At 39.4% G+C, this 57,671-nt stretch carries 46 protein-coding genes (2 of these 46 cut by a window edge); 12 read left to right on the plus strand and 34 right to left on the minus strand.

The window, feature by feature from the left end:
* The 5 genes from BLO53_RS02995 to BLO53_RS03010 all read right to left on the minus strand — a co-directional run.
* Positions 1-1,473, minus strand: the 5' portion of a protein-coding gene (locus BLO53_RS02995) for a methyl-accepting chemotaxis protein (protein WP_092059042.1). It extends 330 nt beyond the left edge of the window; the window shows 1,473 of its 1,803 coding nt (coding positions 1-1,473); the start codon lies at positions 1,471-1,473; its stop codon lies off the left edge, out of view.
* Positions 1,474-1,682: 209 nt separating this feature from the next.
* A complete protein-coding gene (locus BLO53_RS03000; RefSeq protein ID WP_207648458.1) occupies positions 1,683-3,134 on the minus strand; it encodes a GGDEF domain-containing protein in 1,452 nt (483 codons plus the stop codon).
* A gap of 120 nt (positions 3,135-3,254) precedes the next feature.
* The gene (locus BLO53_RS19435) at positions 3,255-3,698 is read right to left on the minus strand and encodes a hypothetical protein (protein ID WP_207648459.1); all 444 of its coding nucleotides are present in this window, start codon (positions 3,696-3,698) and stop codon (positions 3,255-3,257) included.
* A gap of 204 nt (positions 3,699-3,902) precedes the next feature.
* The gene (locus tag BLO53_RS03005) at positions 3,903-4,640 is read right to left on the minus strand and encodes a hypothetical protein (protein ID WP_092059043.1); all 738 of its coding nucleotides are present in this window, start codon (positions 4,638-4,640) and stop codon (positions 3,903-3,905) included.
* Between the two features lie 867 nt (positions 4,641-5,507).
* Positions 5,508-6,791 (minus strand): O-acetylhomoserine aminocarboxypropyltransferase/cysteine synthase family protein, encoded by a 1,284-nt coding sequence (locus BLO53_RS03010; protein WP_092059044.1) that lies wholly within the window; start codon positions 6,789-6,791, stop codon positions 5,508-5,510.
* 286 nt (positions 6,792-7,077) lie between these two features.
* Here BLO53_RS03010 and BLO53_RS03015 point away from each other — a divergent pair, with 286 nt between their 5' ends.
* Positions 7,078-7,473 carry an RrF2 family transcriptional regulator gene (locus BLO53_RS03015; protein WP_092059045.1) on the plus strand — a complete coding sequence of 132 codons (396 nt, stop codon included), beginning with the start codon at positions 7,078-7,080 and terminating at the stop codon, positions 7,471-7,473.
* A gap of 6 nt (positions 7,474-7,479) precedes the next feature.
* Here BLO53_RS03015 and BLO53_RS03020 read toward each other — a convergent pair whose 3' ends face one another.
* Together BLO53_RS03020 and BLO53_RS03025 are read right to left on the minus strand one after the other, a co-directional pair.
* A complete protein-coding gene (locus BLO53_RS03020) occupies positions 7,480-8,388 on the minus strand; it encodes a hypothetical protein (RefSeq protein ID WP_092059046.1) in 909 nt (302 codons plus the stop codon).
* The gene (locus BLO53_RS03025; RefSeq protein WP_092059047.1) at positions 8,389-10,596 is read right to left on the minus strand and encodes a glycoside hydrolase family 31 protein; all 2,208 of its coding nucleotides are present in this window, start codon (positions 10,594-10,596) and stop codon (positions 8,389-8,391) included.
* Positions 10,597-10,706: 110 nt separating this feature from the next.
* Here BLO53_RS03025 and BLO53_RS03030 point away from each other — a divergent pair, with 110 nt between their 5' ends.
* Together BLO53_RS03030 and BLO53_RS03035 are read left to right on the plus strand one after the other, a co-directional pair.
* Positions 10,707-11,084: a CidA/LrgA family protein gene (locus tag BLO53_RS03030; RefSeq protein WP_092059048.1), complete on the plus strand. Its 378-nt coding sequence runs from the start codon at positions 10,707-10,709 to the stop codon at positions 11,082-11,084.
* A complete protein-coding gene (locus tag BLO53_RS03035) occupies positions 11,084-11,776 on the plus strand; it encodes an LrgB family protein (protein WP_092059049.1) in 693 nt (230 codons plus the stop codon). Before BLO53_RS03030 ends, BLO53_RS03035 begins: the two co-directional genes overlap by 1 nt.
* On the opposite strand, the gene BLO53_RS03040 is transcribed toward BLO53_RS03035, so the two are convergent.
* Both BLO53_RS03040 and BLO53_RS03045 read right to left on the minus strand, forming a co-directional pair.
* The gene (locus BLO53_RS03040) at positions 11,777-12,418 is read right to left on the minus strand and encodes a YoaK family protein (protein WP_092059050.1); all 642 of its coding nucleotides are present in this window, start codon (positions 12,416-12,418) and stop codon (positions 11,777-11,779) included.
* Positions 12,405-12,791, minus strand: coding sequence for a DUF1622 domain-containing protein (locus tag BLO53_RS03045; RefSeq protein WP_035789829.1), 387 nt, complete (start codon positions 12,789-12,791; stop codon positions 12,405-12,407). The genes BLO53_RS03040 and BLO53_RS03045 overlap by 14 nt, the downstream gene beginning before the upstream one ends.
* 170 nt (positions 12,792-12,961) lie before the next feature.
* Between BLO53_RS03045 and BLO53_RS19090 the strand changes: the two genes are divergently transcribed.
* Positions 12,962-13,120, plus strand: a complete 159-nt coding sequence (locus BLO53_RS19090) for a hypothetical protein (protein WP_176757139.1) — start codon at positions 12,962-12,964, stop codon at positions 13,118-13,120.
* Positions 13,121-13,127: 7 nt separating this feature from the next.
* Here the strand turns inward: BLO53_RS19090 and BLO53_RS03050 are convergent, their stop codons facing one another.
* The 3 genes from BLO53_RS03050 to BLO53_RS03060 are packed head-to-tail and all read right to left on the minus strand — an operon-like array spanning position 13,128 to position 15,195.
* Positions 13,128-13,841, minus strand: a complete 714-nt coding sequence (locus BLO53_RS03050) for a DUF4097 family beta strand repeat-containing protein (protein ID WP_092059051.1) — start codon at positions 13,839-13,841, stop codon at positions 13,128-13,130.
* A complete protein-coding gene (locus tag BLO53_RS03055; RefSeq protein ID WP_092059052.1) occupies positions 13,838-14,857 on the minus strand; it encodes a permease prefix domain 1-containing protein in 1,020 nt (339 codons plus the stop codon). The genes BLO53_RS03050 and BLO53_RS03055 overlap by 4 nt, the downstream gene beginning before the upstream one ends.
* 2 nt (positions 14,858-14,859) lie before the next feature.
* Positions 14,860-15,195, minus strand: coding sequence for a PadR family transcriptional regulator (locus BLO53_RS03060; protein WP_092059053.1), 336 nt, complete (start codon positions 15,193-15,195; stop codon positions 14,860-14,862).
* Between the two features lie 252 nt (positions 15,196-15,447).
* Here BLO53_RS03060 and BLO53_RS03065 point away from each other — a divergent pair, with 252 nt between their 5' ends.
* Complete coding sequence (locus BLO53_RS03065) at positions 15,448-15,852, plus strand: hypothetical protein (protein WP_092059054.1); 405 nt, start codon at positions 15,448-15,450, stop codon at positions 15,850-15,852.
* 8 nt (positions 15,853-15,860) lie between these two features.
* On the opposite strand, the gene BLO53_RS03070 is transcribed toward BLO53_RS03065, so the two are convergent.
* From BLO53_RS03070 to BLO53_RS03100, 7 genes are all read right to left on the minus strand, one after another.
* Positions 15,861-17,954, minus strand: a complete 2,094-nt coding sequence (locus BLO53_RS03070; protein WP_092059055.1) for a DUF2339 domain-containing protein — start codon at positions 17,952-17,954, stop codon at positions 15,861-15,863.
* Between the two features lie 173 nt (positions 17,955-18,127).
* Positions 18,128-18,766, minus strand: coding sequence for a phosphoribosyltransferase family protein (locus tag BLO53_RS03075; protein WP_092059056.1), 639 nt, complete (start codon positions 18,764-18,766; stop codon positions 18,128-18,130).
* Between the two features lie 88 nt (positions 18,767-18,854).
* Positions 18,855-19,142, minus strand: a complete 288-nt coding sequence (locus BLO53_RS03080; protein WP_026489694.1) for a hypothetical protein — start codon at positions 19,140-19,142, stop codon at positions 18,855-18,857.
* Positions 19,143-19,221: 79 nt separating this feature from the next.
* Positions 19,222-21,648, minus strand: a complete 2,427-nt coding sequence (locus tag BLO53_RS03085) for a beta-mannosidase (RefSeq protein WP_092059057.1) — start codon at positions 21,646-21,648, stop codon at positions 19,222-19,224.
* Between the two features lie 312 nt (positions 21,649-21,960).
* A complete protein-coding gene (locus BLO53_RS03090) occupies positions 21,961-22,398 on the minus strand; it encodes a LytR/AlgR family response regulator transcription factor (RefSeq protein WP_092059058.1) in 438 nt (145 codons plus the stop codon).
* Positions 22,399-22,470: 72 nt separating this feature from the next.
* Complete coding sequence (locus BLO53_RS03095) at positions 22,471-22,683, minus strand: response regulator (RefSeq protein WP_092059059.1); 213 nt, start codon at positions 22,681-22,683, stop codon at positions 22,471-22,473.
* Between the two features lie 69 nt (positions 22,684-22,752).
* Complete coding sequence (locus BLO53_RS03100; protein ID WP_143003197.1) at positions 22,753-23,340, minus strand: accessory gene regulator B family protein; 588 nt, start codon at positions 23,338-23,340, stop codon at positions 22,753-22,755.
* A 702-nt stretch (positions 23,341-24,042) separates the two neighbouring features.
* Between BLO53_RS03100 and BLO53_RS03105 the strand changes: the two genes are divergently transcribed.
* Positions 24,043-24,567: a helix-turn-helix domain-containing protein gene (locus BLO53_RS03105; protein WP_092059061.1), complete on the plus strand. Its 525-nt coding sequence runs from the start codon at positions 24,043-24,045 to the stop codon at positions 24,565-24,567.
* Positions 24,568-24,652: 85 nt separating this feature from the next.
* On the opposite strand, the gene BLO53_RS03110 is transcribed toward BLO53_RS03105, so the two are convergent.
* From BLO53_RS03110 to BLO53_RS03150, 9 genes are all read right to left on the minus strand, one after another.
* Entirely contained in the window at positions 24,653-25,027 is a 375-nt protein-coding gene (locus BLO53_RS03110) for a response regulator (RefSeq protein ID WP_092059062.1), read from the minus strand.
* An 85-nt stretch (positions 25,028-25,112) separates the two neighbouring features.
* The gene (locus tag BLO53_RS03115) at positions 25,113-26,162 is read right to left on the minus strand and encodes an ABC transporter substrate-binding protein (protein WP_092059063.1); all 1,050 of its coding nucleotides are present in this window, start codon (positions 26,160-26,162) and stop codon (positions 25,113-25,115) included.
* Positions 26,163-26,176: 14 nt separating this feature from the next.
* A complete protein-coding gene (locus BLO53_RS03120; protein ID WP_092059064.1) occupies positions 26,177-27,220 on the minus strand; it encodes an ABC transporter permease subunit in 1,044 nt (347 codons plus the stop codon).
* Positions 27,221-28,291: an ABC transporter permease gene (locus BLO53_RS03125; protein WP_092059065.1), complete on the minus strand. Its 1,071-nt coding sequence runs from the start codon at positions 28,289-28,291 to the stop codon at positions 27,221-27,223.
* Positions 28,288-29,802 (minus strand): sugar ABC transporter ATP-binding protein, encoded by a 1,515-nt coding sequence (locus BLO53_RS03130; RefSeq protein WP_092059066.1) that lies wholly within the window; start codon positions 29,800-29,802, stop codon positions 28,288-28,290. Before BLO53_RS03130 ends, BLO53_RS03125 begins: the two co-directional genes overlap by 4 nt.
* A 241-nt stretch (positions 29,803-30,043) precedes the next feature.
* Positions 30,044-31,033 (minus strand): ABC transporter substrate-binding protein, encoded by a 990-nt coding sequence (locus BLO53_RS03135; RefSeq protein WP_092059067.1) that lies wholly within the window; start codon positions 31,031-31,033, stop codon positions 30,044-30,046.
* Positions 31,034-31,171: 138 nt separating this feature from the next.
* Entirely contained in the window at positions 31,172-32,500 is a 1,329-nt protein-coding gene (locus tag BLO53_RS03140; RefSeq protein WP_092059068.1) for a sensor histidine kinase, read from the minus strand.
* Positions 32,497-34,122, minus strand: coding sequence for a response regulator (locus BLO53_RS03145; RefSeq protein ID WP_092059069.1), 1,626 nt, complete (start codon positions 34,120-34,122; stop codon positions 32,497-32,499). Before BLO53_RS03145 ends, BLO53_RS03140 begins: the two co-directional genes overlap by 4 nt.
* Before the next feature lie 93 nt (positions 34,123-34,215).
* Positions 34,216-36,360 carry an ATP-dependent helicase gene (locus BLO53_RS03150; RefSeq protein ID WP_092059070.1) on the minus strand — a complete coding sequence of 715 codons (2,145 nt, stop codon included), beginning with the start codon at positions 36,358-36,360 and terminating at the stop codon, positions 34,216-34,218.
* 199 nt (positions 36,361-36,559) lie between these two features.
* Here BLO53_RS03150 and BLO53_RS03155 point away from each other — a divergent pair, with 199 nt between their 5' ends.
* Positions 36,560-38,059, plus strand: a complete 1,500-nt coding sequence (locus BLO53_RS03155) for a hypothetical protein (protein WP_092059071.1) — start codon at positions 36,560-36,562, stop codon at positions 38,057-38,059.
* Between the two features lie 87 nt (positions 38,060-38,146).
* Here the strand turns inward: BLO53_RS03155 and BLO53_RS03160 are convergent, their stop codons facing one another.
* From BLO53_RS03160 to BLO53_RS03170, 3 genes are all read right to left on the minus strand, one after another.
* Positions 38,147-38,608 carry a hypothetical protein gene (locus BLO53_RS03160; RefSeq protein WP_092059072.1) on the minus strand — a complete coding sequence of 154 codons (462 nt, stop codon included), beginning with the start codon at positions 38,606-38,608 and terminating at the stop codon, positions 38,147-38,149.
* 230 nt (positions 38,609-38,838) lie between these two features.
* Positions 38,839-40,287 carry a hypothetical protein gene (locus BLO53_RS03165; protein WP_143003198.1) on the minus strand — a complete coding sequence of 483 codons (1,449 nt, stop codon included), beginning with the start codon at positions 40,285-40,287 and terminating at the stop codon, positions 38,839-38,841.
* A 146-nt stretch (positions 40,288-40,433) separates the two neighbouring features.
* Positions 40,434-45,356: a sortase domain-containing protein gene (locus BLO53_RS03170; protein ID WP_176757140.1), complete on the minus strand. Its 4,923-nt coding sequence runs from the start codon at positions 45,354-45,356 to the stop codon at positions 40,434-40,436.
* Positions 45,357-45,647: 291 nt separating this feature from the next.
* On the opposite strand from BLO53_RS03170, the gene BLO53_RS03175 reads away from it, so the two are divergent.
* Together BLO53_RS03175 and BLO53_RS03180 are read left to right on the plus strand one after the other, a co-directional pair.
* Positions 45,648-46,952: an ABC transporter substrate-binding protein gene (locus BLO53_RS03175; protein ID WP_092059075.1), complete on the plus strand. Its 1,305-nt coding sequence runs from the start codon at positions 45,648-45,650 to the stop codon at positions 46,950-46,952.
* A 15-nt stretch (positions 46,953-46,967) separates the two neighbouring features.
* A complete protein-coding gene (locus tag BLO53_RS03180) occupies positions 46,968-48,731 on the plus strand; it encodes a methyl-accepting chemotaxis protein (protein WP_092059076.1) in 1,764 nt (587 codons plus the stop codon).
* A 127-nt stretch (positions 48,732-48,858) separates the two neighbouring features.
* On the opposite strand, the gene BLO53_RS03185 is transcribed toward BLO53_RS03180, so the two are convergent.
* Entirely contained in the window at positions 48,859-49,794 is a 936-nt protein-coding gene (locus BLO53_RS03185; protein WP_092059077.1) for a type I phosphomannose isomerase catalytic subunit, read from the minus strand.
* Between the two features lie 166 nt (positions 49,795-49,960).
* Between BLO53_RS03185 and BLO53_RS03190 the strand changes: the two genes are divergently transcribed.
* On the plus strand, positions 49,961-51,310 hold the full coding sequence (locus BLO53_RS03190; protein WP_092059078.1) for an MATE family efflux transporter: 1,350 nt from the start codon (positions 49,961-49,963) through the stop codon (positions 51,308-51,310).
* A 162-nt stretch (positions 51,311-51,472) separates the two neighbouring features.
* Positions 51,473-51,757 (plus strand): HU family DNA-binding protein, encoded by a 285-nt coding sequence (locus tag BLO53_RS03195; RefSeq protein WP_013282588.1) that lies wholly within the window; start codon positions 51,473-51,475, stop codon positions 51,755-51,757.
* Between the two features lie 88 nt (positions 51,758-51,845).
* On the opposite strand, the gene BLO53_RS03200 is transcribed toward BLO53_RS03195, so the two are convergent.
* Positions 51,846-52,562 (minus strand): hypothetical protein, encoded by a 717-nt coding sequence (locus BLO53_RS03200; protein ID WP_092059079.1) that lies wholly within the window; start codon positions 52,560-52,562, stop codon positions 51,846-51,848.
* Positions 52,562-53,389 carry a ParA family protein gene (locus tag BLO53_RS03205; RefSeq protein WP_092059080.1) on the minus strand — a complete coding sequence of 276 codons (828 nt, stop codon included), beginning with the start codon at positions 53,387-53,389 and terminating at the stop codon, positions 52,562-52,564. The genes BLO53_RS03200 and BLO53_RS03205 overlap by 1 nt, the downstream gene beginning before the upstream one ends.
* A 3,346-nt stretch (positions 53,390-56,735) precedes the next feature.
* Here BLO53_RS03205 and BLO53_RS03210 point away from each other — a divergent pair.
* Positions 56,736-57,671, plus strand: partial view of a replication initiation protein gene (locus tag BLO53_RS03210; protein ID WP_026489673.1) — the 5' portion only. It continues 231 nt past the right edge of the window; only the first 936 of its 1,167 coding nucleotides appear in the window; its start codon is at positions 56,736-56,738; the stop codon falls past the right edge of the window.

Here is a 57,671-nt window from a genome sequence, read left to right on the forward strand (position 1 = left end):
ACGCATAGCAGAAACTGCTTCATCGGAGTTCTTCATGATCTCTTCTATAAGCTCTGTAATCTTGGATGCTGCATCATTAGACTGATCAGCCAGCTTACTGATCTCACTAGCAACAACCGCAAAGCCTTTACCCATTTCACCTGCTCTTGCAGCTTCAATGCTGGCATTAAGAGAAAGAAGGTTTGTCTGGCTTGCGATCTCAGCAATTGTATCAACAAAGGTATCTATGCTCTTAAGCTGTTCGCCAAGAGCTTCTACTACAGTAGCTGTGCTCTCAACAGAATCCTTGATTGATCCCATCATGTTGGTAGCATTTGTCATATCTGCAGCGCCCTTCTTGGCAGCTTCGTTAGTAGTCTTTATCATCTCAGTGGTCTTGCCGATAGCATCCTGGAATTCCTGCATGTTATCAACAAAGGTCTTGGTCTCATTACTTGCACCAGCAACTGCTGTGATCTGACCTGAACAGGATTCAGCAACTGATGTACAGGAAGTAGCAACCATTTCACTAGCTTTGGCTGACTGTGAAGCGCTTGCAGAAAGCTCCTCAGAAGCTGATGCAACATAAGCAGTAGTATCTGAAATCTTCATCATCAGATCTCTGATATTGGTATGCATAAGGTCAAGTGCTGCCGCAATCTGTCCAATCTCATTGTGTTCCCTGGCAGGAAGCTGTCGAACTTTCTCCATATGCTCATTATCCGTGAAATCATTGTTAGACATGCGAACCATCTGATCTGTGGCAAGGATAAGTGGCGCGGTAATTCTTCTTCCCATATAGACGGCAATGGCAATACCAACTATAAGAAGAATGATCATTACGATCACGCTGCTGGTTATAGAGCTGGTAAGTGCTTTACTAGCCTCGTTTGTATACTCACTCTTAAGGGTATCAATATAATCTACCCATACACCAGTACCCATAACCCAGTCAAAAGGCTCAAAATATGCTGTGTAATTGATCTTAGGAAGTGGTTCTGTCTCGTTGGGCTTGGCAAACATAAGGTTTGTATATCCACCGCCTTCCTGAAGACCATTTTTTATCATTTCCTGGATAAAGTATGTACCATTAGGGTCAACACTATCCCATCTGGACTGACCTTCAGTATCATGTCCCAAAAGAACTACATTGACACCTTTGGATGTATCTACCCAGAAATATCCTGCTCCATCATTATATTTCAGCTCTCTGATAATGTCCGCAGACTCTTTCTGAGCTTCTTCCATAGTCATCTCACCAGCCTGATATCTTTCATACATAACCTGGCAGATACTCATGGCTTCCTGAGTCTCATTTTTAAGCTCATTCATGATATCTTCGCGGAGTCGCTCTTCATAGGCTTCAACCTGCAGCGCATTAGTCGAAACAGTATTATACATGTTGAAACCAGCAATAGAAATTGCGGTGATCACAACCGCAAGAAAGATAGAACCAACTATAGGCAACATTAAAGAACCACTTTTCTTTTCCATACTATTTTGTTCCTTTCCGCAACAAAATTATCGAAATTTCGCCATCCGTTCTTTGACTATAACATATCTAAAGACCATAAAATAGGTAAAAAAGCTAACCTATATATAAAGATTTCATAAATAAAAGTATGAATTTGAAAAAACAACACCTGTGCCTGGACAGACTGCCAGAATTATAGACTATGAAAACGGCTCTTGGAAATAATGACTTACTTAAGCCCCTTTAACATCTGCTTATTTTCGTACATTTCTTTGTCAGCCCGCTCAAATACATCGTTTACTACCAGGTCTTTTCCCGGCTGATAAATACCTACTCCAGAAGCCAGCACAGGCCCTGACCCAGTCTTTTGATCTTCAAGCACCTGACTGCGCAATTTGTCTATTAGTTCCTCTTTATTGTAGTAATCATCGCCGCGCAAAAATACGGTGAATTCATCTCCACCTACTCTAAAGACGGGACTATGGACAAAAATATTGCACAAGAGCTTAGCACAGGCTTTGATATATTCATCTCCTGCCGCATGGCCCATAGTATCATTTATCTTTTTAAGATTATTTGCATCGCAAACAATGAGTCCATATGGAAGATAGTCCATTCCGTTGTCCATATTGCCCTGAATGGAACCCTCAAGCTCCTTGTATGCATTCTTATTCTTAACACCCGTTAGCTCATCGCGCCTTGCCAGCTCTTTTTCTGTCTTAAGTTCTTTGAGATGCTGCTTTTCTTTTTGGATCTCTTCGTCAATATTTTCAACACCGATGATAAAGTGGGTACCATCGCTGCTCTTTCTAGCCGTCATCCTAGTATATTGGGACTTTCCATTTGTAACTATGCGATAATTTATACTTGTGCTCTTATGAGTATTTAATGTAGAAAGCAAAGAGTCCTTATTTATAAATTCCTTAAGGCTCTCCTGATCCTGCTCGCAGATCAACTTGGGGATATTTTCATAACAGTCGTTATAGAAATCTGCCCCTGCTTCACCTACTTCCAGCTGTCCGTAGATGTTATTTACTTCGTAACCTACAAAATTAGAGTTTTCCACGTTCACATAGTAGATTGCATCGTAATTGGAAGCCAGACTTTCTGCAATCTGGCTAAACGTTACTGTTTTTACCTGGTTTTCAGTGCGTTCCTTCTCTGCCTGAAGCTCGTATTCTATATCCTTCTCGTACAAAATAATATGCTGACCATCTCCAGCCCACATATAGGTAAACAAATAATACCTTGGCATTTCTTTTACCACGACCCTGAATTTAAAGGAGAATGACCTTTTACCCTCAATATTGCTTTTCATTGCCTCTTTGGTAAAAAAGCTTGTGGCATAGTCTTTGTCCTCTGGATAGACCTTCTTTTCTGCGTTTTTCAGAAGATCATAATAGAAATTTTTACCGGACTTAGCAAAATTCAGCGGTTCATATTCTTTACTTCTTGCAAACTCAAGATACTCACCACTCTCAATATCAAAATAGTATATTGCTTCATAATCTTCTGCCATTACAGAAGCAATATAATCCTGAATCTTTTTTTCTTTTCTCTCTCCTGCTTCCACATAAGAATGTATCATGCAGGTTCCAACCATAAGTCCAATTACATACACCGGGAAAAATGACGTAAGAATCTGGAAAAATATAGAGACACCGAAAATAACGCTAGTCACAGCAACCGCCGTATATCTTATCTTCTGGCGGCCACTTGACCTACGCGCTATAACCAGCATATAGATTGAAACAGCTAAATAGAACACCCATTGAAAGGTGAATGTAATATACCTGCCTTGTCAGGCGATATATTCATGAGCCTCGTTATAATAAAACAAAAAGTGGAAAAAGCGGTTGAACTGAAGGCCCACAATTCCCAGAATGAACATGCCCCACACTACACTTAAAAGTACCTTACTGCGAGCGCCACCGAGCTTGTTCAGATAAACCACCATGTATCTCGCCCAGGTCAGCATAGTAAGCTGCATAAAGATGAAATAGAACACTGTCACCGAGTATATAAGCGTAAAAAATGCCGGGTTATCATGGTGCCCATAGAAAATACCCCATAAAATCTCTACCAGATAAAAGCCATTCACCACAGACAAAAATTCTGCATAACGATGCCTTACAAGTATCTGATCGTCTTTATCGCCCCTGTAAAAGGTGTAATCTCTGAGGGTTTCCCAGTTCAGTATTAAATTAACAACTAACGCCATTACAGCGATCACTGAATAATACATTACGAGCCATAGCCCTCCTGAATATATTAATCATATTCGCTTTTCAATCAATTTAAAGTTGTTTTTCCGTTATTATAAAAATATTAGAATTTCGTTATTTTTTGTCCGAAAAGAAAAAGCGGAAGTCCACTCTAGGACAACCGCTCTTTAATGTTATATATCATATATGAATTATGTGTTATCTGCTTCTCATATCTGTCAAGATCACAGTATTTTCAAAAGCTTCTTGTCGATACAAACAGATGCTGCAAAGGTCTTCTCTACTAAATCTTCGAACAATACAGTTACCTTGCCATCCGCTATAGTCTGGACAACGCCCTGACCATATCTTGCATGCTCTACTTCACATCCTACGGGAAGTGCATTTTCTATTTCCTCATCAGAAAGCTCTGGAGCCTTGACCTTAGGAGTTGCAAAAGCTCTATAAATGCCGATCTTAGACTCTGGTGTAGGTCTTACTGGTCTGATTGGCTTAGCTGATTTACTGTTAGTTGATGCCACTTTCTTGGTCTGCTGTGCTTCTACCATGCAATCAAGCAGGAACTCAAGGTTCTCATTTGTAAAAAGATAAATCACATGTGGAAGTCTGGGCTCTTCAGGGTTCTGCAAAAGTCCCTTATTACCGTTTCTGACAAACAGGATTGCCTTACTGCCTACTTCCTCATACTGAGATACCATTAGTTCGATAACGTCTTTTTTGCTCTCCTTGATCACAATACCCAGATTAGCTTCATCAGCCTTTCTCTTTATCAGGTTGAAGTCATTCTCGGTAGCGTATAGTACGAAACGGCTCTGATTAACGGTCTGAACATGCAGTGATGAACCTTTCTCAGCAAACTGCCATGTAAAATTATCCCTGGCGCCTTCCCTCTCGAACTTGTCAAGATTCTTATCCCTGATCAGATCAAGGACTTCTTCATAGATGTACAATAGATTATTCATGGAACTCCTCACTTCTTAGACTAAAATACCCAAGATGTCAATTATACACTATAAACCTCAAACCTCAACCCCTTATCACAATCTCGTACACCCACCCAAACACCCCCAAAAACTCCCCCACCACAACACCCTCTCCTCCGTCACCCCCTGCCCCCGCCCAGCGCCAACCTCCTACTTCACCCCCTGCCCCGCTTCAACGCCACATTCCCTACGCAGGGACCTTGCGCCGTTCAAAAAAGAGTTTTTTGGCGTAAGAAGGAGCTGACGGATTTATGCGCCTTCCAAAAGCGTCCCAAAATCCTGTTTACGAATTACCTGTCCGAAGCTCGATCCCAGAATCCTGGATTTGGCAAGAGATTTGATCTTACTCGCGACAAAGAAGTTCACATTTTCTTAGATGCTCCCGCAGCCTTTCTTTAATACGCATGCTGCAGCGTAAACTTGCAGGACGGGAAGAAACTGTATATATGGAAATGCCATCTGACGCCATGCGTCATTAAAAAATGCGAAATCAACTTCTTCAAGTGTACTTGAAAGATTGATTTCGCATTTTTGTTAGCGCCCGCTGTGCGGGCTATGGCATTTCCTATTGTGCTTATGCTACCCGTCCTGCTTCAAACAACGCTTCGCATGCGCGGGAAAGGCTGCTTTGGGAGCATTAGAAAATGGAACTTCTTTATAACGCTCGCAAGTATCAAATCCACCCGCCAAATAGATTCTGGGACGAGCTGAGTTTAATTCGTAGGATTTTGGGGCATCTTTTGGAAGGCCATAAATCCAAGCGAAAGAACCGACAAAAAATCTTTTTGAACAAGCAAAATTCCCCCTGCGAGCGTAGAATGGGCAGGGGGAAGAGGGTTGTTTATTTTACTTGGCTGCGGCGAATCCTTTTTCGAGGTCGGCAATGATGTCATCAATGTGCTCTGTGCCGATTGAGAGTCTGATAGTGCTCTGGGTGATGCCCTGATCAGCAAGCTCTTCATCGTTTAGCTGAGAGTGAGTTGTTGTTGCTGGGTGGATAACAAGACTCTTAACATCTGCTACGTTAGCAAGAAGTGAAAAGATCTCAAGATTGTCGATAAACTTCCATGCTGCCTCCTTGCCGCCCTTGATCTCAAAGGTAAAGATTGATGCTCCTCCGTTAGGAAAATACTTCTCATATAGAGCGTGGTCTGGGTGATCTGGAAGAGATGGGTGATTTACCTTCCCAACCTGTGGATGCTTTGAAAGGAACTCTACTACCTTCTTAGTATTCTCCGCATGTCTATCTAGACGAAGTGACAAAGTCTCAACGCCCTGAAGAAGAAGAAATGCATTGAATGGAGAAATAGTTGCTCCAGTATCCCTTAGAAGGATTGCTCTGATATAGGTCACGAAAGCTGCTGGTCCAACTGCGTCATAGAAAGATACTCCATGATAGCTTGGGTTTGGAGATGCAATCTGAGGGTAATTGCCACTCTCCTTGTAGTTGAACTTACCTGACTCTACAATAATTCCACCAAGTGTTGTTCCATGACCACCTATAAACTTTGTAGCTGAGTGAACTACAATGTCAGCGCCATGCTCAATTGGTCTGATAAGATATGGTGTTCCAAAGGTATTATCTATAACAAGAGGAAGTCCGTGCTTGTGAGCAATCTCAGCAATTGCATCAATATCCGGAATATCACTGTTTGGATTTCCAAGGGTCTCCAGGTAGATAGCCCTTGTATTTGGCTTGATGGCACCTTCTACCTCAGCAAGATCATGTGCATCCACAAATGTTGTTGAGATGCCATACTGCGGAAGTGTGTGCGCTAGAAGGTTGTAGCTGCCACCATAGATTGTCTTCTGTGCAACAATATGTCCACCATTTGCAGCCAGCGCCTGAATTGTATAGGTGATAGCTGCTGCGCCGGAAGCTACTGCAAGAGCTGCGCTGCCACCTTCCAGGGCTGCAATTCGCTTCTCGAAAACATCCTGTGTTGAGTTTGTAAGTCTACCATAGATATTTCCAGCATCTGCAAGTCCGAATCTGTCTGCCGCATGCTGTGAATTCCTAAAAACATAAGAAGTTGTCTGATAAATTGGAACTGCTCTTGCATCTGTTGCTGGATCTGGCTGTTCCTGTCCTACATGTAACTGAAGTGTCTCAAATCTGTAATTGCTCATACCTTAAATTCCTCCTCCTGGCTTGCTCTGTCGCGTTTTTGTATTGAAATGATTTTAAAATGTATTTACCTACTATGTCAATATGTTTTATAATAATAATGACTTATCACTTGCGATAACCTCAGCTGATTATGGAATTATTAAAATGTGATATATTATGATATATGTGTCAAAAGTCAAAAATGCGTACATGTTTACATTTTAAGCATTTTGACTTTATGCCCCAAACAAATATGACTAATAAGCAATTTACATAAAGATAAAAGACAAGGAGTAGAAACAGACAATGTTTTCAACAAAAGGACGGTACGCCCTTAGGGTAATGATAGATCTTGCGCAGCAAAAGAGCGATGAATATATCCCGCTTAAGGATATTGCTGAACGCCAGGACATTTCCAAAAAATATCTTGAGATTATAGCAAAAGAAATGGTTAAAGGCGGGCTCATCACAGGTGCCAGCGGCAAGCACGGCGGCTACAAGCTCTGTAAAGAGCCTTCAGATTACTCTGTAGGAGAGATAATAGAACTTATGGAAGGCCCCTTTGCTCCCGTAGCATGCCTTCAGGATGAAAACTACGATTGTGCAAGAGCTGACAAGTGCAAGACTCTTCCCATGTGGAAAGAGTTCTATGAACTTGAGAGAAACTTCTTTTACGGTAAAAAGTTAAGTGACCTCCTATGACCTCTGTCAAAAGAGATCCAGCGTGCTGTCCAAGTATATCTCTTCCCGGACCTTTAGCTGATACTTAGGCTTAGTCATATAATGCAATAGAAATTCCAGTAGTATAGCGCTTCCCAGGCTTCTACCCTCAATTTTGAAGTTGGAAAAGCCGGCTGGAATATATGTATCCTGGATATCATCAACTCCGATGAATCCAGGATTTTCCATTGCCAGGGAAAATTTATAGCCTTCATTTGCCTTTGGTGAGCGGCATATATGATCTTCGCAATCTTCGCCAAGGCTCTTTCTGCTTACATTTTCATAGCACTTTTTTCTGTCTGTGCAGCCATAATAGCAGCATTCATTGCAGAGAAACTCTACCTTTTTCTTTAGGTCTGACGATAGCTCTTTTAACTTATCAAGCTCCTTGTTCAGCCTGAAATCAGGGACCACATAGTCAAATTCAGGCCTGTTTAGCTCTTTTTCCAAGTCCCCAAAGTCAGTCAAAACCTTAGTCGTAGATGAAGCAAAGTAAAAGCCAGGATATTCTTTTTGGATGTAATCAAGAAGAAGGTCAGAATGGATAATAACGCCATTTTGGATTCCACCTGTCTTTTCGAACAGGCGGCACAGGTTATTGCACCTCTTATCTGAAAGATGCTCTTTTCTGATAAGGGAATTACTGAAGGTAAGCCTTGCAGATATCCCATACTCTTTCATAAGATCTGCTACTTCCAATGCCCCTTCGTTACCAAAGCCCACACGACCTCCGCCCCAGATACAATCCGCAGGCGCACCATAAATAGAACCTATTTCGCACCAGTCGTAGAAATAGGCTCTATGCTCCCTAAATAAGGGCAAAAAGGCCTTGTAAAAATCATAAAATTCAAAAAGACCAGGCAAATGATAATATGCCCTTGTGCCAGAAAAGTCCATTTATTTCTCCACATCTAATTTGCATCGTTTATCGTCCCACATAAGCTTAGTTATTGAATATTGGCCTCTTTCGTATCCATAGGATTCACCGTCATCTTCATAAAGGTTAAAAGAAGCATCTTTACCAGGATATACCTTTTTATCTATCGTTCCATCTTCCCTGGAAAGCGGAATAATGCTTCCTGCCACAGCAAATACTGCAATCCTGTCGATAGGACACTCATATTCTATCCTTCTTCCGCCCTCATAAAACTTGCCTGTATAGTAGTCATACCAGTTATTGCCTGCTGGCAAATATACAGAAATAGTATCTTTAGGGCTTACCACGGGGCAAATCATAAGACCTGGGCCAAACATATACTGATCAGAAATTTCGCGAATGCCCTCTTCATCCGGATAATCAAAGAATAAGGGCCTGATTATCATGCCATCATCTAGACACGCCGCCGCTCCAACAGAATAGATATATGGAAGAAGCCTGTATCTTCCCTTAATAGTAGCTACAATTGCTTCATAATACTGATCACCCTTATCGCCAAAGGCCCAGGGTTCCCTGCTCACATCTGTTCCGTGAGATCTGAATATTGGTAAAAAAGCTGCAAACTCAAGCCATCTTACATAGAGCTTTTTGTACTCGTCAGTAATTCCCTCATATTCGCCGTTCCAGTACCACTGAAATCCCCTTTTTACAAAGAAAGCTCCTGCATCCAACGTCCAATAGGGCATTCCGCTTGCCGCCATCTGAAGGCCTGCTCTCACCTGCCTTTTAAGGCAATCCCAGCTAGCAGAAACATCGCCTGACCATAATATGGTTCCATATTTCTGGCTTCCTGCCCATCCACTTCTTGTCAGGTTTACAACTCTTTTATCCGGTCTTGCGCAAATAAGCCCTTCCCATATGGTCATGGCATGATACAGGCCATAGGAATTAGCCATTTCTAGCGGCATGATATTTCCTGCATCTGTCCTGAATTCACAGTATTTTTCACCGTCCTCCGGTTCTATATGATGCTCCCACTCAGGCGTTATAGGCTCACTTGAATCGCACCAAAAGGCGTCCACCCCTGACGGAAGAAGGTTTCTCTCAACCTGGGAGAAATAGAGCTTTCTGGCCTCTTCATTGAACGCGTCATATATATCAGTCCCCGGTAAAAGATAATTCTTTTCCTTAAACTCCTTATTATCCTCCGTATTAGGGCTCATGTTTGGCCAAATGGACATCATAAAATGGATTCCCATATCATGAAGCTCATCTGTCATCTCTTTTGGAGATGGGAATCTGGATCTGTCAAAGCTCTTTTGCCCCCATTTCCCATCTTCCCAGCTGAGCCAGTCAAGGACGATGCAATCTATTCCAATATTTCTCTTTTTAAACTCTCTTGCTACATCCAGAATTTCTCCCTGGCTTTTATACCTCTCCTTGGACTGTATATAGCCGTAAGCCCATTTGGGAAGCATCGCTGCGCGCCCTGTAAGCTTTCTAAAGCCCTTTATTACAGCAGGGAGCGTATCACCCGGAATGAAATAATAGTCCAAATAGTAGTCTGCTTCAGTCTGGATATAAGCTTCTCCATTCTTTTCAGAAAAAAGTGCCAGAGACTTGGTACTGAGCAGTATTCCGTAGTTATTGGTTGAAACCACCATAGGAATTGCAATCTTCCTGTTTGCCTGGTGTATGTAGTATGTACTGCCTCTTAAGTTCCATTCGCCATTTTCGCCCTGGCCAAATCCAATAAGCATCTCATCTGGTTCAAACTCCAAATAAGTTCTTGTCTTGTAGGCTTTACCATATTCTTCCTTATCCGCAGCCTTTATCTTTTTCTTTATACCATCAGCTGTTTCTATTTCCTCAACTACGGCGCTTTTTCCGTCAGCTACTTTGTAAAGACTTATCTTTTCTAGCTGCCGCGGGCAGAAATTTCTCTCAGATAAAAGAGTTTTCCCTTTTTTATCAACATATGAAACAGCGCCTGTTTCATCGTTTATTCTCACCCGGATATATTTCGTATCAATTATGATCTCATTCTGCCCCTGAATGATCTCATGATCTTTTTCTACCTGGACATTGCACATCCCTTTGCCCTGTCTTTCATCAAATACACCATCTGCAGAAAAGGATGTTCTTACGATCCCTCCTTCCAGGATAGTTAACCTTAAAGTTCCATTTTCTGTTTTCAAATAAAAGCTGTTGTCATCACTATTTATCATGTCTTATGCCTCGTTTTATTTAGATATAATCAATGATAGCACACAACTTGCTTCTTTTTAAAAAGATAGTATAATGTGAGATGTTTTTTTGTTATATCGAGGTATTATCTATGAAATTTTTAAAACAGTTTTTGATCATTCTTGCTGTTTCACTTATGGGCGAGATCTGCAAGGCAATCCTTCCACTCCCTATCCCTGCAAGTATTTATGGGATGGTATTTATGTTTATTTTCCTTTTGACAGGCCTTATAAAGCTCGATCAGGTAAAAGATGCAGGCAAGTTTCTTATTGAAATAATGCCTGTTATGTTTATTCCAGCTGGTGTAGGTCTTATGTCCTCCTGGGGTGTTCTTCAGGATGTTCTTATCCCCGTATCCATAATCACAGTGATCACAATCTTTACTGTAATGGCTGCAACAGGGCTTGTTTCTCAGGTTATAATCCGCCATGGCCACAAAAAGATAAATAGTAAAAAGGAGGAAGCATAATGGGCGAGTTTATGCAAAACAGCGCTTATGCGGGAGTCACAATAAGTCTTCTCTCCTACAGCATCGGTGCCTATCTTAAGAAGAAATTTGGATGCGGATTTCTTAATCCACTTCTTATATCTATAATAGCAACCATCTTATTTTTACTGGCCTGTGGCGTCGACTACGATACCTACAATGAAGGTGCCAAGTACCTTAGCTGGCTCTTGACGCCTGCTACAGTTTGCCTTGCTATACCTTTATACGAAGAATGGGAGCTTTTGAAAAATAATGCCAAGGCTGTAATGCTTGGAATATTCTCAGGCGTAATTACCAGTCTTGTGACTGTATTTGTGCTGGCAAAGCTCATGGGACTTTCTCACGAGAGCTATGTGACACTTCTTCCCAAGTCCATCACAACAGCCATAGGCATGGGTGTATCAGAGGAACTTGGTGGCTATGTAACTATCACAGTTGCAGTTATTGTTATAACCGGAGTTTTGGGAAATATATTTGGTGAATTTATCTGTAAGATCTTCCGAATCCATGAACCTATATCTAAGGGCCTTGCCCTTGGAACCGCAGCTCATGCTATTGGCACTGCCAAGGCCATGGAAATCGGAGAAATAGAAGGTGCAATGAGTTCCCTTTCAATCGCTGTTGCAGGTATACTCACTGTAATCTTTGCAACAGTATTTGCCGGGCTCATCTGATCATTCTCTTATCATCATCAGAGCCACAGCAATCAATATCATTGATGAAATCCAAATGGTTCCAATGCCTAGTTGTCCGGATAGGACTCCTCCTACTCCGGCTCCTATGGCAAAAATAATGATAATACCAAAGAAGTGAAGTGACTTATAAAGAGCAGACTTCTCTTTTGTTCGCATGAACCTAGACAGGCTCTCTGTTCCGCTTCTAAGGTTTCCAATACACATGGTGCTGGCATATCCGTATCCATGCACCTTTCTAAAGGTCTGAACCTGCATTGCGCAGGCAAAAGAAACAAGCATATTAGCGAAAACATTAAAGGCACCCGGAAGAAATCCCACTATCATCAGCATAACAATCTCAACAAATAGTACAATCTGTCTCCAGTGGATCTTAGGGCTCCTTTTAAATCTACTCTCAATTCTCTCTGCCAGAAACACTCCCGCAGCAAATGATATAAGCGGTAACAGATAGTGTAGGCCCTTACCCCACTGTCCCATCATGAAATTCTGGCTCATAAGAACCACATTACCTGTCTGTGCATTGGCAAATACACTGCCTCGCACATTGTATGTATACGCATCCTGCAATCCTCCAGAAAAAGATAACAGTGCGCTTAATCTAAAACTCTCAGACTTCTGCATTTGTGTCTCCTGATATTTCGTCCTTGTCTGAAATTGTCTTTGGAGCAAGTTCTTTTTTCTCGTTCTTTATTTCCCAATGGATCAAAAACGTAAGCACAGCTCTAAGGGTTATGATAGCACCCAGAATTCCGAGCTCTGCCCATTCTCTTACTACTACTGTCCTTAGCACCTCTCCCCCAAGCTTGAATTCAAGTGCAAGAGCAATTCCCTGTGCCAACTGAAGCCTAATGGATTCGTCCTTTTTAAGCCAAAAGACAAAACTCTTAATGGCAGTGAACACAAGGATGCATATTCCAAAAAGTTCCAAAAGAAGTGTGGAAAATTCAACTATATAGCGAAGATATGTTTCTGCATTCAGATAAATATTCTCCATAGCTCATCCTCCATGGCAATCTCTATAGACTTATATATAACTTTATTATAGTTAAAGCCTTGATTTATCGCAAATCTATAACGTTTTCGAGATTTTATATTTTTTTTATTTTATCAACAGAAAATGTACATATTCATAGGGTAAACTAGATTGAAATTGGAGGTTAATCCATGAGCATAGACAAGAATTTTGGCAAAAATCAGAAAACAATAAATGCTGTGATCTACAATGGTAAGTATGTAGACCCCAGCATTATCAGAAAAAAAATCTTATCAGTTACTGCCGCTATAGCAGGACTGATCTGCTTCGTTGTGCTATTTATATTGTGATCATCTGTTATTTAATATCAACATTTCCCAGGTTGCACTCAACCTTTATAGTCCCCTTATCTCCAGTCTGCTTATAAGAGCTATCTACCTTTTCCTTGCCTATTCTGACATCGCCCAGAGACGAGGATACTTCAACGGAATAGTCTTTAACATCTTCTTCCAGGGTAATGTCCACATTGCCCATGGAATTTGTGATATCAAGATCTGTAGCATCACATTTGCTGATTTCCACATCGCCCATATTGGCTTCAATAGAAATCTTCTCAGAAGAGCATTTATTTACCTCAATATTACCCATGTTACCTGTCAGTGAGATTTCTTTTGCCACAATATCATCCACATTCAGATCTCCGATAGCAAGCTCAGCTATAAAGCTGTCCATTTCATTATCCCTTGGGATCTCGATTGTGAGCTTGTTGTCTGTCTTTAGGTTTGCTTTCTTGACCTTCTGATTCTGCTTGATCAAAAGAGCTCCTGTATTCTCGTCATAATCAAATACGGGCCTGAAGTTCTCATCGCCTTTAAATTCAACTTTATACTCTTTGCCCTCTTCAATCTTGATGTTCAAAAGGGCAGCATCTATGTCAAGTTTCTTTATTTCTCCAGTAATTTCGAAATCTTCGTTAACTACTTCTCCCTCGTTGTAGAGGTGGGTCTTAATGCCCCAAAATACAACGGCTACAGTAATCACTACAAGAACAAACATAAATGCCTTCTTCATTTAGTTTCACCTCCCTCACGATTTCCTGTAAGGATCCTTCCAAGTGGTTTGCGGATAATTCCAGCGATAGGCCATATAAGCCAGCTTGAGCCCCAGTTAAAGGATGAAAAACTGATGATCAGGTAAATGCAAAGAACTATTTTCCAGTACATAGACATGAAGTCCTTCGCATATTCATTGACATAGTTCTTTCTGGCCTTTTTAACAGGCTCAAAATCTCCTGCCATGGTCTTAATATCATTGAGCGATAAGAGCTTGTCATATGCTGCGTCCTTGGCTCCTGAAAAGATAATGAGCAGAACTCCAACACCTGCACAGATAAAGATCATTGAAGGTCCGATGCCTTCTGTGAGAAAAGGAAATGTTTCTCCAAAGATCGTGCTAAATGCTATAACAGGAATTATGCTAAGTACGCAGATTATTATGCCTATAGTAAGGATACTGCCACGGAGGATTGCATTGTCCTCTTTTTCCCTTGCAAGATACTCAGCAGTAGAAAAATCTATGGCACAAGGCTCTTTTTGAAGGAATTTCCACTGACTCATCATAACTGATGAAAAGATAAACATTCCCACACCAGCAGCAGCCAAAAGGAACATTAGTATCACACCTATTCCTACGATGCCTTCTCTTCCGATCATATCTCCTATCGTAGAGAAAAGGATGGGGCCAACCATCGCAAAGCAGCACAGCATAACACCAAGGCCGACAGTAAATCTCTGACGTGTCACATCCCTGATATAATCAATAACCTCTTCCTGACACAGGACTCTTGTATCTGAGTCAACTGCCTCACTTACAACCTTGTCTATTCCAAGGCTCTCAGCCAATTCATCCAGATTCCCAAATTCTGAGATAACAGTTCCAACCGCCTCGTTCTCTGTCTTGCCCTCATTTATAAGCTCTGTATATTTGTCTTCCATCATAGAGTAGAGCTCGTCCTTGGCTTTTTTAACCTCGACTGTATTTGGAAGATTCGCAAACATTGTCTCCAGATAATTTTTAATTGTATCCATAATCACTTATCTCCTCTGATAAACTTTTCAACCACTTCTTTTGTAAGATTCCACTCAGCACATTTTTCCATGTAGTACTGTTTCCCCAACTCGGTTATCCTGTAGTAGGTTCTCTTCTTGCCGTTCTCTGCGCTCTGTGCGTAGGATTCGACATATCCATTTTTCTCCATTCTGGTAAACGCGGAATAAAGAGTTGTCTCTTTTATAATGTATTTGTCCTCCGAAAGAGCCCTGATCCGTTTGGAAATCTCGTATCCATATGAAGGTTCATCCAGGAGGATAAACAGGATCATGGTGTCATTATATCCGCGAATTACATCGCTACTGATCTCTATCATCCCATAAATCACATCCTCTCTTAAAATGTGTATTTCATACGACTATCGTACTATGGCAGATGTACTATGTCTGTCGTAGTATATCTGACGTAGTAAATATACCACGGCTATCGTAGTATGTCAACACATCGTCAAAAATATTTTTTTAAAATGGCAAAGAAGTATTAGGAAAGCGCCACAAACCGCGTTGCTACGATGTTTCTATAGTGATAGAATATTTTTAATTATTTTGGGAATGAGAGGAGAAAGACGATGAAAAATCTAAAAAAGAAATTATTGATCGGTACTACTGTAGGTCTTACCTGCCTGGTCCTTGGCGCATGCACAAATAACCAGAAAGATGGCTCTACAGAAGCAGTTTCTACAGAGAATAATTCAACAGAAGCTATATCAAAGAGCGCAGAATCTACCAATGTTTCTTCTGTAGATTCTTCTGCTGATGCGGCTAATGAGGCTACAGATGCGGCTTCTACAGAATCTTCTAATATTGAGGAATCTTCCGCAACAGCTTCCGCTTCTGTCACCAAAACAGATGGCTCATCTACAATAGAAAAAGACAAGGCAATTGACTCTTCTACTGTAGATGTGAGCCTTGAAGATCACTATGACGATCCTCCAATAACAAATTTACCTGACCCAACTGTAGAAGTCAGATGATTTTTTGACTACCGTCCTTGTTTTTCAAAGTGGTTGTAAATCGCGCTTATACCAAAGCAGAGGATACCACTTACCAGGAAGCTGATTGCGCGTCCAATGGTATTCTCATAGGTTATGTCGATCATAATAAACTTGGCAACGCAGATCATAGACAAAATGAGTCCGTAGAGCCTTAGCTCTTTTGATCCAAAGGTCTTGTTAAAGCCTACAGCAATGCACACGATAGCAAAGAGCAGAATGGCAACGCTGACTACAAATCCCTCTGCATCATAGCCCAAAAGGCTGACAAGAAGGATTATTCCAAACTTGATGCCTGCGTAGAGCTTTTCACTGCCACCAGAAGCAAAGTGTCTTGGAAGGTTTATGCAGGCAAGTGCCACAGTAAATACAATGTACAGGCCCTGTAATACAGGGGAATCCACACTTTCTATATTGTAAAGTCCCACCAGCATTCCTATAGCATTGAAAATGTTAAGGACAGTGCTGATCTGTTTATCCTTGTTACCCGCGCTGTCATGGTCAAGCTTAAGAAAGATCATGGCAGCGTTAAATATTCCCATAGGAGCTATAACCAAAAGTTCTCTTAGTTCTACAAATTTCGCCAGGCTGTCTTCCAGCGCAGTACACAAGAATAATCCCATACAGACCTGAGTCATAACATAAAAGATAATCTTGCTGAGAGCATATTTATTGACCACGAATGCCTCAAAGATAAACACTACTACAGCAAATATAAAGGCCGCTCCATAGAAAAGGAAGCTGCTATTACCAATAAGCTCTAAAATGATCATTGCAGCTGCAAGAATCGCTGCCTGGTTTCTAAAGCCTTTTATATCTCTCCTGATTCCATAAAGAGCTACCGCAAGAAGGGCCACAAATATGATTCCTGTATCAAAGAATTCCTCGTAGTTAAAGCAAATTCGAATCAAACCTACGATGATCCAGCCAGTTGTCCAGGCAATGTTAAAAGACCTTACATAGGGCTTGTCACTCTTTGCAATGCCCATTAAAAGAGCTGCCTCTGCCACAAATACTATGGCGAAGAAAACAATAATGTCAAGCCATGTAGCCGTATTAACACAATCTCCAAATAGCATATAGGAGGAAGCAAGGGCTATAGCGCTTCCAAAGGCCATGAATGTATTATCTGCATCTTCTGTAAGCAGATTCCCAAATAATAAATATGCATAATAACCTGCACTTATAAGCATCAAAATGATCGCTGCAATAGTCAGAGGAACACCAATACTAATCTTGTCTCCTATCACAACGGCAAAATAAAAGATGATTCCCAAATTAATGCAACTTTGAATAAGACGCTGGGTCTTATTCTTCCAGAAGGTATACTGGAAGGCTCCGCCCAGTATGCATAAATAGAAGAGCATAGGAATAACCAGTGCTGTATCTTTGATTCCTGCGCCCAGTAAGGCCGATATCACAAATCCTGCATCGCCTATAGTCTGGAAGAGTCTGCTTTCTTTTCTGCCTATTATAAGAACAACTGCGGCCCAGATAAACAAAAGAATATACATAAACAGATCATTTATAACCTCAAAATGTATCCTTGTGACTAGAACCGACAGGTAGTTGCATCCAAGACCACAGGCAAGAAGGGCTGTAAAAAAAGTATTCTCCGGCTTTTTAACATGCTGGAAATATGCTCCAATTGTGAGGCCTATACTGACTGTAAACATCATGGTGATCTTAACCCCATCATTCATGTAAGGAATGATGAGACTTGCAAACAAAACAAGAGCTATAAATATCAGGATACTTGCCAAAACTCCCATAAGATGCTTACCAATCCAGGATTCTGTAGATGAGTTCCTGGCTGGTGCCTGATATAACTGGGGTTGTGGCTGCACTGTAGTTCTAACCTGAGGCTGTGGTTGTTGCTGTGGTGCCTGCTGGTAAATTGGCTGTGCTACTGTTCTGGCCTGAGGCTGATATAGCTGCGGCTGCAGCTGCATCTGTGGCGCCACCCCTTGTTGTCTCTTTAATTCTTCAATGGTATTTGACGCTTGATCTAAGCGATTTTGAATCTGACTGACCTGGAACCTGATGGTACTAAGTTCCCTCTCCAACTCTTCAATCTGTCCCATACACTTCTCCCCTAATTTTTATCGTATAAAAAATAAGTGTAGCCTTTAATTATAATATAATGGCTCACCATGTAAATATACTTTAGATACAGCAAATAATCTACGCTTATTTCAGCAGTTCCGCAACATAAAAAGAAGCTCCTCCAAAAATGGGGAGCTTCCTGAAAAAACTATTAAACTGTTGAATAGCCGTATCCATTGCAGATCGCATCTACAGGAGTTCCTGCCTTACAAAGAGGGCAGTTATCATGGCTGTAGCTTGCATAATCCGGGAAGTCACGCAATGAAAACAGCGATCTTATAGGTACGTTTTCTATCTGTGTTGCAATTGAGAAAACAGCGGAGATACCTGCTGGTTCTCCCTTATAAAATCTGATGGAATCAAGAGCCGTCTTAAGAGTTCCTCCAGTCGTTATTGAATCTGTAAGGATCAGCACCTTTTTACCATCTATCATGTGCTTGTTATTCTCTCTGAACATCATCTGACCATTAACATTAGTCTCCGGCTGGGTAATATACATGGTCTTATGGGAATTCATAGAAATTATCCCTGCCTGGGTAAGCTTGTTAGCAAGATAAGCACCAACAACTTCCATCCCATTAAGGCACAAGATAGTGTCTATGACCTCTGACGCCAGATACATCTCAGCCAGCGCTTCACCTGTTGCCCGCGCTTCCTTCATTCTAGCCTTGGTATCGCACAGGTCCATATAGTAATTAACATGAGAATGTGGTGTTACAAAATGTCCTGGTGTAATCCTTAAAATAACATCACTGTGTCCTGAGTACTGAACCTTTTCGTAGTTCTGCATTATGCGTACCTCCCCATTTTTAGGTCCTAGACTATGTGTAACACATTAATCATATCATTATTCCGTATACTTTACCACTTATATTCGCTTATTCTTTTTTATCTGCCTCGCGCAACTTCTTTATCCCTTCAAGAGCAGTCTTATATATAAGCGCCATGTGCCTTGATGCCGGATCACTCATGTCGCATTTACTCTGCATCAGCTTAAAATGCTGGATTGCTTCGTCGATGACCGATTTTGAAATAACATATCCGTCACAATATAAAGTACCAGTCTCAGGATCGTATCTGGACTCCTCAAATCTGGTTTTAGCGTAATCGCCAGCGCCCATACTGGCCGCAAGCTGATTGATTAAGTCTGATCTGCTATCTGCCATACCAAAATCTCCTTTCACAGGAAAATTTTATCATATATAAGTACGGCAAAACGTTAAATTTTTATAATATTTCTAGGGTTCAGATACCTACTGACCTAACCCTTAACACGTCAACTTCTCCGCTTATTATCTTGATTCTCTTCTCAGACGCATTAAGGTCAAAATAGTTATCTGAAAGCAAAAGATCATCATTGCCATTACGAATTTCAACGCTCTTTGCATAAGCATCTGAAGAGATGACAATTTCATCTCCTTCAAGCCTTGCCTTAAGGTGCGGATCAGCAAACTTAAAGTGCTTGGGTGGGCAAAAGAGCACAGTTCCCTCAGAGATGACATTGCCATCTTCAACTAGCTGATAGCTTACGTAATTTTCATGAAGGTCAGCCTGATCCATGTTTATTTCATCAAGCCAGTTTGTAGAAAGAGCCGCAGCATAGAGCTCTTTTTTACCTTCTTCAATAACAGCTGCTTTTGAATCTCTGAGCTGCCATCTGACCTCAAGATCCTTTCCATCCATGGTTTCATTCTGGACATTTAGCTTAATAGATTTAACAATAGGATCCGCATCATCGTTGACAGATACTCTCTGATCAAGATAACCTCTTTCCTCACAGGAAATAAGTACTGGCGCAAAGAACCTCTTAGCATAGTACTGAAGTGGCTTCCATCTGCCCTCATAATCTATTGATGCCCAGGAAGCTACAGGCCAGCAGTCATTGAGCTGCCAATATACTGTGCCCATGCATCTTCCCCTGTTTCTTCTAAAATGTTCAACCCCATATCTGATAGCATCTGCCTGCAAAAGCTGTGAATAATAGACAAGCTCATCCAGACTCTCAGGATAAAGATATGTCTGGCTCATATAGTTCATGATCTTGCCGTTAGCAGCGCTGTTTCTCTGATGTTTCTCCATTACATAGGAAAAGATATTTCTATCCTCAGGCTCTGTGAAGGTTTCGATAGTCTTAACAGCTGGGAAAGACTGGAATCCAAACTCAGAAAGGTATCTGAAATGGAACTGGCGATAAGCTGTAAATGGCTGATTACCATGCCAAACCTCCCAATAGTGGGCATCTCCCCTATTCTCATCATTAGGATTATCAAATCCTCCACCAGATGAAGGGCTTGCTGGCCAGTAATAGGTCTGAGGATCCTCCTTTTTCAGAAGCTTAGGGAAAAGATATTCATACATCTTGACGTAGTCTGACTTTAGGGTAAATTTCGCTCCCCAATGCTCCTGGCCTACAAATAATTCCATCTCATTGTTACCACACCATAGTCCCAGACTTGCATGATGACGAAGTCTTCTCACATTATCTATGACCTCTGCTATGATATTCTCTTCAAAGTCCTCTGAAAGTCTGTATACAGCGCAGGCAAACATAAGATCCTGCCATACAACAAGGCCCAGCTCATCGCAGATATCATAGAATTCATCCTCTGGATAGTATCCACCGCCCCAAACTCTTATGCAGTTAAAGTGAGAATTTTTGCAGTGAGTAAGAAGTGTCCTGGTTCTTTCTTTATTAACTCTGCTAAGGATATTGTCCTGAGGGATATAATCTGCTCCCATGGCAAATATCTTGACTCCATTTACAACATGACAGAACTCTTCACCATACTCGTCCTTCTCCCTGGAGATAGTCATGGTCCTTAGACCAATTCTCTTTTCCCAGACATCAAGGACATCGCCCTTTGCATTTCGAAGACTAGCCTTAACAGTGTAAAGAGGCTGTTCTCCATAGCCATTTGGCCACCAGAGCTGAGGTGTTATAAGCTCTACTGTCTCGTTAGAATTGATCTCATCAGCAATAACCTTGCCCTGGGGATCTGTTACAGTAACGGTTGTTATATAATTGTAATTTCCTTCATTTCTGGCATCAAATGACAGTGTAACACATCCATTATGGTGATCCTGTCTGACATAGAAGGATTCAAATCTTGTCTCGTTAATTCCTACAAGTGACACTGGGCGCATTATTCCTGCATCAGGAATCCTTGGGCCCCAATCCCATCCGAACATATAATGAGCCTTGCGGATCTTAGGGAAGCCCTTAGAGCAATCTTCTGAGCCCAGAACAGGGTCTTTCTTGAATTCTTCTCTTATAAATTTGTTAGGAGAATGGAATACAATCCTAAGGTCATTTTCAGCCTTTAAAAGCTCTTTTACGGCATATTCGTATGTTCTATGCATATTGCATGGGTTTCCTAATAAGACGCCGTTAAAATAGACGTCTGCTATCGTATCAAGCATCTCAAAACGAAGAAGCACCTGGCTGCATAAAAAGAGTTCATCTGCTTCCTCAAGGGTAAAGCTCATCTTATACTCATAGTCGTATTCCATAAGTGCAAGGGCCTTGTCTTCATTATCTCTATAATAGGGATCTTCCATAAGGCCATTGTTCATAAGATCCGTATAAACAGTTCCAGGAACCACCGCCTTATACCAAGTGTCCTGATCCATTCTGCGCATAGTCCAATTATCATGTAGATTTCTTGTGATCATATTTCGTTCCTCTCCTTGGGATATATACATCAGAACTATTATACACACTAGTTGCGGTCTAAATCTATCCAATAATGAAATATTGACACTTGTGGGCAGTTTCTTTGCCATATTCCTTTAAAAGTTCGTATTTTTATCTTTATAGGTTCGTATATGGCGCCATCGTAGCATGACTCCCAGCATTTGCACAAAAATAAAGTACGTAAAAGTGGACTTTTACGTACTTTGGTCGGTTTTATGAATTTAGATTTATATGCTAATAATTTTAGTTTTTTATGTTTTTAATTCAAGACGGTTCATTTTTGCTGTCCCTCACAACACACACATTTTTTTCATACGTAAAAAAACGTTTTTTCTAAAAGCATCTGCATATTTCCTACTGATATTTATTTCTTTTTCATTGTTCATGATAACAGAATCTCCGTTACTCCTTTTTATAGCATTCATGTTAATCACATAAGAAGTATGCACCTGTAAAAAATAGTCTGGAAGTTTCTTTAATTCATCTGCCAACTTCCCATAGTATTCTATCGTTTCATCTCTGCATACAATATTTATAATTCTCTTATCACTTGATAAATAAAGGATATCCTTGCAGCTAATAGTTGTATTGTCCCTTCCTGTTTTATATATAAAATAATCACTGGAATCTCCAATAATCTCAAACCCTCTCTTTAAAGCTCGAGTGAGGTTCTCAGTCCTTATTGGTTTTACAAGAAAGTCCAGGGGCTGCACAGAAAAAAGCTTCATCGCATAAGTTTCTTTTGATGAAACATATATAATCTGCGTATGAAAATTCCTGTTCTGCTCCCTAAGATATTTTCAAACATCAATGCCACTTGCATTGGTAAGTTCTATATCAAGTATAAGAAAATCATATGAAGATCCACACCTAATATGCTCCATAAGAGCTTCCCCAGTATAAAAGATGTCAATATTAAACGTAGTTCCAAACATCGCTGTATTTTCAATTATTATCTTCTCGATTTCCTGACAGGTTAAATATTCATCATCACATATAGCTATATTGTACATTACTGAACCCCACCATTTTCGGAAATTTCAGCCATTTGAGCTTTATTTGTCTCGCCATTATTGGATTCTTTATTCGTTAATAATCTGGTCATTCCGATTCCTCTTTTCCCTCATATAATTTACTACTTTTTGCACTGTCAGATAAAAACCTTCTATCACAAGTACCATAAATATCAGCATCTTAAAAAGGTCATTTATAAAATTTGAAAAGAATAGTGCTGTTTCCATCATAGTAATGATTATGGATATTTTTTTATATCGAATTTTCTCTTCTTTAAACAATGGCTTATTTGCAGTATCTACCGGTGCAAGCAGTATAATCTGGACTGCCGATAATATAGCTATAGCCAGACAAAGTGTTTGATGTAACAGTGTATAATCTGCACAGTTAAGCACATACGCCACGCCTACTATCAATAAGGCTGATGTGATTGCGCAAATCCACAGCTTAGGCATATGGAGCCCACCTGCAAAAATCCTCAGTGGAATAAATAATACCAGAAACAAAAATACTCCCTTAACATTATCCATGATTATACCAATTATAAGAACAACTATAAGCGATGCTGTAAACATTCCCAGACGTTTTAGTCCATATATCGCAACTTCCATTTCCTCGTCATTAAATCCCATGTAATCCCTCTTCTCTATTCTCAATAAAACAATTTTCCTCTTGAATTATACTGCTAATTTGAAGATTTCCATTTTATTTGTAATAATTAACGCCCAAATGGTAATAATTGACATCACCTAATCCATAAATAAAAATAATTTGACGAATTCCTATTTATTGCTATAATGAAACTAGGCAAGGAACTAATTAGCTTAAAAACATGGCGAAAGCCCTAGAGATGGCGGTCTCTAGGGCTTTCTTTTTCGGCTCTAGTGTGTATCGTTGCCGCGTTTATCTCTGTCGAGCCACTTGCAGATGTAGTTGGCGGCTACTCCTGCCAGAACAGAGATTAAGAAACTAATTAGCAATTCCATGGCTTTGCACCTCCTTTCTGTTGCCAGAATGAGGGCGACAACGCTTATGATTATAACGTTTTGTAATTGGTATTCATAGTAGTACAATACCTATAAATCACGTTCATAGTAATCGTAGTTAAAGCCTTTTTCTATGACAACATCCTTATCCTGATCCCTGTCTCTCTCAATGTCCCTCTTATTAAGCTTCCTTGTGGCCTATCTTCTCTTCCAGGTCATGATATAAAATCCACGGATTCTGTGCACATTCCGCACACTTTCTCCATTAGATTTTCATCTATCCATTAATACTTCATTTTTGGTACAAAATAGGATAAGATATAGGTGTTTGTTATAAGGGGTATTTATCGGGAAAGGAAATATTTCTAAGCTATGGGAAAAAGATCAATCAGGGAGAACAAGAACATCTATTTCGAGAGCCGTGAAGCGGCTGGACTTACCAGAGCACAGGCCAGTGAACTTATTGGAACTATAAGTGAGAGCCGACTTGAGAAAATGGAGACTGGCAAGACTGCCATTTATCCAGAGGACGTTGTAGATATGGCTCTTGCTTACAAGAAACCTGAACTTTGCAACTACTACTGTACACATGAATGCAGGATCGGACAGGAAAATGTTCCTGAGGTTAAGCTTTCATCTCTTTCAGAGATTGTACTTGGCATGCTTTCTGCTCTTAATTCATTGGACAAGCAGAAGGAAAGACTTATCGACATCACTGCTGACGGCGAGATTTCAGAGGATGAGCTTCCTGATTTTGTAAATATACAGGAGCAGCTCAACCAGATTGACCTTACTGTAGAATCTTTAAAAATCTGGATGGCCAACACAATCGCAGAAGGCAAGATAGATAAGAACAAGTTAAAAGAAGCTGCAGAGAATCGCAAACGTACTCACTGATTCTTTTAACTAATTTCATAATAATAGCCTGGCCGATATTTTCATATCAGTCAGGCTTTTTTCTTTTATTGTATTAAATAATTCTTTACTCATCAGCGTTGTCAAAGACCTTGTTAACAGCAGTGATAACGTCAGAAGATGTGAAAGGCTTTATTATAAAGTCCTTAGCTCCGCGCTTTATTGCCATAACTATCATGTTCTCGTACTTTTGGTCAGAACACATGATAACATTGGCCTTAGAGTCATATTTTATGACCTCTGTAAGCGCATCAATGCCATTCATTTTGGGCATATTAATATCCAGTATCATAAGATCCGGCTTTTTCTCTTTATAATACTCCACAGCCATCGCGCCGTCTGTGGCTTCTCCAATGATCTGATATTTCTCAGGATCAAGAGCTGATTTAAGCATTTCTCTCATAAAAGTTGTATCGTCGGCCAGAAGTATTTTCCTCTTCATAAGAACTCTCCTTTACGAATTAACACAATGCCTAAATATATTATGACTACTATTACATCAAATTTACAAATAAAATATTGATAAATTAGTTTCCAATATCCTGAACCTTATAAGTCACACCATCTACAAGCACTTCAGTAACTTTTTCGTTAGAGCTAAAGAGCTTTTCATCTACATAGTTAAACTTATCAGGGGTCTCTCCCTTGACAAGAGCATCTACCAGAGCCTTAACCCTTGGCCCATGCAGAGGATTACATTCAGCAATGCAGGAAATCTTACCCTCCTTGGCATAATCGAGAGCCTCCTTGTTTACTCCGTCAAAGGAAACCACCATGATCTCGCCGTTTCTAATGTCTGAGCCAACCTTTTTACCAGCTTCTTCCAGGGCATCAATTGCGCCTATAGCTTCGTTATCGTTCTCGCAGTAGACAATATTGATATTGTCAAACCTCTCCAAAAGAGCTGCCATAACTTCATAGCCCTTGGTTTCAGTAAATTCACCGGATACTTCCGCCATAAGATCCCATCCGTGCTCTCTTGCTGCATTAGCAAGGCCTCTGCTCCTTCCAATCTGGGCTGTAGAGCCTATCGTTCCCTGAATATTTACAATATGGACATCAGAAGGAGCCATGTTGATACTCTTTGTATAGCTGTCTATCCATGCCGCCATCTTCTTGCCCTCAAGCTCAAAGTCTGAGCCCACCCAGCAGGAATAAAGAGATTTATCAGCCACATCCACTCTTCTGTCCACTAAAATCACAGGAATACCAGCATCTCTTGCCTCAGAGAGAACAGAATCCCAACCGCTTTCGGTTACTGGTGCCAGGACAATATAATCCACTTCCTGCTGGATAAAGGTTCTGATAGCTGTTATTTGATTGGTCTGCTTCTGCTGACCATTTTTGTATATGAGAGAGTATCCCTCCTCGGGGACAAAACTGCTCTGCATGGAAATAGTGTTAGCACTTCTCCAGTCAGATTCAGCCCCGAGCTGTGAAAATCCCACAGTTATAAGGCCGCTATCCTCCGTGATCTCTTTAGTTCCCTCGTCTTCAACAGCATTACTGCTCCCGCAGCTGGCTATAATAGCCACGCCAAGGAGCAGTGCTATTGCTATAGTAGCAACTTTTTTCATAAAGTATTATTTCCTCAACTCTTCAAGGCTTTTCTCTTCTGGATCATTACTACACTCTGGATCAGTAAGAATAAGCAAAGCATTGCGGCAACTGTAATTCCAGTCCACCATGCATCATCAAGTCCTGCTGTAGATACAATAGCCTGAATAGTACATAGTGACAGAACGCCAAACAATGTTCCGATGATATTTCCTACGCCACCTGTCAGCATTGTTCCGCCGATGATAGAGGATGCGATGGCATTCATCTCCATGCCCATAGCGTGGCTGGCTGCACCTGAACCAACATGAAGGAAATAAACATATCCACCAATTCCTGCAAGTACGCTGCAGATCAGGTGTGACATAAACTTAGTCCTCTTAACGTTGATTCCAAGCATAAGTGCGCTCTGCTTGTTTCCTCCAACTGCATAAAAGCTTCTGCCAAGCTTGGTCCAGCGTAGTACCACAAACAATAATAGCACAATCACCAGCGCTACGATAACACCAATTTCTACATAAGCAGGAACGTAGATGCCTTTTCTTGTATAGGATCCAAGGCCAGGTACATTTATTCTGGTATCCTTAAGGGCTACAAATTCCTGATTAGCAACGTTGAAAGGAGCTGTATTAACTATAGTTGTCATACCTCTTGCAAAGAACATTCCGGCAAGAGATACAATAAATGGCTGAATATCAAGGTAGGCAACTAAAAATCCCTGAACTATTCCATATGCAAGTCCAATGCCAAGAGCTATCAGTATGGACACCGGAATTGATCCGCCATTAGGACTATCAAGATAAACTGCGCAGCACATTGAAACAAGTGCCACAACGCCTCCTACAGAGATATCAATACCACCGGTTATCATTACAATACTAAGTCCGCAGGAAGTTATGATAAGGGCTGCGTTTGCATTTAAGATGTTAAACAGCATCTGGGGCTTGGTAAATCCTCCGCCCTGAATAAAGATTGCTCCAAGATACATTACAAGAAATACGATAATTGTAATGGACAGAAGCAGATTAGTATCATTTAGTCTTGTAAAAATGCTTTCTTTTTCGCCTGTCTTTTTCATTTAAGCTGCCTCCTTTCTTGCTGGAGATAGCTTTTTTATAAGTTTTCCACAGCCGTCTCTTACTGTTGGAGCTGAGAACACTACCAGGATGATAACAACAACTGCCTTGTATGCTGCAAGCGCATCTGACTGAACGTTAAGTGTATAAAGAGTTGTTGTCAGATACTGAATGATATAGGCGCCCAGGATTGATGCCCACATATTGAATTTACCACCGGAAAGAGCATTACCGCCAAGGGCAACAGCAAGGATTGCGTCCATCTCTATATCTTTTGCTATAACAGAATAGTTAATGGTTGAAAGTCTGCTGACCTTGATGAGTGCTGCAATTGCAACGCAGAGTCCCAGGATAACAAAGGCAAGTATCTTCATTGCTATAGGATTAATACCATTAAGCCTTGCAGACTTCTCGTTAATACCTACAGCCTGTGTATAGAGGCCAAGGTTTGTAAATTTGAGTAAAAGAGCTATCACAATAATACAACCAAGTGCGATGAACACGGTGGTTGGAATCGGTATTCCAGGTATTACTCCTCCAAAATATCCAAACTTTGGATCTGGAACGATAGGAAGCTCGTTGTGGTTGATCCATGCAGCAATTGATCTTCCTGCAGTAAATAGTATCAGCGTAGCAATCATGGGCTGCACCTTAAATACCGCAACAAGTGTGCCGTTAAAGAGTCCGCAGGCTGCACCCACAAGGCAGGCCACAAAGAATGCCAAAAGAACCGAATGGGCATTTTCAGATGGACGTGCAACGCCGCCGCAGATTACTCTAAGCATAGCAGAACCTGCAATAGCAATGGTTGCGCCAACTGAAATATCCTGTCCGCCAGAAGCAGCTGTAACAAGTGTCATACCTATAGCCAGGATTGCAAGCTCTGAACCAAAGTCCAGAATTGTTATCAAGCTTCCTGAAAGAACTACGTTTCCTGCGTTGTTTACAACAAGTGTAGGTCTAAAAAATGAAGGATCATGTATCAAGTTTATGATTGTGAGAATTACAAGGGCGATTATTGGAATAAAGAGCTGATTGCTCACCGCCCTTATTATTATATTTTGTTTTTTCATGCCTTACTCTCCCCTGCTATAGTGCTCATGATCTTATTCTGTGTCAGGTCTTCGCCAGATAGTTCTCCTACAACTTTTCTGTCTCTCATGACAACAAGTCTTGAACACGTTCTAAGCATTTCATCCGTCTCAGAAGAAATGAAGGTTGCACTCATTCCTTCCTTGGCAAGCTCCAGTACGAGCTTTTGGATATCCACCTTGGTTCCTACGTCAATTCCCCTTGTAGGCTCATCAAGGATAATATATTCAGGGTGCATCAACAGCCACCTTGCCAGGATAACCTTCTGCTGGTTACCACCAGAAAGAGACTTTATTGGTGTATCTGCAGAAGCAGTCTTTATGTTTAGCTTTTTGATGTACTCATCTGCAAACTTGTATGCCTGAGCCTTGCTAAATGGCTTAAAGAATCCGGTCAGGACCTGAAGTGCCAGAATTATGTTATCTTTAACTGACAAGTCACCAATTATTCCATCGTTCTTTCTGTCCTCTGGAAGGTAGGCAATTCCGTTTTTCATGGCATCGATTGGCTTATTTATCTTTATATTTTTGCCATGCATTTTAACTGTTCCGCCCAGGACTCTGTCAGCACCAAAGATTGCTCTTACGCATTCGCTTCGGCCAGATCCTAAAAGTCCTGTGAATCCGTTTACTTCGCCCTTTTTGATATAAAAATCAAATGGCTTGATTCCTGCTACGCTTTGAAGTTTTTCGGCCTCAAAGACTTTTTCCTCTTTATCTGGGCCACTGTAAGCTCCCTCTTCGCCCTTTATATCGGAGAGATCATCCATCTCTTTTCCCAGCATCTTAGCAACCAGCTGGACTCTAGGAAGATCCTTGATTTCATATTCACCAACGAGCTGACCATCTCTTAGAACTGTAATCTTGTCGCAGACTTCGTAAACCTGATCCAGGAAGTGTGTAACAAAGATGATTCCTACTCCCATGGCCTTTAGATCTCTCATAAGGCCAAAGAGCTTTTCAACCTCCTGCTCATCAAGTGAAGATGTCGGCTCATCCAAAATAAGTACCTTACAATCCATATCTACTGCCCTGGCAATTGCAACCATCTGCTGAACCGCTATAGAGCAGTTAGCAAGCTGCTGTGTTGCCTTGGCAGGAATATCAAGCTTTTTCAGAAGAAGTGCTGCTTCTTCATTGATTTCCTTCCAATTGGTCAAACTTCCCTGAGTTCTTCCAATAAACATATTTTCCGCTACAGTCAGGTTAGGGCAAAGAGTTATCTCCTGGTAAACTGTACTAATACCAAGCCTCTGCGCATCCTGTGGCGAATGTATCTGGACTTCCCCTTTTCCCTGCAAGCTGATGGTTCCGCCATCCTTGCCATAAACTCCAGTTAGAACCTTGATCAGAGTTGATTTTCCAGCGCCGTTTTCACCCATTAGAGCATGTATTTCTCCTTTGTTCAAAGAAAAATCCACGTTCTGGAGAGCTTTGACACCAGGGAATTCTTTTTTTATACCCCGCATTTCCAACACTCTTGATTCTTCCATAATTCCACCCTTTGCAAACTAGATTTCATTTAGAAAAATAGCGGTGCGGGGAGTCCGCACCGCATGTTTTTCTCACTACTTTTTTCGTGATATACGCATGTCTCCGTACTTCGTACTCTCGACATGCTACATACATTCGGAAATCGCCTATCGGCTTTTTTCCTCATGTATGTTCGGTCCTCAAGGTATCATTTATATGTCTGCAAGCAGCCATAAATGATACTTTTCGTCCCTATATCACTCAAATCCCGTAGTTATCCACATCATCCTGTGTGATAGTTGTTGCGTCGAAGCCCTTCTCGTCCATGATGATTGTCTTCTGTGAAAGTGTTCCGCCACTCTCAAGAGTCTTGATGATGTCATCAATGTAGCTAGCCTGGAAAGGATTGCACTGTCCATCATAGTTCCAGTTCTGTGCAAGAAGTTCTTCAAGTGCCCACTTGTTGCAGTCAAAGCCCATAACAACAACGTCTTTGCCAACACCGTGTGAGATACCAGCTGCGTCAAGAGCTGCTACAGCGCCCTTAGCCATATCATCGTTCTCAGCATAGATTACGTTGAACTTTTCACCAGAATCGATAACTGACTGAACGATCTGCTGTGCCTTCTCAGCGTTCCACTCAGCTGTCTGCTGCTTAACGATATTCCAGTTAGCTTCTGCAGATGCCTTAGCATCAAGAGCGCCACTACGTCCCTGCTGAGCAGCACTACCCATAACACCCTGGATATGGATTACGTTGTACTCAGAAAGGTTCTGGCTTGCAAGCCAGTCAACTGCTGTCTGGCCTTCCTTAGCCATATCTGAAACGATTGAAGCCTCATAGAGACTAGGATCAGCATCAATAGTACGGTCAAAAAGAATAACCTTTACGCCTGCATTCTGAGCATCCTTAAGAACTGAATCCCAGCCTGCTGTATCTGCTGCTGAAAGAAGAAGATAATCAACATCTTCCTGAATGAAGTTCTGAGCTGCCTGAATCTGCTCGTCGTTCTTTAAACTGTAGGCAAAAGAAGCATCATAGCCGTTTGCCTCTGTAAATTTAGCCTTGAGGTCAGCGTCATTAGCTGTACGATAGCCAGACTCGTTAGGGTCGTTGTTGATAATACCAACCTTGATAAGTCCATTTGCAGCTGCGCCTTCGCCAGAAGCTGCTGGTGCCTGTGATCCACAAGCAACAAGGCTCAGTGTCATGGCTGATGCCATAAGAATTGACAACACTTTCTTCATCATAACAAATAATCCTCCTAAAAACTTTATTCTAGCCGGGCCTATTCCCTAGCTAAGAATAATTTTAGCCTTTAGGAGGAAAATTAACATGGAATTATAAATCAAAAATAGTTGATATTTTTATGATTTTTTAAGATAGTTTCATTTTTTTACGGAATCGGTTAAGATTTTCGGCAAATGGATAACAACATCGGTACCTTTTCCAAGTTTGCTGTCAACCGTAATTCCATATTCATCACCAAAGTTAAGCCTTATACGCTCATTTACATTATAAAGCCCATAAATAGCAGTCTTATCAGGGTTATTCTTTATTATTCCTTCCCTGACTTCCTTAAGGCGCTCTTCATCCATACCTGCGCCATCATCATGTACCTGAATTGTGAGCTCATCTTTGTTTTCAACGCCTGTAATTGTTATCTTACCGCCGCCTCTTCTGTTTTTTATCCCATGATATAGAGCATTTTCAACTATTGGCTGAATAGTGATCTTGGGAATACAGTAATCATAGATATCCTTGGCCACATTGATCTCGTAAGTCAGAATATCCTGATACCTTACCTGCTGGATTTCCAGGTAACTTGTCACATGCTGAAGTTCCTCGCGGATAGTGACTATCTCTTTTCCCTTGTTAAGCGAAGCCCTGAAAAACTCAGACAAACTTCCTACCATGCTGACAACCTGCTTCTGATTGCCAGCTTCCGCAGACCAGACAATTGCATCAAGGGTATTATATAGAAAGTGCGGATTTATCTGGGCCTGTAAAAGTTCAAACTCCGCTTTTCTAAGCTGTTTCTGCTCCTCCTTGACCTGATCCTCGATTGGCTTGGTGATCCAATTAGGCATCCAGAAAGATATCAGAGCTATGGCTGTCAGGATAGCCGCAAAGATAACGAGTGATATCTCAAGTGTCTTCATGAAAAGCTCTCTATTTCTGCTTTGTGTCACCTGAAGCTGCCTATTCTCATAATAGATATATTCGTTGATTGTTTCCTGCAAAAGACCTGTCACTATCTGAACATCATTCTCCCAAATAGTGATATTGGCTTCATACTTATTACCATATTCCAGGTTTTCTTTGATCCTGTCAGTATAAGTCTCAAGGTTATTTAAGTATTTCTCCGCACTGGCAAGTCTCTTTTGATTATCATGAGTATCCGTGTAATCCTTAAGACCATCAACCACTTTTCTTGCATCCTGTAGAAGCGTTGGAAGATTTGAATCTTCCCAGGTCACGTTGCCTACAATCAAAAGATATGTCTCATAATCAAAGTCCTCTTTAAAATCCAGACTGAACTCACTAGCCGCAACTACGCTGTTTAGCATATCCTTGTATCTTTCGTTGGTCATCCAGAGCCCATGGAAAACATATATCATAAAAATGATATTGGGCAAAAGAATAAGCAGATAGGATATACGTATCTTGGTGGCCAGTTTAGACTCATGTTCTCTAGCTCTTTTACCAAAAATCACTTTGCTGCCTCCATGCTCATCCCGCTTCTATACTGAGTTGTCGTAAGTCCCTGTGTTTTCTTGAACAAATATGAAAAATAGTGTGGATCCTTATAGCCCACGAGCATTGCAATCTCATTGCTCTTTTTGCTGGTGGTACTAAGAAGCTCTTTGGCCTGATCCATTCTATAATCCGTCAGATATTTTATAAAAGGCTGTCCTGTTTCCTGCTTAAATACAGCGCTTAGATGATTAGGAGAAAAGTTCACGTGTTCTGCAAGGATATTAAGAGACAGATCTTCCTCTCCATAATGCTGATAAATATAGGAAATAGCCTCTTTTATCATGTCGTGATACTTGCCGGAATTATTATTGTCCCTTATTTCTATGGCCTTTTTCAAAGTATCTGTGAGATATTCCTTGGTCCTTGCCTCATCTGCCAGGATTTCAGGGGTTGGAACCTCCATTTCGCTTCCCAGATCACTCTTTGAAACTCCAAGCTCGTTCTCAACAAAGTCATACACGCAAAAATACATGTCCATGGCTATATATTGCCTGAGCATAGTTGATCTAATGGCGCCAGGCCCCATACCATTAAAGAACTCCATGAGAAACACTTCTGTTTCTGAGCCGTCGCCTCTCCTTAAGAATTCTCTAATGTGCTTTCTATCTATATGTTTAGGATCGATTGCTGATAAAATCAGGTTCTCATTTACAGGCTGCAGAACCTCCTCTGATCCCATCAAAAATCCATTATCTGAAGTTAGATAGATGTGAGCGTAAGCTCTGCTGGCCCATCTAAAGGACTCAGGAATCTCAGTGATCCTGCTTGCGCACTGTCCCACTCCGCCAAAGTACCTGATGTGGCTATATTCAGATATCATGGACTTTATGTCATCGACACACTTTGCTATAGCTTCGTTTATTACCTTGTCAGACTCTCCCTTGAACAAAAGAGCTATGCCCTCGATATTAAGGTCAAAGTAGACGGCGCCATATTTCTGCGCTATCTCACGGATTTTATTTTCAATTTCTATTACGCTGTCGGAATATTCAAAGGATTCATGTCTCGTTGACCAGAGCTTTAAAAGAACAAGATTGTAACAAGGGCCTGAAATATCGATACCAAGCTTTTTAGCCCCTTCAAGCAATTCTGAGAAGCTCTTGCCGCCTTTTAACAGACTTCTAAAGAACTCCTGCTTATCAAGCTCAGTTCTTTCCTGCATTTCTGCTTCATAGCGCTTGGTTGCTTCTCTCTCCTGCTTCTTTTCCATAGCCCTTTGAGCCAGGGTGTCAACTTCCTTTAAAAGATTATCCCCACTTATAGGTTTACTAAGATAGCAAGAGACGCCTATTTTAATAGCCTCTCTTGCAAATTGAAAGTCCTCATATCCAGTTAAAAGAATTATCTCAATCCATGGAAATTCTGCCTTGATCAGGCGGCTAAGTGAAAGGCCGTCCATAAAAGGCATTTTGATATCAGTTATCACAATATCAGGCTGAGCCTTCTGTATCATGGAGTATGCAACCTCTCCATCAGAGGCCTCTCCACAAAAGTCATAGCCATGCGATTCCCAATCAATATTATTCTTGATCCCCTCACGAACAACAAACTCGTCCTCAACAAGAAATACTTTAGTCATAATGCTGCCCCGCTTCAAAAAGTCCCCCTCAGAACTCTAAAGGTTATTTTATCACACCCTGACGGATTTACGACAGTCTTTTATTGCTAACTATTATGATTCTTCTAATATCTTCATGCCGGTAATAAAGGCAAAGGGATAGACAAAAATCTTCTCCTTGCCAGAGTCAAACTCTACAGTAAACTTGGTGGGGATTTCATCATCATCATAGCTGACATCAGCGATCACGCCGGCGCCGTATTTATCTTGAATTATCCTCTCCCCGATTATTAACTGTTTAGGCACATTCCCAGAAGCCGCTCTTTTGGCTTCTGGTTTAACAAAGAGCGGCGAAGCCGCGATTTTGGGCTGATTTTTTGGCTTTTGCGTAACACTTGTTTTCTTATCTTTACTTGTAAGCTCTTTTACAAATGTAGAACCTTTGTCATCATATTTAAAGATTGTAAGCCTGTCTTTTGCCCTGGTCATTCCAACGTAAAAGATTCTGCGTTCTTCCTCAAAGTCCCTGATATCCTGAGGACTCGCCTTCTCAGTCTTTTTTATGGCCTTACTCGGAAAAACTCCATTCACAACATCCATCAGAATTACATTATCATACTCAAGTCCCTTACTGGAATGGATAGTTGACAGAATGAATTTTGCGCCATAATCCGGCTCTTTTTCCGATATGATAAGTCGCAGTTCCTCCAATCTATCAAGGAAGGACTTTATGCTATCCTCTTTTTTGGCCAGCATTTTCAGTATAAAGAGCTTATTCGTGTCAATATTGTTGGTTTTTAGATACTCTCCATAGCCCATAAACTTATCAAGTCTGTTTATTGCTTTATATGGAGATTCTGTAGCCATATTCTTAAAATGCGTGCGCAGAGAGCGCAGATTACCTAACACTCTTTTATTTATGTCAATTTGTTCAGCCGCATCCAGGATCCCGCAATGGCTATTATCCGCTATATAGCACATGGATTCAGCCTCTGGCTTCCTAAGATAGGTTTGAAACTTAAAATATATCTTCATGAAAAGCTCTGGATCAGCGGGCCTTAGAGCAAACTCCAGCATATTAGTCACATCAACTACAACTCTGTGGGTAAAAAAGCCCATGTCTGCACTCTTGATCCTATATGATATCCCTTCTCTCTCAAGAATATCCACAAGAGGAAGGGCACTTTCATTATCTCTATATAGTACAGCAGTCTGACAGTCTACATCCTGCGCCACTTTCAGAAGATAGCTGTACTGCGCTTCGCGGCTACTCATGGAAACAAGTCTGATATCACTTTCAGGTGCCTTAGTAGCGCACATATGCTTCTCATGCCTGCTCTTATTATTCTGAATAAAATAGTCTGCCGCCTGAACAATCTTGGCGTTAGACCTGTAGTTTTTGTCCATTACAAGGACTTTTGCACCTGGATGCTCTTTTTCAAAGTTCAGTAGCGCATCAGGATATGCCGCACGGAATCCATAAATACTCTGATCCTCGTCGCCTACCATAAAAAGATTCCCATCCTTGCCTGCTAGAAGAGCAATTATCATGTGCTGGATCTTGGAAGTATCCTGGGCTTCATCAACGCAGATATATCTGTATTCGTTCTGATAGTAAGAAAGAAGATCTTTTGACCCCTTCAGCATTCTGTAAGCGTAGATCATCTGATCATCGTAGTCCATAAGACTTCTTAACTTAAGCTCATTGTTATATAACTCATATATCTTATTAAGATCAATTCCCTGCTCTTTTCCTAATTCTTTTATCTCTTTTTCTGTAAGGCACATGTTCTTGCAGTAGGTTATAAGCGTGCGGATAGCCTTAATATCACTCTCTGTCGGGTACTCTTTTACCACCTTAAGATAAATGTCCGTCAGGATCTTGCCTGTGATCTTCTCATCTGTAACCAGTTCAAAAGAGCTCTTTCCAATAAGTCTTCCGTAATGGGCTATAATCTTGGCGCAGATGCCATTTATGGTACGAAATTCAAGCCTTCCGCTAAATTCACCGCCAAAAAGCTTTTCAAATCTTGAAGCCATATCCCTTGTAGCTGCAACCGTGTATGTTAATGTCAAAATATGCTCTGGTGCTATTTTCTTACAATAGAGCATATATCCTAGCCTATTGACCAAAACTGTTGTCTTGCCGCTTCCTGGAACCGCCAGTAAAAGAACTGGTCCTTCCACTGTCTGCACAGCCTCTAGCTGCTGATCATTGAGACTCTGTCCGTATTTTGTGAAAAAATCTTTATCTGTCATAACTACTTATTTCCTTGAAGGTGATGCTCTGCGCATGCCCTTTATGTCTTTGCCTGCTGCATCACAGTTTACTACAAACAATCGTTTCCGGGCAAATCTATAAATCATATCGCGTTTTTGTTTTTAGGATATTTTTAGGTTCTATTGGTATTCTTCATTCAACAAGATCCACAAAACCTTTTGAATCGAGGAGTAAAAAATGAAGAGAATCGAAATAAAGAAGCTAATTCCATACGTATCTATAACACTTATGTGCTTGTCACTTTCGGCTTGCAGCCAGAACACAACAGCGACAGAAGTAAGTAGTGAAGTGGTTGCAGACGATAGCTCACAGGAGGAATCATCTCAGGAACAGGCCGAAGCACCAGAAAAGCCCGATGGAGAAGCTCCTGACGGGGAAGCCCCAGGGGAGCCACCTAGTGGAGAAAAGCCTGACGGAGCACCTGGAGATGCGCCAGGAGGCGGATTTGGCGGCGGCGGAATGAGCAGCGCTGACATAGATTACTCTGGGGCTGTAGAAATCACAAGCAGTGATTCGCAGGACGGTCAGACCTATGAGAGCACAACAGCTGATGAAAGCGCACTTTTAATTGCAACAAGTGATGATGTGACAATTACAAATGCAACAGTTACCAAGACAGGTGATTCTGACGGAGGCGACAACTGCAATTTCTATGGACTTAATGCTGCAGTCCTTGTAAAAGATGGATCTACAACAACTATTACAGATGCAAACATTACATCTGATGCAGATGGCGCAAACGGTGTATTTTCATATGGTGGAAATGGTGGCCAGAATGGGGCATCAGGAGATGGAACAACAGTCATCATCTCAGATTCAACAATCACTACAACGGGTGATGGCTCAGGCGGTATCATGACAACTGGTGGCGGAATCACAAAGGCATCAAATCTTACAGTTGAAACCAGCGGCCAATCATCTGCTGCAATCCGTACAGACCGTGGCGGCGGAACAGTTACTGTTGATGGCGGAACTTATACAACAAATGGCCTCGGCTCACCTTCAATCTACTCAACAGCAGATATTACGGTTTCTAACGCAACACTTATTTCTAACTTATCAGAAGCTGTATGTATTGAAGGAATGAACTCAATCACACTTACAGACTGTGATATGACTGCCAACAACACAAAAATGAATGGAAACGCTACTTTCCTTGACTCTATCATGATCTATCAGTCCATGTCAGGTGATGCAGATAGCGGTACTTCATCTTTTGATATGACTGGCGGCAGCCTTACCAGTGAAAATGGCCATGTGTTCCATGTAACAAACACAAATGCTGTTATCAGCTTAAACAACGTTAAGATCACCAACAAGGATTCAGAAAATATCCTTCTCTCTGTCTGCGATGACGGATGGAGTGGCGCCGACAATATCGCAACTGTTAATGCTGTAAACCAGACCCTTGAAGGAACAATCCTTGTAGGCAGCAATTCAACCCTTACACTTAACCTTACAGAGGGATCTTCCTTTGCCGGCTCTATCAGTGGTGAGATCACAAATGCCAAAGGAGACACTGTTTCCACAGAAGTTGGCGAAGTTAATGTAACTCTGGATGATGACAGTACCTGGACTCTGACCGCAGATACCTATGTCACATCCTTTGATGGAGATATTTCAAATGTAGATAGTAATGGTTACACTCTGTATGTAAATGGAACAGCGATTAACTAACGCACATACTATAGCATGCGCCGCTAGGTGCATAGAAATACGGCTCAGCCTGCAAATAGGCTGAGCCGCTTATTATTTCACTTTATCCTATTTTACGAGAACACCATTTTCATCAAAGGTATATCTCTTTCCCCATTTCAGTATAGTTTCTGATTTGGCCAGTTTTCCGTCAGACTTGGTATAATATTTATCGATACCGACTGTTATCCATGTACTCTTCGTAAGCCTTCCATCTTCTGTCTCGTAGTATGTAGCGCCCCACTTTGTCTTCCATGTGCCCTTAGGCTCTTCTGGATTGGGATCTGGATTTGGATCTATAGGCTCATCTCCAATTGTAAATACAGGCGACAAGAAATATCTACCCGATCCATTAGACATTTTCTCATCAATGGTCCATTCCTTACCATCAACAAAAAGCTTTATCTCTTCTGAAAGCTCATGCGTATATTGGTATTTACCATCTATATATACCAATACTTCGTATCTATACTGTCCCTCTGAGAAATAATCCTTGTCATCAGATCTAACCGGTATATACTGCTCATGCAAGAACTTAAGCCAATTGATATTAACAAATTTTATAGCAGCAGGTCCAATGAATGTTGGATCTTTATACTTCTCACCATCTACGAATATTTCTGCAATATCCGATGTGGTTTCGATAGTCGTAATCTTCTTTTGCCCTCAGGTGGCAAATTGTTGTATGTATAGTAAAGTGGCGTTTCATCTGTCATTGGCCACAAATCAGCATCTACAGCTCTGATAGATACCATATATGATCAAAAAGGCAAATCCTTTTCATAAAATACTTTTATAGCATTAAAAGAAGTTTCCTCTGTATAATAAGAATCTCCTTGGATTTTTATTTCATATTTGCTTGCTCCTCTAAATGGATCATAATATATTATTCCATCATACGCTCTTATTCTGGAAACATGTCTTCCATCCGAATATTTTGAATAATAATCAGGTGTATTAAAAATCAGTTTAGTGCCATCAGGAGTATTCTCCTTTGATACAAATTCGCACTCCCTATTCAAGTCATAATAGCATTTAACATTTTCATCAAATTCATATTGATCAGCATATTCAGACTCAATTTCTATAGAAAACTGTGCTTTATAATAGCCAACATTGAATCTTTCCTCATTGTAGTCTTCCCAATTACCATCATCAGTCTTTTGCAGCCATTTTACGAACTCTGCCTTAACCCCCTCAGTATCAGGTATAATGGTTGGTGCATTAGTAAAACCATAATCAACAATTGTAAAGGTAAGTCCCGTGTCAGTATTTACTAGCACTTCACTAATAGCTGTTTTCTGAGGTTCTTCATAATTTACTATATATTCATTAGAAACGAAGATAAGACTAATTATGTCATTAGTATTAGCAATAACATCTACAGAAATAAGATTCCATGCTTCTCCATTTACAAAAAGTTTAAAATCAGGGTTGAAAGCATGGTTAGGATATTCATCAGAAATACTAACCGATAAAACAGCTCTATAATGTCCTTCTAAAAATGAAGATACAGGAATCCATCCATCATGCATTGGAGAATTAACCAGATCCTTTGTTTGTATTTGCCATCCCTCGAAAGTATACTCTATTCCGGGGTTTTCGCTGGAGAATGTCGGACTTACACACTCCTTGCCATAACCAGGCACCGAATCTATATCACTACTGGAAACATAATCTTCACTGAAATATATTATCTTCGGTAGAGGTCCTGGATCTGGCTCTGGATCTGGTTCTACATTATATTCATATGTAAATTCATATGGCAGAGAAATGGTCTCATAGCCACTGCCAACATAATTAACAGCTGTTAAAATGAGAGTATATGAACCAGGCGCAATATCAAATGCTACAAAAGCCTCAGCAAGATTAATTTCCTCACTTTCAAAGACCATAGAATCATCACTACCAGCTATTTCGATTCGGTACAAACACCCTTCAGCATAAGGATCTAAAGTTAGTATACCATTCTCAATCTTTACATTTGTAAGTGGCAAAAGCTCAATCCGATTGTCCTCTTCTATCTCAAGTATTTCTTCCGTAGCTACGTCTGGTATCACTTCTGGTACTTCTTCAGACACTTCTTCCACAGCAGTTTCTTCTACCCCTTCTCCTGTGGCTGGAGTCTCTGCATAAGCAGTTACAGGCTGTAAGATAAGCCCTGCGCACATAGTTAGTGCTAGCAATTTCGTCAAAAACTTTTTACTCATCTAATCCCACCTTTCTCATAAGAAACGATTTACCACTGACGTCTTTAGTGGCGTCATCATTTAAAATTTTAAGATGGTTTAAAAAGAAAAAATACTAACCTTTGGTTAGTATTTTTCCGGAAATTATAAATTTTAATTATCTCATCTTAGAAATTATGTTCATCTGTTCTGACAGCGCTGACGATAAGCCTTCTATCCTCCTTCGATGTACAAGTAGCAAGTGTTATTATATGGTCTCCTTCAGTAGGATTTACGCCTGTCTTACGATATGAGCCTTGCTCTATCTCTTTTAACATTGTATCCATTCCCTCGGGTTCTTGTCCATAAACCCAGAATACATCATGACTATCTGGAACTTCTTCATAGGCAAATATCTGATATCTATAGACTCCATCCTTGGTAAACACCTGAAAATACTGATGTTCATCGTAGTATGAAGCATCTGTCTTGTAGAATTTCAGACGTCCAAACATTGACAGATCTCTCATATTATGGCCATAGATAAGGCTGTGAGGATCAGAAAAATCAGGTGTGGACTCACCATCGATAAATATGGCACCTGCCCTGGCTTTTTGGCCGGTGTAAGCTGTGCCCAGATACTTGGAATTATCTCCTGAGTACATGATTGGATAGCTGATGTCCTCATTCTCAAAGTATATCCAGCCAACCACATCAGGATACTCCGCAGAAAGTCCCGCCACATCAACGCTTGCATCCTTCCACCAGATGTCTTCTGCATTAGTGGCACTACTTGTTCCATCCTCTGCATTTGCCATTTCATCTGCGTTTTCGCTGTTCTCATCCACATATTCATCGTTGACATCAATGTAGATTTCCTCTGATCTGCGGTACTCAAAGTAAGTACTCACCAAAGTGACCACAGAAATAAGTATCAGAATCGCGCTTGCAGCCAGCATACACTCATACTTGCGCTGCTTTATCTTTTTTATCAGGAACTTTACTACTGTTGATACAACAATTCCGATGAGCAGTATCATTCTCTTTAGCTTGCTCATCCTCGCTCCGGCTTTACTTTCGCCGCCTTTTGCCTTAAATCTCTCATAGAATGCGTAGCCAAAAGAACTAACTCCTGCAATCAGAACTAGTACCCACAACCATACTATCGGCAGACTATCATTTGTTCCAGGCGCACGAGCACCATTTACATCTCCGTCTTCACCAGTTTTCTCTTTAGTATCCTTGGTGGAAGTCCAGCCTGCATTCAACACAATATTAGCTGTGATCGGCGTTTCAAAATCAAATGCATCCGAAGCAGAAAGCTTGCTGCTAGAGGATGAAGATGAAGTTGAACTACTAGCCAAAGTCGTGGACTTAAACCAGCCGACAAATGTATACCCCTCTTTTACTGGATCTGTAGGCCTTGCCACCTTCTCCCCTGCTTTTACCTTGACTGAGTTTGTGTTAGTGCCATCTTTGAAGGTTACGGTGTAGTAAACTTCTGGCTTGTAGGCAACTGCGTAAGTTGAAAACTTCTTGGTGTATATATAGATCTTGCCATTTTCTTTATCTATCCTGCAGGTTCCTTCCGCACCCGAATCGTCTTGCTTTAACTCACTGGCCCCATTATGGTCCCTGTATACCTTTATGTTCTCTTTGTTCTCAAAGTTGTAATTAACCTCGATCACAACCTTATCATTGATTTCATCAACAGTTATTCCTGAAGTGCTTCCATTCTTATAATTCTTGACATTTACATCAAAGTAATCTGCTGAATATGGCGTAGTACTAGAATTACTGTTACTATTAGTTCCTGATGCATTCGATGTTGTAGTCGTGGTGGATGTTTTGGCATACGTTGGAAGTATATTACTTATTGCCGTTTTTCCATTTGATGAACCACTGTTGAACCTTAGCTCTATCTTAACGGTATCATTTATGCCACCTGCCTGGTCACTCTTGGCATAGGAATCAAGCGGTGCATCACTGGAAAGCTTTAAGGTCTTTACATTTGAATTAAGTGAATAGGACTTTGAGTCTCCAGTCTTAGAAACAGGCACCAGCGCATTTGTCTCGGACACTCCGCCTACAGCAATGTCAAATTCAACTTTCCCAGTAAGCCCTGTCCAGCCAACAGCTACGCCAATAATATTGTCAGAATACTCAGTAGATGGGTTATTGCCTGTTGAATCACGATATGGCTTAATTGCACTATCTGCTCCAACATAATAATATTTGGAAATTGCACCAGAAGAAGCTGAAATCGCAAACGAGCCTATTCCATCTGTTCCATTGTTCACTTCTTTCTGAGCAGCCTCTTTAGTTCCACCAATAACTGCCATACTTGTGAGGAACTTATTAGTATCAGCCTTTGCAATCGCAAGATTACTAGATGCACCCCCAATCTTACTCTTTGCACCTATTGCGAAATTATCATAAGAAGTACTGCTATCATCTGTTAGATTTGTCTTAGCTGTTACATGAAGTTTATTATCTTCAGTAAAGGAGAAATACATGTAATCCATATTATATGAATCACCGCTCCAACCTACATTTGCCAACGTATCCGTAGATTTGTTGCTAAAAATCTTCCATCCCTCGCCGTCATTGGTGGTAGACATCATCTTCTTGGTACTACCATCCTGAAATTCACCAACTACGTCAAAGATTTTTTTACTTGGACTTGCTACTGTTCCACTTGTAGTGCAAATAGTATAAGCAAGCTTTCCATTGCTTACATAACACTGGTTATTTGATCCGTATGGATTAGTCCAAGTTCTTGAATCACCACCCGGTGTAACTATCTGGATTTCTTTACTTGGCACTCCATTTACAGTGCATCTAAGCCAATAGCCCTCGTATCCAAAAGTTGATGCATCGGTATGTTGGAATTTATATGTATTGGCAAAAGGAATATCTTCCCACTTGCTATCTGCAGCTGTCCCTTTTTTCTCCCACTGATAAATTGCCCCGCCATTTATTGATGCCATAGGCATTTCCAGGCTAAATGTCTTTGCACCAAGTTCTGTAGCTGTAGGATAATTGTAATTATCCATAGACGCTTCTATATTGCTGGCATCTTTAACTGTAACAGGATACACTGTCGTGACAGATGGTGTAGTTGATGTAGTATATGAAACCTTTATTTCTATTCCGTTAGATAAAGCTTGGCCAAATGGCCTTCTTACAACCAAGAAATATTCATATGATCCCTCTGTAAAAGCTCCAGTAGTATAGAGTCCATCAGCGCTAGTATTGGCTATATGTTGACCACCATTTGTTGAATAATTAAGGATATCTGCATAAAGATATGTATCATAAGAAGAATCAATCTTTACAGCAGTTACTTGTCCACTATTGCTATATTGACTATCAAATAATTGTTCCAAGCTTACAGGTGAATACTCTATTTCTGCATTAATGGAGTTTGTAAACTTAAACAGTACCTTATAAGTCGAGAACCCAAAGGTCTCAACCTCAATTGCCTGGCTTTCATCTACCTCTACAACCTCAGGCTCGAGCTTCTCTACAAACAAGATCACATCATCATCAAAGATTACGTCATCTCTTTCTCCGCCAAGTTCGCTCTCTCCAACATCTAATTCTACTTCTGCGCCGATTTCAATATCGCCAGCTTCGTTTTCTTTTGCCTCTGCTTCAGCATTTTCATCTACGCTCTCTACAAAATGGTACACTTCTGCGCTAAGGCTCTCATCTGCAACTTCTTCCGTCTCAAAGGACACGAAAACGCGGCCCTTGTCAGTGTCTGGCTCTACTTCATTGCCATCTCTGTCAAGAACAGTAATATCAAATGTATATTCCTTAACGATGCTCTCGGTATCTACTTCTACCTGCTCATCAAAGGCTGCCTGAACCTTTTCCTGATCCTCTGTAGCAAGTTTTCTACCTGAAACTGTAGCTCCCTCAGGAAATACGCCCTTATCTGCGCGAACGCGGATAGTGACGCCATCTACTTCCACCGCCTCATCAAATGGGAAATATTCATCAGATACAATAACAGTTATTATTGGAAGTTCATCTTCGATATAGTAATTATCAGGGATTAGCAGCACTGGAGTGAAAAGATAAATCTGTCCATCCTGATCCGGACTAAAGAAATCAACTCCATCATTGTATTCTGCTTCAAGCACCCACTCTATTCCTGAAATGCGCTCTATACTGGGCTCTGATGTCTGCTCTGTCTTTTCATTTTCAGAAATATCTAAATCGTCTTTAGATTCCTCTTTATTCTCCTTGGAATCGTCCGCTGCATAAACTCTTACACTTCTAAAAGCATCAAGAATTCTTCCAATAAGGCCATTCTCTGCTGTATTCTCAGCACCAGGAATCTCCATAGAATTTCCCTGGTCAGAACTGTTTTCTGCTCCATCGCCTTCATTTCCTATATTTTCATCTTCAGAACCTGGCTCTTTCTCATCGTCTTGTTCTTCTGTAATTCCCTCTCCTGTTTCAACGGGTAAAGCGCTCTCCTCAGTGCTAGAAACAGGCTCAGAAGGGGCTATTGTACTATCTGTAGCTGGCGCATCATTTCCAGTTTCTTTTTCTGTGCTTTCTTCTTTTCTTTCGTCTTCCTGACTTAGCTCGCTTGCATCATCTATCTGCTCACCATCATCAAAGATGATGATTTCTTCCTCATCCTCATCAAAAGAACTGCCTTCTGAAGCCGCTTCATCTGCCTCATCACTGCTAGCGCTTGATGCGGCCTCTGCTTCCTCAAGCTCTTTTTCTTTTCTGATGCGCTCCCTTTCCTGTGCAAGCTTTCTCATAATCCTGTCCTCGCGATCAAGATCAGGTTCTACCTTCACTTCAAGGGTATCTGGAAACTCAATATCATCGAGACTTGCTCCTATTCTTACCTTTTGTTGCGAAATATTTTCGGGCAGAGCAGCAAAATCAGTTATCTTGTAATAACTGATTTCCTCTTCTTCAGATATATCAAGGGCCTTTTCGTTTTCTTTTTCCCCATCTTCCTGTGAACTTACATCCACTCCTGATGCATCCTGCTCTCGTTCAACCGCAAATGAGGTCATCCCAATATTTGAAAAGAAAAGAACTCCTGCTAAAAAGATTGATAAAAGACTCTTCTTCATACTTTTTCTCCGCATCTTCAACTAAATAAAAGTCAAATACTCATATATATTTTATCGATATTTACATATGAAAATATTAGTTTTGTTCGAAATTTAATAGTCTTAATAGATTTTTAATGATATAGGAGATGATAGTAATAAAATCCTGATTTAATTATCTTTTTGCAATTGTTTATCAATTTTTATTGGTTGATGTTACCCTTCGCGTGATAATAATTGTATGACATTTCGTATTAATTTATGTGCATTGTGCACAATTTAGTTCTTTTTTACTTTGGAAAGGATGCTGCCATGAAAAAACTATGTAGTTATCTAATCTGTACAATGCTCTTTTTGTGTACAATCTTAAGCGGTTGCGGACAAAAGGCAGAAACAGAAGAAGTACCCACGGAAGTTCCATTCACTGGAACTCTACGTCTTCTGAATATTAAAAGTGAGGTCAATGATCAGATAAATGAACTGGCCAAAAAATATCAGCAGGAGACTGGAATAACTGTTGAGGTAATAGTTCTTCCAGCGGGTGTTGATGCGCAGGCCACTTTAAAAGGCTACTACTTGTCAGATCAGATGCCAGACATCATAGCCTGTGAATCTTCCGGATTTGGAAACTGGGAAGGGCTGCTTGAAGATATGAGTGATCAGGACTGGGTAAGCCGCACAGATGCTGCATACGTTGATAATACCTACGGAACTCTTGGCTTTCCATACACCACAGAGGCTATCGGGCTAGCTTATAATGCTGATATTCTCAGCAAATGCGGTATTGACCCAGCATCAATCACCGGACCTTCGTCCTTAAAGGCTGCCATAGAAGCTGTAGATGCCAAAAAGGAACAGCTAGGGTTAAAAGCTGTTGTTGGCTACTGCGCTGAGCTAGAAAACCTTGGTTGGTCCAGTGGTAATCACATTTTTGGAGCCTACATAGATTCTGGTCTTTCCAGAACTGACACAACCTACATAGATCTTTTAAAAGATGGAGGAAAACTTGATACTGAGCGTTTTACAGATTTTGCCAAGATGATGGATCTTTTTATCCAGTATTCTGACCCTGATCTTGTTGCAGAAGGAACTTACAACAATCAGGTCCTTAACTTTGCATCTGGCAAATATGCATTCATCACTCAGGGTTCCTGGATTGGCGCTACTCTGACAGGTGATGCTGCCAGTGAATACGCTGCTGCAGGGAATTTTGAAGTGGGCATGGTTCCATATGCCTTCCAGGACGGCATGGATACTATTCTTACAAGTGCTCCATCCTGGTGGGCTGTACCAAAAGAAGGAAATGCAGAAGAAGCAAAAGCATTTCTTCAGTGGTGCTCCGAAGACTCAGCCCAGCAGATTCTCGTAGAAAAGGCAGGATTTATCAGCCCATTTAAAGATAGTAAATATGTGGCATCTGACCCCTTTGCACCTGTTATTTCCCAGTACATTTCTGCTGGAAAGACTTCCAGTTGGCATTGGATGGATATGCCAGAAAACCTCGGACAGAAGGGTATCGCCTTTGCATTCCATAAACTTGCCACCGGAGAAGTAGATGTGGATGGATTTGTAAAAGAGGTACAGAAGATCACCACAGAGTGGTATCAGAAATTATAAGGAGGAGGTAGCATCGTGAACGAAAAGAAAAAAATCAAGATAAGCACAAAAGATTCTATTGTTTTTCAGCTATCCGCCCTTAATCTATTAATGCTTGTAGCTTTTACCGTAGTAATGGCGCTGGTCATTCAGTCCATGAAAACTTCTACAAACAATAGTATTTCCCTGTTTGATCATATGATGGATCTTACTACACATGAAGCTGCTTTAAAAAGCGATGTAATGTCACTATATGACCAGACAACGGGATATATCTCTGCTGGCGCTAAAGAGACTCAGGAAGCTCTCTTGCCACAGATTGAAATCGCAAAAAGCACCATCAAGGATGATATAGAAACTCTTAATGCAGATTTTGCATCCTACGATGATGAAAAGGTCCATCAACAGCTAGCAGAAATCTCAGCTCAATATGAGCGAATGATAAGTCTTACCGATTCAGCTATTGCAAAATGCGACGCTGGTGATCAGACCAGTGCCTATACAATATTATTTGATAAAGCTGAGATCCAGAAAATTGCTATATTCCACTCCACAAAAACTCTGGATAATGCAATTTCAAACTCAGCAGCTGCTACAACTCTTCAGATGAACGCCCTATTACAATCAGGAAATTACACTGCCTTAATAGGAACAATTGTTATTTTATTTCTCATTATAGTTAATTTCCTTATCTGCTATAAAAACATTGTCCGCAAGATCAGATCTATTAGTGATGAAGTTAATGGCATGATTACTAACATTGAGGAAGGAAACGGAGATCTTACCACCAGGGTGAACACCCGGACTAAGTCTGAACTTTTATATATTACAACTGGTATCAATCACTTTATTGAAACTCTTCAGGGCATCATGAAAGATGTCAAAAATGGATCCATAGTCCTTACTAGTGCTTCCGAAGAGGTTTCCTCACAGCTAAGGCTTGCAGATGACAATGTTACAAACACTTCTGCAGCTCTTGAAGAGCTCTCTGCAAATATGGAAACCCTCTCTGGTACTGTTTCTTCAATCAATGACAGGGTTGATGATGTTCGATCTGCTGCTCAGGCTATTACTGATCAGGCTTTGTCCGGCACTGATACTGCTGTTTCTATCAAGCAGGAGGCACAGGAACTCAAGGAAAGAGTAAATCAGAAAAAGTCCGACGCTGTAGACCAGGTTTCTCAGCTTTCGGATGTTCTTTCCAAATCTGTACAAGATTCCGAAAAAGTCAGCCAGATTGGAGAACTCACTAACGTTATTCTTGAAATTGCTTCTCAGACTAACCTCCTTGCTCTTAACGCATCTATTGAGGCCGCAAGAGCCGGAGAAGCTGGCAAAGGCTTTGCTGTCGTTGCATCAGAGATCAGTGCTCTGGCAGATAATTCCAGACAAACTGCTGGAAATATCCAGGTTATCAGTAACGAAGTAACAGAAGCAGTTAATAAACTTGCCCAAAATGCTCAGACAGCCCTTGACTATATTAATGGAACCGTTCTGGGTGATTACGACGAATTCGTTACTACAGGCGAAAAATATGAACATACCGCTGATATCATGGATGATATGCTTCATGAATTTGATGATAAAGCAGAACACCTTAATTCCATCATGCAAGAAATGGTTCAGTCTGTGCAAATGATCACTGACTCCATTCGTGAGAGCAGCACAGCTATTACTTCTTCTGCAGAGAACTCAACAGAAATTGTCAGTGGTATCAAGAAAATTTCGCAAGCAATTGATAAAAACAACGAAATTACTGAGCAGCTTAGCGAAACAACCCAAAGATTTAAGTCCTTGTAATTTCTTTTACCTGTGACATAGAAAAGAGCCAAAAAAGATATTTATATGTCTTTTCTGGCTCTTTTATTTTTCTGTTATAGTTTACTTTTATTCTTTTAAAAATCGAAATTTGGCCTTAAATTTTATGTTATGGCACTATTGTTTTTATGACTTCTACGTTTCCTTCAATGCTATACTTGCCTGCTCCAGCAGTTATAAAAACAGAGTCTCCTTTTTTAACCTCTAGATTTTCTCCCTCAGCGCTGATTTTGCCCTCTCCATCAATTACAAGAAGGCTGACAAAAGAACTGTCATCAACAATATCTTCATAGGGCTTTTCATTGGCCTTTATCCTGTCTACACAAAAGAAATCACAATTTACCATGTGCTCATCTGTTGACTTGTATTTCATAGGTTTTTCAATCTTTGTAACATCTAATGACTGCTGAATATGGAGCTGTCTTGGTTTACCATCGGCTCCTACTCTTCCAAAATCATATATTCTGTAGGTAACATTTGAGCTCTGCTGTATTTCTGCAATGAGAAGCCCTGCTCCTATGGAATGAAGTGTGCCAGGAGTTATAAAGATCACATCTCCACGCTTTACATATTCCTTGTGAAGAACTTCAGTTAATGTATTTTCCTTGATTCTTCTCTCAAATTCCTCTTTTGATATTTCTTTTTCAAAGCCGTGATATAAATATGCACCTTCCTCCGCTTCTAATACGTACCACATTTCAGTTTTTCCATACTGATTCTCGTGACTAAGAGCATATTCATCATCTGGATGGACCTGGATTGAAAGAGGCTTTTTAGCGTCTATAAACTTTATTAGTATAGGAAAATCTTTATATTTTTCGCAGTTTTTTCCTAATATTTCTCTTCCTTTTCTAGCAACTACTGCAGATAATGTCTGTCCCCTTTCAATACCGTTAGTTATTATTGAGTTTCCATCTTTATGGCACGACATAACCCATGCCTCTGCACATACATCGCCATCATATTCCACGTTATATTCGTCTACTAATTTATGTCCTCCCCACAAATAGTCCTTACATGCAGGTTTTAACAAGTACATTCCCATATTTTCTCTCCTTTACAACACAAAAGATTATAATCATATTATTCTTTTTTAACAACAACATTCCGTGCTAGAATTTTATTATAGGCTATTCTGCTTCTAGAATTGACCGTTGTATCATGCTATACTTTTTCTTCGTATTGTCAATTTTATGTGTAAAGGAATAAGTATGAACAAAGAAAACAAAATGGGCATTATGCCCGTGAAACAACTGATCATTTCTATGTCTCTGCCCATGATGATCTCTATGCTGGTTCAGGCATTGTACAATGTAGTAGATAGTATCTTCGTCTCAAGGATCAGCGAGAGTGCTCTTTCTGCTGTTACCCTTGCTTTCCCAATGCAGAACTTCATGATTGCTCTCGGTTCTGGAACAGGTGTCGGAATTAACGCTCTTTTGTCCAGATCTCTTGGTGAAAAGAACTTCCATAACGCTGATAGTGCTGCAAATACAGGACTTTTATTAACAGTATTTAACTATATTGTTTTTCTTTTTATTGGCCTTTTTGTAACTGTCCCTTTCATTTCAGCTCAGGAGACTAATCCTATTATTAGGGAATATGGAATTCAGTATCTTTCAATAATATGTTTTCTTTCATTTGGTGTATTTTTCCAGATTACCTTTGAAAGACTTCTTCAGTCTACTGGAAAGACTTTTTTTAGCATGATTTCTCAGGCTACAGGCGCAGTTATCAACATAATTTTTGATCCTCTCCTTATCTTTGGAATTGGACCTTTTCCAGAGCTTGGTGTAGCTGGTGCTGCCTATGCAACAATTTTCGGACAGGTTGTAGGTGCATCTATCGGTCTTTTCTGTAACCTTAAATTCAACAATGAGATACATTTAAGCTTCAAAAAGATTTTTTCTCCAAATGCCAGGATAATCAAAGACATCTATTATGTAGGAGTTCCATCTATCCTTATGATGTCCATTGGCTCTGTTATGACTTTCCTTATGAACCTTATTCTCGGTGCATTTAGTTCAACTGCTGTAGCTGTATTTGGAGTTTATTTCAAGCTTCAGAGTTTCTTCTTTATGCCTGTATTTGGCCTTAATAATGGTCTTATTCCTGTTCTTGCTTACAATTATGGTGCACGCAATAAAGACAGGATAAAAGAAGCTTTAAAGTTCGCTATGACACTGGCCGTTTCCATAATGATCATTGGTACAATATGCTTTTTATCAATCCCGGATACTCTTCTATCATTCTTTGAAGCTTCTGATGAGATGATAGCGATTGGAAGACCTGCTCTTAGGATCATAAGCTTATCATTCCCTCTTGCTGGCTTTTGTATCGCCATGGGCTCTATTTTCCAGGCTTTTTCCAAGAGTTTTTACTCTCTTATTGTTTCAGTTGGAAGACAGCTTGTAGTTCTCATTCCTGCAGCATGGTTACTTGCTCAAACCGGCGTTCTGGCCAATGTTTGGTGGGCATTCCCTATTGCAGAAATTGCCTCCTTGTGTCTTTCAAGTTTCTATTTTAAGAAACTATATACAACAACTGTATCTACGATGTAATTTTACAAAAGAGTCTTGTTATTTGCGGTTTTTCAGAATAGTGCACTAAAAAACATTACAATTTTTGGCACTTTTTCGCATCAAATGTCTTGTAAGGCGCATAAAATGGGTGTAGAATTTTATTTGTAGTTAAAAATTCTCATTTTGAGGGAGGTATTATCCATGAATAAGACAGAACTTGTTGATGCTATCGCAAAGGAAACTGGTCTTTCTAAGAAGGATTCAGAGAAGGCTGTTAAGGCTTTCACAGAAGCTGTTTCTAAAGAGCTTAAGAAGAAAGGCAAAGTTCAGCTTGTAGGATTTGGTACATTTGAGACTGCTAAGAGAGCAGCTAGAACAGGTAAGAATCCTCAGACTGGCGCAGCTATCAAGATTCCTGCAGCTACAGTTCCTAAGTTCAAAGCTGGTAAGGCTCTTAAGGATGCTGTAAACGGCAAGAAGAAATAATTTTAGATTTTTTAAAAGCTCCTGAACTCTCGTTCAGGAGCTTTTTTATTCACAAATATATTATGTAAGCTATGTCTTATGCGCTGAATTATCTTCTACCCTTTAAAGTCTCTTCAAGCTGCTTGTGAGCCATGTAGATATCCATATTTCTCTTCATATCCTGGTCAATCAGGCTTCTAATATATTTGGTTGCTGACATATTAGATGCCTTAGCCATGTGCTCAACATAGTCTCTATATCCTCTGATATCAAGTAAAAGAAATTTCTCTTTCTCGTATCTACTCTTCTCCTGCCTTGTCTGAGGCTCAGTTCTCTTAGGCTCTGTGTATGCTTGAACCGGGCTTGGCTGCATCATAACAGGCTGCTGATAGTTAGCTACAGGTTGATTATATACAGGAGCCTGTGCTGAAGGCTGCTGATATTGTGTTACAGGAATCTGATTCACGGGATTCTGCAAGGGAACTTGTGCCTGCATCTGATCCTGGACTGGTGCCTGATATGCTTGAGGTGCTACTGGTTCACTATAAACTGGCTGTTGAGGTTCAGGCTCTGAAATTGCTGCCTTCTCTTCGACTTCAGGTTCTACTTCCTGCAAAATAACAGGCTCAACAACTACTTCTTCCTCAACCTTTTCTTCTACAGGTTTTGTAACCTTTTTTGTCTCAGCTGCTGACTTTTTTTCTTCTGTCTTCTTGGCTTCTTGTTTCTTATTGTCCTGTTCTTCACTAAGGCGTGTCATTCCTGCAAATAATCCACTAGATGCCTTATTTGCACCGTTTTTTAACATACTTGCCTTACTAGCCATCACTTATCCTCCTCTAAGAATTCATCAATAAAATCATCGTAATCTCTTGCAGCAGAAGAACCACCTGCATATTCAAACAGGTCCATCTTCATAGTCTGTGCTTCCTCTACAGAAACATTAAGTCTGATCTTGGATTTATATACCTTTGTATTAAGAAGTTCGGCCTTCTCCTCTATATCTCCAATCCAAATCTTAGCATTTGCTGTATTTCTCACCTTGGTTACTAGAATTCCATCTACCTTGAGCTTATCATTAGTATAATCATGTATTTGATCAATAAACTTATATAGTCTTGATAATCCCTGCAATGAATAAGCACCTGGCTCCAAAGGAATAATTACTTCATCTGCAACTGTAAGTATATTCATCAGCACGACACCAAGAGCAGGGCTGCAGTCAAAGACACAGAAATCATAGTCCTTCTCAATACCTGCAAAAGCCTCTTTAATCAGTCTCTCTCTTCCTAACCCGGAAAATGTCATATCTGCAGATGCCAGATCTATTCCACCTACAATAAGATCAAGATTCTCTGCAATAGGTATTATTGCCTTATTAATGTCCTTTTTCTTGGCCATTACCTCAAATAATTTAGCTGGTACATTTTCATAGAAATATTCCTGCTGCTCTTCAGTAAGCTGCTCAATATCCTCCGGATCTGGATCAATCTCATTTAAATTTATTCCAGCTGACATAGACAGATTCTCCTGTGGATCAGCATCCACTACAAGAACCTTATAACCCCTTTTAGACAGGCCTACGGCCATTGCATAGCTAGATGTAGTCTTAGCCACGCCCCCTTTTTGGTTGCTGAACGCAATAATACGCATAACTCCTCCTAAATATATCCTATATCATTATTTTTTTACTTATCCTTTGATATTATATTCTATTACATATCTAGATTCAATAATGAATATTATAAATATAATGCATTAAATACATATATTATACATCTATTATATTCATTATCTATTTTCTATTTGTTATATAACTTATATCTATATTATGCTTTTTATTTCCAATATTATTTTATATATCTTATATATCTTATATTTTATATATCTATTTTATCTTATATTTCTTATATAATTATGTATTCTCTTTTATGCCATATTTATATATATTATATATCTTCTACAAGCTATCTATAATTTTGCTAATGTTATATATCATGAATATGGAATATAAAATATATCTATTATTTCGGACGTTACATTTTTTAGTTTGTTATATATCTTATTTACATTATATTTTATATATCAATCTCAATAAAGATAAATGATATATCATATATACCGTCTATATCGAATATATCATTTTCGTGATTTAAAATTGTTGTTGGGAATATATATTACAGTTATATATAACATATAATTTATTTATAAATTTTATTTCTAATTGTAGCAAGTTATTTTTTATGGTTGATATATAACATATATAGTAATTGTTAGATCCATTATTATTATTCATAATTTGATCTTCTACTTATGCTGTACAATACCAGTCTGGATAATCAAGATTAAGAATACGTTTTGATAAATATGTTATATATATATACGATGTCTCTATATGAATTCCTTTGCACAAATATATAACATATATAGCATATCTATTTTTATAAATTATTTTCAAGCAAATAGTTACTAATGAATTTTCACTATATGTAATATCTCTTAAATATCTTATATATTATATATCGAATACTGGTTCTGTTTTGATTCATTCTATATCTTATTTTTGATATATATCATATATATTGCATATCATGTGCATAATCTATATTATTGTTATGTGTGATATATTTGTTATATATTGTATTATTATTCTATATTTACTATATTTATATTATATATCTTATATCTTATATCTACTCATTATATTTGATATATTTGTTCTAGATTATATATATGTATATCGGTTATATATCTGATATATGTACTGTATAGTCAATATCTTATATTAGATATAGATAATCAATATATACTATATAATAGATACTATTCATATAATAAATATTGATTATATCGCATATATTTGTTATAATATATGTGTGAGTTATTAGATAAATATGAAATATATTATATACATAGAAAATATAGCATATAAATAATATATGATAAATATTCAATATATTTTATAAGCATTATATTGTCTAATGATCAGAAAAGTGTCTCAATTAGAAGATAATTAAAACCAGCAATCAGGCCAAGGACAATAGAAATCCTGGATAATAAAAAAATCAATAAAATGATTAATTTTCATCAAGTTATGTAGCGATTTTAATCAAAATTCGATATAACGCAATATTGTGACTGCTAATGTAAAGATATGCGAAGCAAAAGAATAAAAAAAGAATTTAAGATTTCTAAAAAATCTATAAAATTCCGAATCATAAAGATGCAATATTGAATATTTCATAATGCAAGTTATAAAACCTCATAAATACTGGGAATAATATGTGCAAGAAAAGAAATTGCTAATAAAATAATTAATGGTTGCTAGAAATATTGTATTTTTTTGAAATGCCATTAATTTTATAAAGATTAGTATGTCCACAAATATGTAGAAAATATGCTTAATTATCATTGATATTAATTTTTGATTTGATAATTAATGCTATTATTTAGAAATATAAATATTTGGATGGAAAATATTGAGTAAATTAGTCAATAATTTATTAAAATAAATTACATTATTAGTTAAAATGATAATTATAATAATATTCTTGTGGAACAAAAGCATAAGATGAAAAATAATAAAAGAATAAAAAGACAATAAGAAATATTTAGTTACTACAGGGAGATTTTATAAATTTTAGTCTTGTTAAATCAGATATTAATTATTTATATCGTACGTTTGTATAACACTAGAATATAATTGTATTTTATATAACATACGATATTATAGTTAAAATGTTAAATATTTGCATGAAAATATCTAGCTAATTATCACAAATGAAAAGTATCAAGAAATAATTCTAAAGATCTATTCACTTTATCTATATTTCCAGGGATAATAATTTTATATAAGTTAATATCTATCATATTTGCTAATCTTTCTTAATAAATATATTTTTTTAATGATAAATAATAAAATTTGATCTTTTCTGTTAACTGCTTTTGTGTTTTTTTTGTATTTTTAAACTACAATTAGTTATTAATTAATTTTAGATGAAAAGCTGATAAATACTGGCTTTGTGAATAATTAGGTGACTAAAAAGGGCTCTAAAAGTGTGTGGAAAGGGAACTAGAGGTGTATAGAAAGGGAATAGATAGTGAAATAAAAGGGAATTCGGGATTATAGCATTTGGTAAAGTGTTTGGGGATGAAAGGATATGCTTTTAGGAATAAAAGGTGATCAAAAAGGGAATAAGTAAAGAGAAGGATATTATATATAGTCATATCGTAATAGTAATGGCCAGAAATCGTGAAAAAGCACGGTTCCTGGCTTTTTTTATAACCATCCAATATTATAGGTGACCAAAAAGGGAACATTGAAAATATCTAATAATATGTATCTGATAATAAGATAAAAACCTACAATAAAAAGAAAGGTAAATAAACTTAATAGAATAAGGATAAGTGTATAAGAAAAGATCAAATAATAAAAAGGTGACAAAAAAGGGAATGAATTAAAAAAATGCTTTTAATATAGTTGAGTAATATATCTGAGCAAAAAACAAGAAATGCCTTATTTATGGGCGTTTTAATGATTTGTCCTTTTTGTGGTGACTAAAAAGGGAATGCAAAAGTGTACTAAAAGGGAACAAAAATAAGATGCTCAAAAAAATCAGGAAAAAATATTTTTTTAGGTTTAAAAGAAATAAAAAGGGTATTAAAAGTGACTAAAAAGGGATTAAAAATGACCGATATGGATAAACCAAAGAAGTCAAATGGTAACAAAAGGGGCGCACAATATCCCAAAAGTGCACAAAAAGGGAATAGAAAAAATTGACCATAGCGGTCATCAATTTCTAGTATATTACATTTGACAAACACGCAAAATATAGGCAAAATTAGCTTGCAAGTGATAAAAAAGGGAATATAATAAATATAAAAGTAAACAAAAAGGGAATGTTATTTATTCTCAATGTAACTGAAAGGTGCATAGAAAGGGAATTCGTTATAGTTTCAAAGGTGTACAAAAAAGGAATCTGTACATTATGGGGGTATTATGGCAGATAAAAAAAGAGAGCAGCTTATAGTCAGTAAGAGCTATAAGAAATCGAACGAGCTCATAAATGCTATGGGTAAGGGCACTGCGCTTAGCCAGAAGCTGTTCGCTATAGGAATGCAGAATATTACTGTAGACAACACAAATAATGTTGTAGCTACTATTTATGGATCAGAGCTTCGTAAGATGTTTAAATCCACGTCTGGATCTTTATATGAGCATATAGAGGCTTTATGTGACAGACAGATTAAGGGCGCAACTATTTTTGACTGGAATCTTCTTATGAAGGACAAGGAAAATGGGAAGATTGAAGCGCACCAGGTAGTAACAGACGCTTCTTTCAAGGATGGAACACTTACACTCAGATATAACAACTCATTAACAGATAAAATTGTCAATCTGCAGAAAAATTATACTGTGCTGAGTCTTGCAGATACGCTTAGTCTAAAGAGTGTATATTCTCTGCGGTTATATGAGATGCTCAAATCAGCATATGATTACAAGAAGGCTATTTCTAAGGAAGATGGAGAAATGGCTTTTGAATATGACCTGACTGAGCTTAAGCTGGAGCTTGGAATTATAAATTCAGGTGGTAGCAAGGAAATCAAGAACGAGCTTGAGAAGGATCTTCCTGATTATGATAAGATAGATGAACTTGCTGAGAAAACTGGCCAGAATAAGTACAAGGAATTTAAGATCTTCAATAGAAATGTACTTAGCAAGGCCAAGGATGAGCTTAACAAGAAAACTAGCCTTGAAGTTGATTACGAACCAATTAAGCGTGGACGTAAGACCGCTGGAATAAGGTTCTTTGTAAACCAGAAGGAAGGAGTAAAGAGCAAGGAGAAACTTCCGGTTATCAACAAGGATGAAGTTTTGGATGAGCTTATTGATCTTTTACATGATGATTTCAAGATTAAAGAGATCAGGGAGATT

The organism is Butyrivibrio sp. INlla14, assembly GCF_900102515.1.
Classification (GTDB): domain Bacteria; phylum Bacillota; class Clostridia; order Lachnospirales; family Lachnospiraceae; genus Butyrivibrio.

Excerpts from the sequence above, each read along its gene's own strand:
- BLO53_RS03010 (WP_092059044.1), bottom strand. The coding sequence starts at position 6,791 with ATGAGCAATTACAGATTTGAGACACTTCAGTTACATGTAGGACAGGAA.
- BLO53_RS03110 (WP_092059062.1), bottom strand. The coding sequence starts at position 25,027 with ATGAAGAGGAAAATACTTCTGGCCGACGATACAACTTTTATGAGAGAA.
- BLO53_RS03205 (WP_092059080.1), bottom strand. The coding sequence starts at position 53,389 with ATGCGTATTATTGCGTTCAGCAACCAAAAAGGGGGCGTGGCTAAGACT.
- BLO53_RS03170 (WP_176757140.1), bottom strand. The coding sequence starts at position 45,356 with ATGAAGAAGAGTCTTTTATCAATCTTTTTAGCAGGAGTTCTTTTCTTT.
- BLO53_RS03050 (WP_092059051.1), bottom strand. The coding sequence starts at position 13,841 with ATGAAGAAGGCATTTATGTTTGTTCTTGTAGTGATTACTGTAGCCGTT.
- BLO53_RS03045 (WP_035789829.1), bottom strand. The coding sequence starts at position 12,791 with ATGGAGAATATTTATCTGAATGCAGAAACATATCTTCGCTATATAGTT.
- BLO53_RS03090 (WP_092059058.1), bottom strand. The coding sequence starts at position 22,398 with ATGAAGCTTTTTTCTGTGCAGCCCCTGGACTTTCTTGTAAAACCAATA.
- BLO53_RS03200 (WP_092059079.1), bottom strand. The coding sequence starts at position 52,562 with ATGGCTAGTAAGGCAAGTATGTTAAAAAACGGTGCAAATAAGGCATCT.
- BLO53_RS03095 (WP_092059059.1), bottom strand. The coding sequence starts at position 22,683 with ATGTACAATATAGCTATATGTGATGATGAATATTTAACCTGTCAGGAA.
- BLO53_RS03055 (WP_092059052.1), bottom strand. The coding sequence starts at position 14,857 with ATGGATACAATTAAAAATTATCTGGAGACAATGTTTGCGAATCTTCCA.
- BLO53_RS03125 (WP_092059065.1), bottom strand. The coding sequence starts at position 28,291 with ATGAAAAAACAAAATATAATAATAAGGGCGGTGAGCAATCAGCTCTTT.
- BLO53_RS03120 (WP_092059064.1), bottom strand. The coding sequence starts at position 27,220 with ATGAAAAAGACAGGCGAAAAAGAAAGCATTTTTACAAGACTAAATGAT.
- BLO53_RS03105 (WP_092059061.1), top strand. The coding sequence starts at position 24,043 with ATGGGAAAAAGATCAATCAGGGAGAACAAGAACATCTATTTCGAGAGC.
- BLO53_RS03150 (WP_092059070.1), bottom strand. The coding sequence starts at position 36,360 with ATGACAGATAAAGATTTTTTCACAAAATACGGACAGAGTCTCAATGAT.
- BLO53_RS03075 (WP_092059056.1), bottom strand. The coding sequence starts at position 18,766 with ATGCAGAACTACGAAAAGGTTCAGTACTCAGGACACAGTGATGTTATT.
- BLO53_RS03080 (WP_026489694.1), bottom strand. The coding sequence starts at position 19,142 with ATGGCAGATAGCAGATCAGACTTAATCAATCAGCTTGCGGCCAGTATG.
- BLO53_RS03190 (WP_092059078.1), top strand. The coding sequence starts at position 49,961 with ATGAACAAAGAAAACAAAATGGGCATTATGCCCGTGAAACAACTGATC.
- BLO53_RS19435 (WP_207648459.1), bottom strand. The coding sequence starts at position 3,698 with ATGTATTATTCAGTGATCGCTGTAATGGCGTTAGTTGTTAATTTAATA.
- BLO53_RS03040 (WP_092059050.1), bottom strand. The coding sequence starts at position 12,418 with ATGCAGAAGTCTGAGAGTTTTAGATTAAGCGCACTGTTATCTTTTTCT.
- BLO53_RS03030 (WP_092059048.1), top strand. The coding sequence starts at position 10,707 with ATGAAATTTTTAAAACAGTTTTTGATCATTCTTGCTGTTTCACTTATG.
- BLO53_RS03065 (WP_092059054.1), top strand. The coding sequence starts at position 15,448 with ATGAAAAATCTAAAAAAGAAATTATTGATCGGTACTACTGTAGGTCTT.
- BLO53_RS03060 (WP_092059053.1), bottom strand. The coding sequence starts at position 15,195 with ATGATAGAGATCAGTAGCGATGTAATTCGCGGATATAATGACACCATG.
- BLO53_RS03115 (WP_092059063.1), bottom strand. The coding sequence starts at position 26,162 with ATGAAAAAAGTTGCTACTATAGCAATAGCACTGCTCCTTGGCGTGGCT.
- BLO53_RS03005 (WP_092059043.1), bottom strand. The coding sequence starts at position 4,640 with ATGAATAATCTATTGTACATCTATGAAGAAGTCCTTGATCTGATCAGG.
- BLO53_RS03145 (WP_092059069.1), bottom strand. The coding sequence starts at position 34,122 with ATGACTAAAGTATTTCTTGTTGAGGACGAGTTTGTTGTTCGTGAGGGG.
- BLO53_RS03175 (WP_092059075.1), top strand. The coding sequence starts at position 45,648 with ATGAAAAAACTATGTAGTTATCTAATCTGTACAATGCTCTTTTTGTGT.
- BLO53_RS03195 (WP_013282588.1), top strand. The coding sequence starts at position 51,473 with ATGAATAAGACAGAACTTGTTGATGCTATCGCAAAGGAAACTGGTCTT.
- BLO53_RS03185 (WP_092059077.1), bottom strand. The coding sequence starts at position 49,794 with ATGGGAATGTACTTGTTAAAACCTGCATGTAAGGACTATTTGTGGGGA.
- BLO53_RS03155 (WP_092059071.1), top strand. The coding sequence starts at position 36,560 with ATGAAGAGAATCGAAATAAAGAAGCTAATTCCATACGTATCTATAACA.
- BLO53_RS03135 (WP_092059067.1), bottom strand. The coding sequence starts at position 31,033 with ATGATGAAGAAAGTGTTGTCAATTCTTATGGCATCAGCCATGACACTG.
- BLO53_RS03020 (WP_092059046.1), bottom strand. The coding sequence starts at position 8,388 with ATGGACTTTTCTGGCACAAGGGCATATTATCATTTGCCTGGTCTTTTT.
- BLO53_RS03165 (WP_143003198.1), bottom strand. The coding sequence starts at position 40,287 with ATGAGTAAAAAGTTTTTGACGAAATTGCTAGCACTAACTATGTGCGCA.
- BLO53_RS03085 (WP_092059057.1), bottom strand. The coding sequence starts at position 21,648 with ATGATCACAAGAAATCTACATGATAATTGGACTATGCGCAGAATGGAT.
- BLO53_RS03130 (WP_092059066.1), bottom strand. The coding sequence starts at position 29,802 with ATGGAAGAATCAAGAGTGTTGGAAATGCGGGGTATAAAAAAAGAATTC.
- BLO53_RS03070 (WP_092059055.1), bottom strand. The coding sequence starts at position 17,954 with ATGGGACAGATTGAAGAGTTGGAGAGGGAACTTAGTACCATCAGGTTC.
- BLO53_RS03035 (WP_092059049.1), top strand. The coding sequence starts at position 11,084 with ATGGGCGAGTTTATGCAAAACAGCGCTTATGCGGGAGTCACAATAAGT.
- BLO53_RS03025 (WP_092059047.1), bottom strand. The coding sequence starts at position 10,596 with ATGATAAATAGTGATGACAACAGCTTTTATTTGAAAACAGAAAATGGA.
- BLO53_RS03015 (WP_092059045.1), top strand. The coding sequence starts at position 7,078 with ATGTTTTCAACAAAAGGACGGTACGCCCTTAGGGTAATGATAGATCTT.
- BLO53_RS19090 (WP_176757139.1), top strand. The coding sequence starts at position 12,962 with ATGAGCATAGACAAGAATTTTGGCAAAAATCAGAAAACAATAAATGCT.